Origin of the sequence: Polaromonas sp. UBA4122 (assembly GCA_002381615.1) — a bacterium.
GTDB lineage: Bacteria > Pseudomonadota > Gammaproteobacteria > Burkholderiales > Burkholderiaceae_C > Polaromonas.
In genome coordinates, this window is the sequence record DFWY01000157.1 from 1 (window position 1) to 55,910 (window position 55,910).

The following is a 55,910-nucleotide window of genomic DNA, read 5'->3' on the forward strand; positions in this document are numbered from 1 at the left end:
GTATAAGAGACAGAGCAAGTTCAGCCCCCTCGGGGGGGAGCGCATTACACGAAGTGAAAAGCGTGGGGGCAATATCGTTATTTCAGCCAGCCGCGCTTCCTGAAGTACCACATGGGCAGCACCGCGCTCGCAATCATCAGCGCCACCGCATAAGGGTAGCCCATGGCCCAGTCAAGCTCGGGCATGAGCTTGAAGTTCATGCCATACACGCTGGCAATCAGCGTGGGCGGCAGCAACGCGACGCTGGCCACCGAAAATATCTTGATGATCTTGTTCTGGTTGATGTTGATGAAACCGACCGTGGCGTCCATCAGGAAGTTGATCTTGTCAAACAGGAAGGCGGTGTGCGAGTCGAGTGAATCGATGTCGCGCAGAATTTGCCGCGCCTCCTCGAACTGCTCGGCATTGAGCATCTTGCTGCGCATCATGAAGCTGACCGCGCGTCGCGTGTCCATCGCGTTCCTGCGAATGCGGCCACTCATGTCTTCGTGGTGGGCGATGGATCCCAGCACCTCACCGGCCAGCGCGTCGGTGACGTCACCCGATAGCACTTTGGTGCTTACTTTTTCAAGATCGACGTAAATGCCTTCGAGCGTGTCGGCCGAATACTCGGCATCGGCATCAAACAGCTTGAGCAGCACTTCCTTGGCGTCTTCGATCAGCCCGGGCGCGCGGCGTGCGCGCATGCGCAGCAGCCTGAATACCGGCACATCTTCATCGTGAATCGAGAACAGCACGCCCTTGCTTTTCAGGTCGTCGTTCACAAGGTTCAGAATGAAGGCCACGCGCACCGTGCGCGGCTCGTTCTCATCGGCGACCAGAAAGTCGGAGCGGATGTGCAGCTCGCCGTTGTCTTCTTCGTAAAAGCGCGCGGACTCTTCAATGTCCTCGTCCATCGCGTCTTCGGGAATCGACAGACCGTAGTATTGCTTGATCCAGTGTTTTTCTTCCAGGGTAGGGGATTCCAGATCCACCCAGATGGGCTGGAATTTGGAGAGTTCTTCCAGGGACTCGATTTCTTCTTGGAAGAGTCGCCCGTTGGCGAGCGTGAAAATATTGAGCATGACTGACTGCCTATCAATTTCCAAGGGCCTGCACAAGGCATGAGTCAGGCCTGGTCGCAAGAAGGGGTTGTGGATGGTGGCATCGCTTTCAACCCACTTAACGTCATTCGGCGTCAGTCTGCGGTGTTGAAAGCTAGCGACTGGGGCTGCTTTCCAAGGATTTCTCCGTAACGAACAAGCCGCGATTATGGCATTGAGAGCGTGATTTATCCATCCTGGGCATGGTCCAGCGAGGTATGCGCCTGAGCGGCGGGAAGGGGTCGATCATTGATCACATGATGATCGATAGGGACGAACCGCGTCTGCCAACAGTTTCCCGGCGAGCGCCCAGTAGCTGCGCAAGGGCCCCGCCTTAAACTCTTGGCCTTGTTCAAGAAAAGTTAGCCGGCATCAATTTTTCTTTATGCCGATGCGCGTTGTCCCAGCGATCAGATTCAAATGGTAGGCTTGACACCTCGACGCCTTCCGCGTCAGATATGTGCCTGCGCGACCTGGGAAAACCTGCCATGAATTTCAACGAACTTGCCGATGACCCGGAAGACACCCAGCACAGCCCGGCGGAGCGTGCGGCGGCTGCATCCCGCAGCACCTGGGTCAGCGTGGGTGTCAACCTCATCCTGACCATTGCCCAGATCACCGCAGGCATCCTGGCCAAATCGCAAGGTCTCGTCGCCGATGGCATCCACTCGCTGTCGGACCTGGTGGCGGATTTCGTCGTGCTATTCGCCAGCCACCACAGCAAGAAGGACGCCGACGAAGACCATCCCTACGGCCACCAGCGTTTCGAGACCGCCGCCTCGCTGGTGCTGGGCGTGCTACTGCTGGCCGTCGGCGTAGGCATGCTGTGGTCAGCATTTGTAAAGCTCGAAAACCCCGAAACCGTGCAAAAGGTCCATGTCATCGCCCTCTGGGTGGCCGGTGGGGCCCTGATCGCCAAGGAACTCCTGTTCCGCTACATGCTGGCTGTGGCCAAGCGCGTCAAGTCGAGCATGCTGGTGGCCAATGCCTGGCATGCACGCTCGGACGCGGCGTCATCGCTGGTGGTGGGCATCGGCATCATCGGCAACCTGGCGGGCTACCCGATCCTGGACCCGATCGCCGCACTGATTGTGGGCTTCATGGTCGCCAGGATGGGCTGGGGATTCGGCTGGGATGCGCTGCACGACCTGATGGACCGCTCGGTGAACGAGCAGGAGGTCGAGGCCATCCGCCGCACGCTGTTAGAGACACCCGGCGTCAGCGGCGTGCACGACGTGCGTACCCGCAAGATGGGCGACATGATCGTCGTCGACGCGCACATCGAGGTCGATGCCGCGATCAGCGTCGAGGCCGGCCACGACATTGCTGTCGCTGCACGGCAGCGTGTGCTGCAGCGACACCGCGTGCTGAACCTGATGACCCATGTGGACCCATGGCGGCGTCCCGATCTGGACCACGCGACACCCGCCGCAGCACCGGCGCGCTGAGCGGCGCAGCATCATTGCGTGGAGCCTTCCCTCATGCATGACGGCCTGAGCGAAATCGACGCGCGCCAGCGCCTCGCCCGGGACGGCCCGAACGAACTGCCCAGCTCCAGACCACGGGGCGTGTTGCGCCTGTTACGCGATGTCGTGTCGGAACCGATGTTCCTGCTGCTGGTGGCCTGTGGGGCCATTTACATGGTGCTGGGCGATAGCAACGAGGCGCTCATGCTGCTCGGCTTCGTCTTCGTCGTCATGGGCATCACCTTCGTCCAGCAGCGTCGCACCGAGCGTTCGCTTGAGGCCTTGCGCGATCTCTCCAGCCCGCGTGCGCTGGTCGTGCGCGACGGGCAGGCACGCCGGGTCGCCGGGTGCGAGCTGGTGTGCGGCGACATCGTGCTGCTGGCCGAAGGCGACCGTGTCCCCGCCGACATGCATCTCGTCGAATCGTCGAATCTCGCGGTCGACGAATCCATGCTGACCGGCGAGTCCGCCCCCGTCGTCAAGCAGGCTGGGCCCATGCAGGACAACGCGGGCGCCGTGCCGGGTACCAACGACTCCACACAGGTGTTCTCCGGAACACTCGTCACGCAGGGCACGGCACGCGGCCGCGTCATGGCTACCGGCGAGCGCAGCGCCCTGGGCCGCATCGGCAAGTCGCTCGCAGGCCTGGGCGGCGAGAGCACGCCCATCCAACGGGAGACCCGTCGCATCGTGAAGCGCATTGCCACCGTCGGCCTGCTGCTGGCGAGCGGCCTCGCCGTCGCCTACTGGGTAACGCTTGGAGACTGGCTCCATGGCCTGCTGGCCGGCCTCACGCTGGCGATGGCGATCCTGCCCGAAGAACTGCCGGTCGTACTGACGCTCTTCCTGGGCTTGGGCGCCTGGCGGCTGGCGCGCGAGAACGTGCTGGCCAGAAGCATCCCGGCCATCGAACTGCTGGGCGCCACAACCGTGCTGTGCGTCGACAAGACCGGAACGCTGACCGCCAACCGCATGGCGGTCAGGCGACTGTGGTCCGAGTCGGCGGTGTACGACAGCGTGCAGGCCGGATCCACCCCACTGCAAGAGGCCTTGCATGGCGTGCTGGAGTTCGCCGTGCTGGCCAGTCACCGGCGCGCCTTCGACCCGATGGAGTCGGCCATCGCCGACGCCGGGCAGCAGCTGCTGGCCGATACCGAACACCTGCACGCGGACTGGACCTTGGTCGATGACTACCCCTTGTCACCCGAGATGCTGGCCATGTCGCGGGTCTGGCAGTCGCCCGACCGGCGTGAGCGGATGATTGCCGCCAAGGGCGCTCCGGAAGCCATCGTCGATCTGTGCCACTTCGACGCCGCGCGCCGCGCCATGATGGCCGAGCAGGTGGCCAGCATGGCGGGCATTGGGCTGCGTGTGCTCGGCGTCGCACGGGCCAGCTTCAATGCCGAGGTCCTGCCGGACAACCAGCATGACTTTGAGTTTGAGTTTCTCGGGCTGGTCGGGCTGGAAGACCCGGTGCGGCCCGATGTGCCGCAAGCCATTGCCGAGTGTCACGCGGCAGGCATTCGTGTGGTGATGATCACCGGCGATCATCCTGCCACGGCGGTCTCGGTGGCGCGGCAGGCGGGGCTGTCCGCCGACGGCAAGGTCATGACGGGCGTCGAGCTCGCTGCGCTGAGCGACGATGAACTGCGCATGCGACTCGCCGACACCGCTGTCTTCTGCCGTGTCCAGCCGGAACAAAAGCTGCGCCTGGTGCAGGCCTTCCGCGCCCGCGGCGAAGTCGTGGCAATGACCGGAGATGGCGTCAACGACGCCCCGGCACTCAAGGCAGCCCACATCGGCGTGGCCATGGGTGCGCGCGGCACCGACGTGGCGCGCGAGGCTGCTGCCCTGGTGCTGCTGAACGACGATTTTTCATCCCTCGTGACCGCGGTACGCTACGGGCGTCGGGTGTTTGCCAACCTGCGCAAGGCCATCGTCTTCGTGATTGCGGTCCACGTGCCCATCGTCGGGCTGTCGATCGTGCCGGTCTTGCTGGGCTGGCCGATGCTGCTGATGCCGGTTCACATCCTGTTTCTGCAGCTGATCATCGACCCGGCTTGCTCGGTCGTGTTCGAGGCCGAGCCGCTGGAGGCCGACGCGATGAAAGCCAGGCCACGTCACCCGGATGTTCGCCTGTTTGATGCGGCGGTCCTCACACGCGGCCTCTGGCAGGGGGTCGGGCTGCTGGCGATGCTGCTGGCGTTGTATGCGGGAGTCCGGTTCACGACGCACTCGGACGACGTGGCGCGCGCCATGACGTTCACCGTGCTCGTGCTGTCCAACCTCGGTCTGATCCACGCGAACCGGTCCTGGGGCCACATGTCGTGGCGCGGCCCCGGCGCCTCCAACCGCCACTTCGGCTGGATCAGCCTGGCCACGCTGGCCTTGCTGGGTGCTGTGCTCGGCGTTCCAGCCATCCGCCGGCTGTTCGCGTTCGCCGCGCTGACACCGACCATGCTACTGATAGGCGCGACTGTGGCCCTGATGAGTCTGCTGTGGTTCGAGGGCGTCAAATGGAGGCTCGGCCGGCGCCGGCAGCCCGCGCGCTGAACGGCGCCAGCCGTGTCTGTCAGCCGCCGGCTTATTAGCAGTCTTCAGGGCATGTGCGAGCGCGTCCAGCGCACGATGTCCGTGGCGCTCATGGCGCCGGGCTGGCGCGCCACTTCGCGGCCGTTGACGAACAGCGCCAGTGTCGGAATACTGCGAATATTGAAACGCGCACCCAGGCTCTGGGCCTCTTCGGTGTTGACTTTGGCCACCCGAACTTCGGGCTCCAGCTGCGCCGCAGCCTGCTCATAGGCGGGCGCCATCTGCAGGCAGGGGCCGCACCACGGCGCCCAAAAATCGACCAGCACCGGGATCTGGCTGCGCGAAATGTGGCGGTCAAACGCCGCTTCGTCCAGCCCTACCGGATGTTTCGTGAACAAGGCCTGATGGCAGCTGCCGCAAGCGGGCGCATTGGCCAAGTCGGCGCGTTTCACGCGGTTGGTGGTGTGGCAATGCGGGCAGACAATGTGCAAGGAATCAGTCATCGGGTACCCCGCGTCAAGTTTGAACGCCTGAACAGTACGCCGGTCACGGTCAGGTTCGTGGTGAAAGTAAGGATTTTGACGGTTGTCATGCGCTAAAACTGGGGTTTCCTTAGCCAAATACAAGCACCTTGCAAGCCGGGGTGGCCTTGCTGGAAGTAGCTATTTTTAAGCCAAATTCGTCTTTTGACCAATACAGACGGGCGCAGGCAGCTCCTGATTTTGTAGCAAATTCCACATCATGGCGAAGCTCAAGCCCTGCGCTTAAACTCGGTGCTTGGGCCGGCAGCGCATCGCCCCCGCGATGTGCGCTTCACTTCAAACACACTTTTATCGGTCACACGTTCCACCCCTGTTCATGCCATTTTCTTCACTGGGCCTGTCGCCCGCCCTTCTGCGCGCCCTGGTCGAAAAAGGCTACCTCGCGCCCACGGCCATTCAGACAGCGGCCATTCCGGCGATCTTGCAGGGTCGCGATGTGGTGGGTTCGGCCCAAACGGGCTCTGGCAAAACAGCCGCGTTTGCACTGCCCCTGCTGCAGCAACTGGCCGACGCACCCGCCACGGCGCAGCGGCGTGTCCGCGGCTTGATTTTGGTGCCCACGCGCGAGTTGGCGGCACAGGTGGGCGAAGCCATCGTCAGCCTGGCCAAATATCTGCCGCGCCGGGTGAAGGTTGCGGTGGTGTTTGGCGGCGTGTCCATCAATCCGCAAATGATGAACCTGCGCAGCGGCGCCGACATGGTGGTGGCCACGCCGGGGCGCCTGCTTGACCTGATAGACCACAACGCGCTGACTATTGCGACGGCGGGCACGCTGGTGCTGGACGAAGCCGACCGCCTGCTGGATCTGGGCTTTGGCGAGGAGTTGGGCCGCATTCTTGGGCTGCTGCCAGCGCAGCGGCAAAACCTGTTTTTCTCGGCCACGTTTCCGCCGGCCATTGAGGCGCTGGCCGCAAGCATGCTGCACAAGCCCTTGCGCATTGAAGTGCCGGCCGCCGTGCAGGCCGAACCCGACATCGTGCAGCGGGCCATTGAAGTGGATGCCAGCCGGCGAACCCAGCTGCTGCGCCATCTGGTGCAAAGCGAGGGCTGGAGCCGGGTGCTGGTGTTTGTGGCGACCAAGCACGCGGCCGAAATCGTGGCCGACAAGCTGCGCAAGGCCGACATTGAGGCAGAGCCCTTTCATGGCGAGCTGAGCCAGGGCAAACGCAACCAGGTTTTGCAGGATTTCAAGCTGAAAATCCTGCAGGTCGTGGTGGCCACCGATGTCGCCGCCCGCGGCATCGACATTGCCCAATTGCCGGTCGTGGTGAACTACGACCTGCCGCGCTCAGCCGTTGACTACACGCACCGCATTGGCCGCACCGGCCGCGCAGGCGAAAGCGGCGTAGCCATCAGTTTTGTGAGCGCAGACACCGAAGCGCACTTCCGGCTCATTGAAAAACGCCAGCGCCTGAGTGTGCCGCGTGAACAGGTTGCAGGCTTTGAACCGGTTCAAACCGGGGAGTCCCCCGAAGGCGCGCCAGCATCGAACGGCGGCATCAAAGGCAAACGCCCGAGCAAGAAGGACAAGCTGCGCGAAGCAGCGGCACGCGGGCAACAGCAAAAAGAGTAAGCCGCGAGCCGCCAGGCGACCGGGGCCTATTCCGTATCCGCTTCGCTGTCAGCGTCCGCATCGCGCGGCTTGGCGGTTCGCAGGCCGTGCCTGGTCACAACCTCGACATAAAACTGCTCGCCCCCTTCTTGGGCAAGCGTGTCAATCAGGCCCATGAGGGTGGCGAAGTGAACCACTTCAGCCGTGGCTTCGCTGGTGCCAAACTTGCAATCAAAGTCCCAGTAATCAACGCCTGCGGGCAAAACCCTGCTTCGTTCCCGTTTGACATACTTGCGGATATCGTGTTTGCTGGCTTCCAGCAGGCGATCACGGTTCTTGCCTTCGATATTTAATGGATACGTTTTTCTCACAGGATGTCCTTGGCTGTCGTCTGGTCGGTGCGGTCTGCTCGATCCGAAATCACCCCCTTGCGGACGTGATCTGGAAGTACCGGATTATCGAGCCACGGCTTGCCTGCCTTTAAGTCAGGAACGACTACTCCTTGGCACCCGCCGGGTTCTCCAGCGCTTCATCAAGCGCCTTGCAGGAAGGTGAGCACACGGCCTGGGACTTGCCCAGCACTTTTCGCGTGCCCATCATGGAGCGGGCGCGGTGCTTGCCGCACATGAAACACGACATGGTGGCAGCGCCAAAAGACGTGGTGGCCGCAAACGGTGAGCCCGACACCTTGGACTTGTAGCGCAGGCCGTCAGCGAGGACGGCGGTTTTGGCGTCAGCTCTTGCCATAATTTGGATCTTCCTTGGGTTGGGTGGTTGGCCGGCTCATGGCGCGGTGCAGGGCCTCTTTAGCCTGCCGCTCTGCAGCGAGCGAGGCGTCGAGCGCGGAGCGGCAAAGGCCCGCATACTGGTAATTGACGTTTTCGTACAGTTCGGCGGCTGCCGGATGGGTATCAAGCAAGGCGCGCAGCGCCGTTCCGGGCTCGACGTCGCCTAGTTCATTGACCAGGTGCAGCACCACAGAGCGGTACTGCTCGGCACCGACCGGTTCGGCACTGCGTTCCAGCCGCTCAAGCAGCTCGGCCAGCACATGCGTTACCGTCAGATCGGTTTTGGGGGAGTGTGGTTTGGTGGCATTCATGAACAAAATTTGGGGATTCCTTCCCCAAATACAAGCACTTTACGAACCCGGGCATGGCCTGCTGCGCTTGCCTGACCCGCTCAAGCGAAGCCGGAGTGAGTGCGAGCTGCTATATTTTTTATAGCTTATGGTGCTTGTCCGCCATGGGCTGGAGGCCTATTTTACCGCTAAAAATGGATGAAGCCGATGTCCCCGCATTTCCTGATGTCTTTCATGGCGCATCGGGGGTCCTCGCCGAGGTCTGCTTTGGCGTTGATTTTTTCCATGTTTTAAGACAGAAAAACAGCTGCAAGCCCCTGAACATGAGCGCAAGCAGCTCCTGGTTTTGTAGCGCAGGCGGTACCGCTGGTCCATCATCCTGGAAACGGCAGTTGACCGCTTGATTACTTTGGTAAACCCGCATGAAATCGAGCTTTTTTGCCTTCGATCACGTTCACCTTTTGGGTCAGAGCGCTACGCACCCGATGGCACTGCGCTTGCCGCACCATACGGCGTTACTCCGCCTTGCGGGCAGTAGCCCGCTGCGTTGTCGCGCCTTGTCTGGCACGCCAATCACAGCAACCTCTGGCGCGTCCAACTGCCGTTTCCAGGATCATTTGTCTCGTTAACAAAAAAAGTCCGCAAGCTGCGGACTTCGGCGACTCAGGGTTGGCCGCTTCAGGCCATGTAAACGGCGATGAAAGCCAGCAGGAACATCAGCACGGCACCGACCAGGGGCAGGACGATGGGGATCAAAGGCACGATGGCCTCAACCGCATCCGGCTCGTAGGGCATGGGGCTGCCGTGTGCGGCATGGGGAGTGTGGTTTGCTGAGCTGGACATGGTGATTCCTGAAATGGCTTGAACGTCTGACAAGAGTTTACCTTTTTGAAGCGCACTGCGGTAATCACGACTCAACGCTACTTTTTGCGCGACCTTTTCTGACGCTTGTTCGCAGTCTCCCCGATACGCACCTACTTACGCCCGTAGCTGCTGTCGTGGTCGGGCGCAACGGTTAGCAGCCGGATGAAGTCCCCGTCGCGATGCGCGGTGGCTCGCCGGGCCTGGGTGATGCGCAGGGAGTAAATCGCGTCAATACCCTGCGGCGGCTTGACGCTGCTGATCCTTTCCCATTTCAGCCCGCCGTCACGGTAGAGCTGGTTCCATGTCAGTTGACGGATTTTATTCAAGGTGTCGAGCGCCGCATGCCGTTCAGGCTTTTGCAGGCCGAGCAGGTTGTCCTGAAATACCGGGTTGTTCAGGTCAAGCCGGACGCGTGCATCCGGGTTACTGCTGGCCATCAGACAGGCGGGTCAGGGTGTTGTCCAGTTCAGCATCGCTGGGTGCGTTCTGGGCGGCCCAGGCCAGTGCTTTGCCCAGGTCAGCCGCTGTTGCAGGGGCGTGGAGCCAGTGCTCGTTGTCGGGCACCACGGTAGCGGTGCGTACCAGCCAGATGCCTGGCGCTTGCTCTTCCACCAGGACTTGCCGCCCGGCGAACTGCTTGCCCAGTGAAATTTGGCCATTGGCTCCAATGACTTTGACCGTCATGGTGTTAGACACAGCAGATCGCATGGTAATTCCTAAAATAGTGTTTTCGTAAATTACTAAGGCACTAATTATATCTGCATTCTGGATGCATGGATCAAATCCGCTGAAGGTACCGCTGTCGAAATAGGATACGAAAATCACCGACCTGCGAGCTTAAGGGAGATGGAAATTTCCGAAATACCTCTTCCCCGTCATTGCGAGCGAAGCGTGGCAATCCATGCCACCGTGGTGCGCGACCATGGATCGCCGCGCTTCGCTCGCGATGACGAAACGGGTATGTTTGTAATTTCTGACTCCCTAAGGTGGCGCCATGAGGTTCTGATCCCCATTACCCGTCTGTAGCCTGGAACAACAGTCGGCTCAGGGTGAATGACTTGACCGGATTTGTGTCAAACAGTCAAGCTTGCAAAGCCTTGACGTGAATCACTTCGATTTCGCCGCTACTCTTGAGGAGCCAACCGGGGTCTGACCTCCATTAACACTTCATCGAATGACAAAAATGTCAGCAAATTGGGACTTGTAAGTCAAAAAAGTCAGTTCACTGTCTGTTCTGACGCCGAAATCAGTGGTTTAGGGGGCTGAACGGGCTGGCACAAAATCTGCTGTAATTCTTTGCGAGTTTTTTTCTAACCAAGGAGTTTTTTATGAAACGTTCCATGCAAAAGGTTCAAAAGGGTTTCACCCTAATCGAATTGATGATCGTTGTCGCGATTATTGGTATTTTGGCTGCGGTGGCGTTGCCGGCTTATCAGGATTACACCAAGCGGGCCAAGATGTCTGAGGTGGTTTTGGCGGCCTCTGCCTGCCGTACGTCAATTACCGAGGTCTATCAAACCAACTCCGCTAACAGCTTGCCCGTAGCAGGTGCTTGGGGCTGTGAGAACTCGGTAGCACAATCCAAGTATGTCGCGTCGGTTGCTACCGATGCCAATGGCGGTGTGATCGTCACGACGCAAGGCTTTGGCGATGCAACTATTGACGGTTTCACGGTAAGCTTGGTGCCCACTGCGGCAGCGGGAGTTGCGATTGATGGAACGCATCCCCTTTCTCAATGGGTTTGCGGCAATCCTGCTGTTGTGAACGGCGGTACTGCGAAGACCACTGTTCCTCCCAAGTTCCTGCCCGGTTCTTGCCGCGGAACCTGATCTTGTCGAGTTGGTTTTTCGCCTGTAAAACGCCCCGCTCGGGGCGTTTTTCTATGCTGGGTGCCGGAAGTCCGATCGGCATCCTGGCGGCCCTGCTTCTCCTGTTGGCCTGGCTTCAACCGTTCCATTTTTTACCCTGGGTCAGCTGGCATAGCGAGGTGCTGGCTTTTTTGGCGATCCTGCTCCTCGCCTGGTATGGAATATTTGGCGCTGCAAAAAAAAATCTTTCAGCCGCCATTACTTTTCCTGTTACCGCGATCCCCCTGATCGCGTTGGTACTGCTGATCTGGATTCAGGCCGCTACCGGCTTGATCACTTTCTGGGGTGATGCTTTCGTACTAACCATTTACATGCTCATTTGCGTTGCAGGCATGGCACTGGGACACGCCAGCAGCAACGAGCAAAAAACTTACACCTTGCTGGCTGGCACGCTGCTGCTGGGCGCATTTTTGTCGGCAGTCGTGGCTTTTATTCAGGCCTTTGAGTTATGGGAGACCTTCCCCTGGATCAATCGCATGCTGCAACTGCGTCGGCCGGGCGGTAATCTGGGGCAGCCCAATCAATTGGCGACTTTGCTCTTGATGGGCCTGGCCAGTTTGTTGTTTTTGTTTGAGTCCAGGAAGCTGACCGCCCTGCCATCAGGTTTATTCGCGCTCACCTTGTTCATTGGATTGGCCGCTACCGAATCCAGAACCGGAGTTCTTAGTTTTTTCATTTTGATACTTTGGTGGTTTGCCAAGCGAAAGTCGCTTGGCTCTAGGCTTTCGCCTTGGGGCGTCTTGCTTGCCGGGCTCGGATTTTTATGCCTGTTCTGGACCTGGCCCTTGCTTATGGCGGCAATACAAATAACCGGCGTCGGCGCTCATGTCGATACCAGTGTCGGCCTCCGGTGGTTGGTGTGGCCCCAGCTGATTGATGCGCTGCTGCAACGACCCTGGTTTGGATGGGGCCTTGGTCAGGTTTCATCCGCGCAGAACGCCGTGACCCACTCCTATTCCAGCAGTGGGTCTTTCACTTTTGCACACAACATTTTGCTGGACTTGGCTTTGGGCGTTGGCCTGCCACTGGCTGGGGTTGGGGTTTTGCTCACTGCGGTTTGGCTGTGGCGGCGTATGCGGGCGGCCAGGCAATGGGCGCCCTGGTACTGTCTGGCGGTGGTGTTGCCGGTGGCCGTGCATTCGATGCTGGAGTTTCCGTTTGCCTATGCGTACTTTCTGGTGCCTGTCATGCTCGCGCTGGGCGCACTAGAGGGGATGACGGGAACTAAACCGGCATTTCGCTTGGGCGTGAAAACGGTGGCGGCGATGCTGTTCGTCACGACGGCGGTGATGGCTTGGTCGGTTGTTGAATACCTGGCGATCGAAGAAGATTTTCGTATTGTGCGATTCGAGGCGCTTCGGATTGGCAATACACCGGCAAGTTACCAGAGACCCCATGTGGTCCTGTTAACGCAATTGGATGCGTTGTTAAACGGGGGGCGCATCGTCCCCAAGCCGGGTATGACTGTTGATGAATTGGATCTGGCCAGAAAAGTCGCGTTACGCTTCCCCTGGCCAGCAACTCAAAATCGTTACGCTCTGTCGCTGGCATTGAACGGCGATCCAGATGAAGCCGTTCGCCAGTTGCGCGTCATGCGGGCGCTGCATGGCGAAAAGACCTATGTGCAGATCAAAGAGGGCTGGATCAATCTGGCAAATGAAAAATACCCTCAGCTGCGTAAGCTGAAATTGCCTTGACACGGTACTGCGTGAATGCAAATAGGGGGTCAGTCCAATACTGTTCAGATAGAAGCCATCTTCGCCGGATACGAGGCGCCCGCTGAGCGTTTGTGGGTGGCCGGGGGTGGCCGGTGGCCCGGCTGCGGGGCAGGCAAAGGGCATAATGGAGTCGCTGCATGGCGTGCGGAAAACAGGGGGTCACCGCAGTCCAGGGCATCGAATTTGCAGTAGTCCTACATTAGTCAACCCAATTGGAGTCTCCATGAAATTCACTTCCCGCCTGCTTTGTGGAATCGCCTTTTCCACCATCATGATATCCGCGGTAATGGCCGGCGAAGGCAAGGTTGTCAGTTCCATCACTACTGCGGGCTATACCTATGTCGAAGTCAACCAGAACGGCAAAAATGTGTGGATTGCCGCGAACCAGATCAAAGTCAAGCCAGGCAACCAGATTCGCTTTGGTGAAGGCTCCATGATGACAAACTTCCACAGCAACTCACTCAATCGCACCTTCCCCGCAGTGTTGTTTGTCAATGATGCCGCGGTGACCGCCGAGAAATAATTCGACCTGAAGCAGCTATTAATTTGATAGCTTATTGTGCCCGCCCTTGCTGGGCTTCAGGCACTTTTTTCTTGAATTTCTCGCCCTGGATGCAGACCAGCGCCTTGACGCTGCACGCTCAGGGGATTAATTGGGGCAGATTCTAATTAAATCACCGGTTGAGTTTGCTGCTTACCGGCAAGCGGTATAAAATACCCGATCATGATCCAGTCATTCAAGTGCGCAGACACCCAGGCCCTCTTTGAAACCGGCAAGTCCAGACGGTTTGCCAATATCAGGGAAGTGGCTGAGCGCAAGCTGACGCAGTTGGCGGCCGCGACGACGCTTGAGTTCCTCAAATCGCCGCCCGGCAACCATCTTGAGCTACTAACGCGCGACCGCGAGGGTCAGCACAGCATTCGCATTAACAAACAGTGGCGCGTGTGCTTCGTGTGGACTGCCGAGGGCCCGAACGATGTTGAGATTGTGGATTACCACTGACTTTTTTATGCCATGGAGGGCAACATGATCAAAAACGGAATGCGGCCGGTTCACCCCGGCGAAGTCTTGCGCGAGGACTTTTTGAAGCCGCTCCAGATGAGCGCCAACGCGCTGTCCAAGGCGCTGCATGTGCCGGCCGGGCGCATCAACGACATCGTGCTGGAGCGACGCGGCGTGACGCCCGACACCGCCTTGCGCCTTGCGCGCTTTTTTGGCGGCGACGCGCAGTCGTGGCTCAATCTGCAGCAGATGTATGACCTCAAGCTGACTGAGCGCGAAAAGGCCAAGCAAATAGAAGCCGAAATTGAGCCGCTGGCGCTCGCTGCCTAAGATGCGCAAAGAGCGCATTGGGAGGCAGATGCCAATTGATTTCTGCGATGACTTGGGATCGCGGTGTATCAACAATGTTGACGCCGGTGGCGGGTCGTGGCGGGTCGTGGTGGGGTCCAGGGTCAGGTCTCCCATTTCCCAAACGGAAGTGTTGATGTCGCTTGGACCTGCGCGCCAGCACCTGAGGAGAGTTGCTCAGGAATGAAGAGCTGGACGGTAGGCCCGATTCAATTCGCCAGCCACTAACTCAAGTCGTTTGTCCAGGGTCCAGTTTAGAGTTCTGTCGCTGCGCAGCGTTGAGGCGAGCAGGTTCCAATTAATGTTTCAAGTCCCGATAGAAGTTTTCATGGGGCCCCACGGCTTCCAGGTACACCAGGCGAACACCTTCAGCCAATGTGTAGCCCAGCAGATACAACTGTCCTGCGCTGCGAAACTTGAAGACACGCAGCGCTGCCAGATCGCCCTTCTTGCGCTCCCCGATTTCTGGATTTTGCGTTAGCTCATCGACTGCCGCGTCCACATCAGCGGCAGTATTGCCGTGCAACTTTTTATATTGCCGTGCAAATCGCCGGGTTTGCTGGACTGACCACGTCATACGCGACCACTCCGGGGCACAAACGGCTCGGATTGGGCACGCGGTTCAGCCATCGAAGCCAAGGACTCTGCTACAAAACTGACCGGCAGATCGGGGTTATCGAGTGCGGCTCGCCCCACCCGTGCCCAGAACTCGATTTGGCCTGCAATGGAGCGATGCTCCACCGTCGCATCTTGCTTGGCTTGCTCGTACAGTTCCTGATTAATCCGTATTGACGTGCTTGTTGACATTCTGATATCTCCGGTAAAATTACCACAATTGTAGTAGAAACTTGGTTCTTACGGGCGCATCAACGACATCGAGCGATATACAGGACACCTACTTACTGAGACAAGAGGCAATAGCTGAGTCATGTCTCCCATTGCCCGTAAAGAGCCTTTTTCAATTTTGCGCATCAATCCCCATTCGGCTGACCATTGAACTGGATTTTTTAGGTGGTTTTTGGTGTGATGTTGCTATTATTTCAGTAGCTGCTTGCATCCGTCATATATGCGGAAACAGGGTATTTTGTGCTCAATTTAAAGCGTCAAGATGCCAGGGCACTTTGCCAAATGTCAGCCTTTCGTAACATGCCGGATACGCAGTGCGTCCACTGCGTTGTGGGAGTGGCCGGTGACTCGGCTGCGGGGCAGGCAAGGCGCATAATTGCGCTGCGCATGGCGTGCGGAAAACAGGGGGTCACCGCAGTCCAGGGCACCGAATTTGCAGTAGTCCTACATTAGTCAACCCGATTGGAGTCTCCATGAAATTCACTTCCCGCCTGCTTTGTGGAATCGCCTTTTCCACCGTCATGATGTCCGCGGTAATGGCCGGCGAAGGCAAGGTCGTCAGTTCCATCACTACTGCGGGCTATACCTATGTCGAAGTCAACCAGAACGGCAAAAATGTGTGGATTGCCGCGAACCAGATCAAAGTCAAGCCAGGCAACCGGATTCGCTTTGGTGAAGGCTCCATGATGACAAACTTCCACAGCAGTTCGCTCAATCGCACCTTCCCCGCAGTGTTGTTTGTCAATGATGCCGCGGTGACCGCCGAGAAATAATTCGACCCGAATCAGCTATTAATCTAATAGCTGATTGTGCCCGCCCTTATTGGGATACAGGCACTTTTTCCTTAAATTTCTCGTTCTGGATTCGGGTCGGCGCCTTGACGCTGCACGCTCAGGGCTGCTCAGCCGCTGCAAAGCCGGCCGCGTTCAGCGTTGCCAGCACCTGCGCAATGTGATCGCGCCCGCGCGTCTGGATCACCAGTTCAATCTCCACATTCTGGGCCGACAACATGGTGAAGGCGCGCTGGTGGTGTACCTCGTCAATGTTGGCGCCGGCGTCGGCTACCGTGGCGGTGATCCGGGCCAGCGAGCCGGGGATATCGCGCGCACTGACCTTGATGCGGGCCAGCCGCCCGGCGCGCACCATGCCGCGTTCGATGATGGCGGCCAGCAGCAGCGGGTCAATATTGCCGCCGCACAGCACCAGCCCGACTTTTCTGCCGGCAAAGCGTGCCGGGTATTTGAGCAGCGCCGCCAGCCCGGCCGCGCCCGCGCCTTCGACCAGGGTTTTTTCAATTTCGAGCAGCATCACGATGGCCTGCTCAATGTCACCTTCGTCGACCAGCACCAGGTCGTCAACCAGTCTTGCAATGATGGCTTGCGTAATAAGGCCCGGCGTGCCGACCGCAATGCCATCGGCAATGGTGCTGCTGCCTTGCGGGTAGTGGGTGCCCTTGATGGCGTTGACCATGCCGGGAAAGCGCGAGGTTTGCACGCCGACGACTTCAATGCCGGGCCTGAGGGCTTTGGCCGCCGTGGCGATTCCCGCAATCAGGCCGCCGCCGCCCACGGCGATGACCAGGGTGTCCAGGTCCGGCACGGCCTGCAGCATTTCGAGCCCGACGGTGCCCTGGCCGGCCACGATGGCTTCGTCGTCATAGGGGTGGACAAAGACCAGGCCCTCGCGTTCGGCCAGCGCCAGCGCATGGGCGTGCGATTCATCGAGCGTATCGCCGTGCAGCACTACCTCGGCGCCAAAGCTGCGGGTGCGCTCAATCTTCACGCCCGGGGTGAAGCGCGGCATCACGATGACGGCGCGCACGCCCAGGCGCTGCGCGTGATAGGCCACACCCTGGGCATGGTTGCCCGCGCTCATGGCAATCACGCCGCGGCGCCGTTCGTCGGCTGAAAGTTGTGCGAGTTTGTTACAGGCGCCACGCTCCTTGAAAGAGGCCGTGTACTGCAGGTTTTCAAACTTCAGGTAAATCTGCGCCCCGGTCAGCTGCGACAGCGTCTTGGACGCTACGCAGGGCGTGTTCAACAAATGGCCCTGCAGGCGCTGGGCGGCTTGTTCGATATCGGTCAGGCTGAGCATGAAATTCCTTATGGGCACGGGGCGCGGGCCATGGTCCCGATTTTTGCATAGCGGGAACGCGAACCCCCTGGACCATCACCGGGAATGACCGCGGCAGCAGAGGGGGCAATGGCTGGGTTTTGACGGCTCCAGCACTGCGCCGTGCCGGGGCAAGAAGTTTTTCAAAAGGTTTCAATATTTGGTGCAGCGCAAGGTTGCAATTGCAGGGCTTAGGGCGCATAGTAATTTCAAGAGAGTGTCCCCGTCTGCCGCCTCGCCGTCACTGGCTTGGTGGTGTTTTCAACCCAGCTCCAACTTTTGAAAAGGAGTCTCTTTATGAACTTGACGATCAGCGGTCACCACCTTGAAGTTACCCCCGCGCTGCGCGGCTATGTAACCAGCAAGCTGGATCGGATTACCCGGCATTTTGACCAGGTAGTCGATGTGAAAGTCCTGTTGACAGTGGACAACATGAAAGAAAAGGAAAGACGCCAGCGGGCCGGGTGCAATTTGCATGTCAAGGGCCGCGACCTGTTTGTCGAATGTTCTCACGCTGATCTTTACGCCGCAGTCGATCAATTGACTGACAAACTGGACCGCCAGGTAGGGCGTTACAAAACCAGAACCCAGGATCACCATCACGCTTCCGCCAAGCGGGAAGTTGAATAGCTGATATAGATAGCCCCCACGCTGGTCGCTTCGCATACTGCGCTGCCCCCCGAGGGGGCTGAACTTGCTTGGGGCGGCCCGGCGCTGCGTTCGCTAGCCCCTACGCTGGTCGCTTCGCGTACTGCGCTGCCCCCCAGGGGGCTGAACTTACTTGGGGCGGCCCGGCGCTGCGTTCGGTGGTTTCTGCGTCCATCGCTTTGCATGCAGCGAAACCCTGGTAAAAGCTGCTTGCCTCTTCAAGCGGCTTTTTTTATGCCAGTTTTTCTGCCCCGGCCGCGGTAAAGTGCATAATTCGGCGACTTGAAGATTGTTATGAACCGTCTTGCGCAAATTTTGCCCCCCTCCCAAGTGCTGGTCAGTGTTGAAGCGACCAGCAAAAAGCGTGCTTTTGAAGAAGCCGGCCTGTTGTTTGAAAACCAGCGTGGCCTGAACCGCGCCCTGATCACCGACAGTCTGTTCGCCCGTGAGCGCCTGGGATCGACCGGCCTGGGCCATGGGGTGGCCATTCCGCATGGCCGCATCAAGGGCCTGAAAGCGCCGATGGCTGCGGTATTCCTGCTGCAAACGCCCATCGGTTTCGATGCGCCGGACGAGCAGCCCGTGGCCTTGCTTATTTTTCTGCTGGTGCCTGAGGCCGCCACCCAGAAACACCTGGAAATCCTCTCCGAAATTGCCGAGTTGCTGAGCGACAGCACGCTGCGCGAGCAGCTCATAGCCAGCACCGATGCAGCGGCGCTGTACCACCTGATTGCTTCCTGGCACTCGGTCCAGGAAGTCAGCTCTTAGTGTGCCATCCAGCGTGCAACACCACTCCAGCCCTCTGGATATTGAATAGCAGGCCGGCATGAAGCCCACCGTTGTCAGCGCTGAAGTTTTGTTTGAAGACCACCGCGCCACCCTGAAATGGGAATGGGTGGCCGGTCTGGGCGCCTCTGAAAGGCGTTTTGACGAAGTCGCCGTGCGCGCCGCGCGGTCCGGAGCCGATCTGGTCGGTTACCTCAACTACATACACCCTTACCGCGTGCAGATTCTGGGCGAGCGGGAAGTCGCCTACCTCACCAATGCCCGCCCAGAGGACTGCGCCCGGCGCGTCTCGCGCATCATCACGCTGGAGCCGCCGGTGCTGATCATGGCCGACGGCCAGGCGGCCCCCGACACGCTGCTGCAGTTGTGCGAGGAGGCGCAGCTGCCCATGTTTGCCACGCCGGAGTCGGCCGCCTTCGTGATTGACGTGCTGCGGGCCTATTTGTCCAGGCATTTTGCCGACCGCACTTCCATGCACGGAGTGTTCATGGACATTCTGGGCATGGGGGTCATGATCACCGGCGAGTCGGGGCTGGGTAAAAGTGAACTGGGGCTGGAGCTGATTTCGCGCGGGCACGGCCTGGTGGCTGACGATGCGGTGGATTTATACCGCATCAACCAGACCACGATTGAAGGGCGTTGCCCCGATTTACTGCAAAACCTGCTGGAAGTGCGCGGCATCGGCCTGCTGGATATGAAAGCCATTTTTGGCGAGACGGCGGTTCGCCGCAGGATGCGGCTCAGGACGATCGTGCATCTGGTGCGCCGCGAAACGCTGGAACGCGAGTACGAACGCATTCCCTACGAGCCGCTCACGCAGGACGTGCTGGGCATTCCCGTGCGCAAGGTCATCATCCAGGTGGAAGCCGGCCGCAACATTGCCGTGCTGGTCGAAGCCGCGGTGCGCAACGCCATTTTGCAGCTGCGCGGCATCAATACCTACCAGGAGTTCGTGGAGCGCCACCGCAAGGCCATGGAACAGGACGACTGAGCGCCGCCTTACAGCTTTCAGCTATCAAATAAATAGCTGTATACGCCCGTCCTGCTTGGGCTGGAAGGTGTTTTTACTCTTAAAAACTCAGGGATGATGACGCACAGGCGCCGCTCCCCGGTTGGGGCAGTTGTCTTTGGTGCAATTGGCGTAGATCGACAGGGCATGGTCGGCGATGGCAAACCCCTTGGCCTTGGCCACCGCATGCTGGCGTTTTTCAATCTCGGCGTCGTAAAACTCCTCGACCTTGCCGCAGTCCAGGCAGACCAGATGGTCGTGGTGCTGGCCTTCATTGATCTCGTAAACCGCCTTGCCTGACTCGAAATTGTTGCGGTTGAGCAGGCCGGCCTGCTCAAACTGGGTCAATACCCGGTAAACCGTGGCCAGACCGATATCCGAGCGGTCTTCCAGCAGCACCCTGAAAACGTCTTCCGCCGTCATGTGGCGCTGTTTGCCGACCTGAAAAATCTCCAGAATCTTCAGGCGCGGCAAGGTTGCCTTGAGGCCGGTGCTTTTCAACTCGTCAATGTTGCTCATGGAAATCTCTCTGGGGGAAAACGGGGCGCAGCCCATACGGCTTGGGCCGGGCCAAGCCGCACCCAGCCGCTACAATGATCAATCATATCGCTACACCCCTTTACCATGTCAGCCATGTCTGCAAATCATCATCACGGCGTTCACACAGCTTTCATCGTCATGGCCTGTACGCTACTGGCGTCCTGCAGCAGCGGGACTTCTGGCATGAGTCGCAGCCCGATCAACCCGGTCAACTGGATCACCCCCTACAAGGTAGACGTCATCCAGGGCAACTTCATCTCCAGCGAACAGGTCGGGCAACTCCGGCCCGGCTTGAGCCGCGATCAGGTCAAGGCGGTGCTTGGCACGCCCCTGATGGCCAGCCTGTTTCACGCTGACCGGTGGGACTACGTTTTTACCTTGACGCGGCAGGGCGTAGCGCCCCAGTCTTTCAAGTACACGGTGTTTTTCAAGGGTGACCAGCTGGAGCGCTTTGAGGGCGACGCCATGCCGAGTGAAGCGGAGTTCATCTCCAAGCTGGATTCCAAACGCAAGTTCGGCAAGGTGCCCGTTCTGGAAGCCACCGAAGAGCAGCTCAAGGCCGCTGAAAAGTCGTCCGCCGCCAAGCCGGCCTCCAACGGCGCAGCTGCCGCGGCCAGCGTGCCAGGAGGCCCGCAGACCACGGTCTACCCACCGCTCGAGAGTCCGAAACAGTGAGCGGGGGCGGCATGGCGGAGGCAATGACGAAGTCTGGCCATCATCGGATCGCGGTTGCCGGTGCCAGTGGCCGCATGGGCCAGATGCTGATTGAAGCGGTGAGCGCCAGCACGGACTGCCTGCTGACGGGCGCGCTCGATGTGGCTGGCAGCCCTGCGATGGGCCTTGACGCCGCCGCTTTTTCCGGCCGCTCCAGCGGCGTCCTTATCAGCGCGGACCTTCGCCAGGGGCTTAAAAATTCCCGCGTGCTGATTGACTTTACCCGGCCTGAGGGCACCCTGGCCCATTTGGCGGTCTGCCGCGAACTGGGCGTCAAGCTGGTGATAGGTACCACCGGCTTTTCAGAGGCCCAAAAAACCGAGATAGCGGCTGCCGCCCAGGACATCGCCATCGTCATGGCTCCCAACATGAGCGTGGGCGTCAATGTCACGCTCAAGCTGCTTGAGATGGCGGCCAAGGCGCTGTCCACCGGCTACGACATTGAAATCATTGAAGCGCACCATCGTCACAAGGTGGATGCGCCCTCGGGCACTGCGCTGAAGATGGGCGAAGTGATCGCCGGTGCGCTGGGCCGTGACCTGAAGGATTGCGCCGTGTACGCGCGTGTAGGCGTGACCGGCGAGCGCGACCCTTCCAGCATTGGTTTTGCCACCATCCGTGGCGGCGACATCGTGGGCGACCACACCGTGCTGTTCGCCGGCATCGGCGAGCGCATCGAGATCAGCCACAAGTCGTCAAGCCGTGCCACCTACGCCCAGGGCAGCCTGCGCGCCGCCCGCTTTCTGGACAGTCAGGCCGTCGGCCTTTTTGACATGTTTGATGTGCTGGGCTTGAAATGAGCGCAGCACACGCCGTAACACGCGTGGGGTAACACGGCGGTGAACTTTCTTGACCTCATGACCCAAGGCGGCCTCGTTAGTCAGCTGGTCGCTGCGCTGTTGCTGGCCATGTCGGTTGCCAGCTGGGTTGTGATCCTGTGGAAGGTCTGGCTGCTGCGCCGTGCCGTGGGCGATGTAGCGCGCAGCACGGCAGCCTTCTGGCAGTCGGCGTCGGTTGAGGAAGCCAGCGAGAAAGTCGCGGCGTTTGACCGGGAGGCGCTGGTGTTGCCGCTTATCGCGGCGACAAAAATCAAGGCCAATGGAACCTTGGCTTCGGCCGGCGACAAGGCACAGCAGTTGACCCGTGTGCTGCGCGATGCCCTGCACGCCGCACTGCACAAGCTGCAGTTTGGCCAGGTATTGCTGGCCACCGTCGGCTCCACCGCGCCCTTCGTCGGCCTGCTGGGGACGGTCTGGGGCATTTACCATGCGCTGATCGGCATGGCGTCCGCGGGTCAAGTCACGATTGACAAGGTTTCAGGGCCGGTCGGCGAGGCGCTCATCATGACGGCCGCCGGCTTGGCGGTAGCGATTCCTGCCGTCCTGGCCTACAACATCTTTGGCCGCACCATTGGCCGCATCGAGGCCGACCTCGAAGGCTTTGCGCTCGATTTGCGCGAGTTATTGGCCCCCACGCTTGTCGCTTCGCGTACTGCGCTGCCCCCCGAGGGGGCTGATTTCCCTAGGGGCGGCCCGGCGGAAAATCTGACCCCCACGCTTGTCGCTTCGGGTACTGCGTTGCCCCCCGAGGGGGCTGATTTCCCTAGGGGCGGCCCGGCGGAAAATCTGACGGCTCCTGCATCCACGCCGGACGAATCGCGATGAGTTTTGGCAGGCTCGAACGCACCCTGGGCGCGCAGCCCATGAGCGACATCAATGTGACGCCGCTGGTGGATGTGATGCTGGTGCTGGTGGTTATTTTCATCATCACGGCGCCCTTGCTGGCCAGCGCCATCCGGCTCGATCTGCCAAAAACCGATGCAGCCAAGTCCGTCGAGGTCCCCCAATTTGTCACGCTGGTGGTTGATAAATCCGGCCAGGCTTTTCTGAATGACAAGCCGGTGAAGCTGGACGAACTGGCACGCAAGCTGACGGAAACTGCCGTTCAAAACCCCGATACCGAAGTCCAGTTGCGGGCCGACGAAGCTGTGCCTTACGGCAAAGTCGTTGAGGTGATGGGGGTGGCGCAAAAAGCCGGCTTGAATCGCATCGGCTTCGTGGCGGACCCCAAGCCTGCGGCTCGACCGTAAAATTGGCTTGAACCCACCATTTTGAATATCTGGAAAAAGCGAGTGGACGCAGGTGGCTTTTTCCGCTGTCATTAACCGCCCGAAAGTACCGTGTGCCCGAGCGAGTGAAACCCTGGGGCGACCTATCCATGCAAGACAAATACCAGCACCTTGACGTTGAGCGCAGCGCTCAAACCCACTGGAGCATCGCCGATGCTTACCGCGTGAGCGAGGACGCGAACCGCAAGAAGTACTACGCCTGCTCCATGCTGCCCTACCCCAGCGGCAAGCTGCACATGGGCCATGTGCGCAACTACACCATCAACGACATGCTCGCGCGCTACCTGCGCATGAAGGGCTACAACGTGCTCATGCCCATGGGCTGGGACGCGTTCGGCCTGCCCGCTGAAAATGCCGCGCTGAAAAACGGCGTGCCGCCCGCGCAGTGGACTTACGACAACATCGCCTACATGAAAAAGCAGATGCAGGCGATGGGGCTGGCGATCGACTGGAGCCGCGAAATCACGACCTGCGACCCGAGCTACTACAAGTGGAACCAGTGGCTGTTCCTGAAGATGCTGGAAAAAGGCATTGCCTACCGCAAGACCCAGGTGGTGAACTGGGACCCGGTGGACCAGACCGTGCTGGCCAACGAGCAGGTGATCGACGGCAAGGGCTGGCGCACTGGCGCCACGGTCGAGAAGCGCGAGATCCCGGGCTACTACCTGAAAATAACGGCCTACGCCGAAGAACTGCTCGATAACGTGCAGAACAAGTTGCCCGGCTGGCCAGAGCGCGTCAAGCTGATGCAGGAAAACTGGATCGGCAAGAGCGAAGGGGTGCGCTTTGCCTTTTTGCATGACATCAAGGATGCGTCTGGCGCCTTGATCGGTGACGGAAGAATGTACGTCTTCACCACGCGTGCTGACACCATCATGGGCGTCACCTTCTGCGCCGTGGCACCCGAGCACCCGCTGGCGCTGCACGCTGCCACCTCGAATCCCGGGCTCGCCGCTTTCATTGAGGAATGCAAGGCGGGCGGCACGACCGAAGCAGAGTTGGCGACGCAGGAGAAGAAGGGTTTGGCCACGGGCCTGTTCGTGATGCACCCGCTCACAGGCGAGCAGGTCGAGGTCTGGGTCGGCAACTACGTGCTCATGAGCTACGGCGACGGCGCGGTCATGGGCGTGCCTGCGCATGACGAGCGCGATTTTGAGTTTGCCAAAAAATATGGCTTACCGATCAAACAGGTGACCGACGTGAAAGGCCAGGCTTTCAGCCTGGAGACCTGGGCCGACTGGTATGGCGACAAGCAGCAGGGTGTGGCCATTAACTCCGGCAAATACGACGGCTTGGGCTTCAAGGCCTGCGTCGATGCAGTAGCCGCCGACCTGGCTGCCAAAGGCCTGGGTGAAAAGAAGACCACCTGGCGCCTGCGTGACTGGGGCGTGAGTCGCCAGCGCTATTGGGGTACGCCGATTCCCATCATTCATTGCCCTGAGCACGGCGCGGTGCCCGTGCCCGAAAAAGACCTGCCCGTGGTGTTGCCGCTGGACTGCGTGCCCGACGGTTCAGGCAACCCCTTGAACAAGCACGATGGCTTTCATGCCGGTGTGACCTGCCCGGTCTGCGGCCAACCGGCGCGCCGTGAGACCGACACCATGGACACCTTTGTCGATTCGTCGTGGTACTTCATGCGCTACTGCGACCCGAAGAACGACCAAGCCATGGTGGCCGAGGGCGCCGAGTACTGGATGCCGATGGACCAGTACATCGGCGGCATCGAGCATGCCATCCTGCATCTGCTGTATGCGCGTTTCTGGACCAAGGTGATGCGTGACCTCGGACTCGTGAAGATCGACGAGCCCTTTACCAAACTGCTCACGCAGGGCATGGTGCTCAACCACATTTACTCGCGCAAGGGCGCCAAGGGCGGCGTGGAGTACTTCTGGCCGGCCGACGTGGAAGACGTGCAGGACGCGAGCGGCAAGGTGAGCAGCGCCCGGCTCAAAGAGGCCAAGGGCGATCTGCCGGCAGGAACGCTCATCACCTACGAGGGCGTGGGCACCATGAGCAAGAGCAAGAACAATGGCGTGGACCCACAAGACCTGATTGAGAAATACGGTGCCGACACCGCGCGCCTGTACACCATGTTTACCGCGCCGCCCGAAGCCACGCTCGAATGGAATGACGCGGGCGTGGAAGGCTCCTACCGCTTCTTGCGCCGCGTCTGGAATTTCGGGGTCAAGCTGAATGCTATGAATTCAGGAGCTGGTTATTCCCGTGTAACGGGCGCTACAGCCACTTTTTATAAAGAAACCAAAGCGCTCAGGCGCGAAGTTCATACTGTGCTCAAGCAGGTGGACTACGACTACCAGCGCATGCAATACAACACGGTAGTCTCCGGTGGCATGAAACTTCTCAATGCGCTCGAAGACTACAAGGGCGAAACGTCAACGGCTTCCGTGGCGGCGCTGCGCGAAGGCTTTGGCATTTTGCTGCGCTGCCTGTACCCCGCGACGCCGCACCTTGCGCATGCGCTGTGGTCCGAGCTGGGCTATACCGCACAGTACGGCGACTTGTTGGATGCACCCTGGCCAGAAGTGGACAGCAGCGCCCTGCAGCAGGACGAGATCGAGCTGATGCTGCAGGTCAACGGCAAGCTGCGCGGTTCGGTCACGGTCCCGGCGGGTGCGGACAAGGCCGCGATTGAGGCCGCCGCACTGGCTTCAGAGGCTTTTCTCAGGCAGGCCGCAGGGGCGCCCGCCAAAAAAGTCATCGTGGTGCCGGGCCGCCTCGTCAACATCGTGGTCTGAGATCACTCCTGCAGAACACCAAGACAAGGCAAACCATGCAGCGTCGCGCTTTACTGTCCCTGATGGCTTCCAGTGCCGCCCTGAGCCTGAGTGCCTGCGGTTTTGCGCTGCGCAAGGCGCCCAACTTCGCGTTCACCACGCTGTACAGCGGCCTCGGCGAATCTTCGCCGCTGGGCGTGGAGCTCAGAAGGTCGCTGGTGTCCACCGGCAAGGTCAAGGTGATCACCGACGGCCGGCAGATCAACGAAGCGCAGGTCATTCTCGATGTGCTGTCGGACCAGCGCGAAAAGGTGGTGCTCAGTCTCAATGCCTCAGGTCAGGTGCGCGAGTTTCAGCTGCGCATGCGCTTTCGTTTCAGGTTGCGGACACCGGCGGGCAAGGAGCTGATTCCCGAGGCTGAAATCCTGCAGCAGCGCGACATCAGCTTCAACGAATCGGCTGTGCTGGCCAAGGAAGCTGAAGAAGCTCTGCTCTACCGCGACATGCAAAGCGACATTGTCCAGCAGATCATGCGCCGCCTCGCTGCTGTGACGCAACTCTAGGACCGGTTGCGCGGCATGGGTCATTCCCTGCGGAATCGCTGAAAGCATCACGCTGCACCGCCAGCCACCTGAGCGATGGCACGAACGGAGAGGCCTCCCAGTTCCGCTGAACGCTCGACCTGCAGCTCCAGCCAGTGCACGGCCGCGATGCGCTGCACGATAGACCAGCCCAGTCCGCTGCCGCTCTCAGGGCTGCCAGCCACCCTGAAGAATCGCTCTCCGAGTCTGCGGAGGTCGGCCTCGGCCAGACCTGGCCCGCTGTCTTCCACGCTCAACACAAGGCGCCCGCTCTGCCGCTGCACGGCCACCTTCACCCGCGCCGACGGCGGGCTGTATCGCACCGCGTTGTCGACCAGATTGCGCACCAGAACCGCCAGCAGCGTCTCGTTGCCTGGAATGCTGCAGGGCTCAGTGCCCTCAAATTCCAGCGTCTGCTTTTTGCCGATGGCCTTCGGTGCCAGTTCAGCCACGATCCGCTGGGTCAGCGCGCGCAGATCGACGGCCGCCATGGCGGGCACGGCTGCGGCTTCCAGCCTGGACAGGGTCAGCAATTGTTCCACCAGTCGCGTGGCGCGGTCGCAGCCGTCCAGCGTGCTTTGGAGCGCGTGTCGGCGCCGCGCATCGTTGGCTTCGCCCAGCGCCACCTGCGCCTGGACGCGGATCGCCGCGATCGGCGTGCGCAGTTCGTGCGCGGCATCTGCCGTGAAGCGGCGTTCGGATTCCAGCAGTGTGCCGATACGCTCGAACAGACCATTCAGCGCGTTGACCATAGGCGCCATCTCTGAAGGCGCGCCGTCGAGCGCGACCGGGTGCAGCGCCAGTGCTTGGCGCTCAGCAAGTGCGCTGCCGAGCCGGCGCAACGGCGCCACACCGCGGTACACCGCCCACCATACCGCCAGCGCCAGCAGCGGTAACGCCACGGCCATTGGCCACAGCGTGCTGCGCAACACAGCCCATAGGATCGAGGCCCGCAAACTCGCTTGTTCACCCACGTACACCTGCACGTCGCGCTCGGCTCCGTAGGCTGCGAAGACGCGCCAGGTGGTGCCTTCGATCTGCACGGTCTTGAAGCCGGTCTTGAAGCGCTTACCGGCATCGACCATCGGTGCGGTCGGCGCGTTGGCCGAACGCAGCGCCAGGCGCCCCTCATGGAAGACCTGGAACGCCACCTTGGGCGCATAGCGGTGCAGGATGGGCGCGTCGATGCCATGCTCGTCGTCGCCGATTTCTTGCACCTGCTGCACCACTAGCAGTGCGCCTGCCTGCGCGAGGTGACTGTCGAGCAGCTCGTCGAGCTCCTTGCGCGCGTCGAACCAGGTCAACACCGCCGTGGCCAGCCAGACGCCCACCACCACGCCGAGCACCAGCACGAGCAGCTGGCCTTGCAGCGAACGAGGCGACTTGATCATGATTTCGGTGAGTCGCGCAGCAGCATGTAGCCGACGCCACGCACCGTCTGGATCAGCGCTGTGCCGAGCTTGCGCCGCAGATTGTGGATATGCACCTCAACGGCGTTACTTTCCACCTCCTGGCCCCAGCTGTAGAGCTGCTGTTCGAGCTGTTCACGCGAAAGCACGCGGCCGGCGTTGAGCATAAACGCTTGCAGCAGGTCGAACTCCCGGGTCGACAGCATGACGGGCTCGTCCGCCTGCCGCACCGAACGGGCCGCTGGATCAAGGACGACGTCCTGTGCGGTCAGGCACTCCTGCGACTGACCGTGCGCGCGGCGAACCAGCGCGCGCAGCCGTGCGGCCAGCTCATACAGGTCCACCGGCTTGACCACATAGTCATCGGCACCAACGTTGAGCCCTCGGATACGGTCCGGCACCGCGTCGCGCGCGGTCAGCACCAGCACTGGCGTCGAGATGCGCGCCAGGCGGATGGCGGCCAGCACGTCCAGCCCGTCCTTGCGCGGTAGCCCGAGGTCGAGCACGGCGACCACATAGGGCTGCGCGCGCAACTCGCGCTCTGCGGCCTCGCCGTCGCGCACCCAGTCCACCTGGAAGCCGAGCTGTCGCAGGCCGGCTCGCAGGCCGTCACCTAGCAGCGGGTCGTCTTCAGCGAGCAGGATGCGCATGACCTGGATTGTCCCATGGGGGCTGCTCAGTCCTTATCCCGATCATGGTCACCGGCTTTTGCCGATGCCGCGGGTCCATCGGCAAGAGTGCCGCCCGAGGGCGCGCTTTGCCACTGCAGCCACCAAAAGCCCAGCACCGCCGCCAGCATCAGCACCGCGACGGTTCGCCACGCGTTGCGAATGCCCTCTTCAGGCGTACCAAGTTTTCGTCCGGTGACCATGGCGCGCACCAAATTCTCCTTATGCAGCCAACTGGCGACCACCACACCGGCGATATGAACACCAACAACGGCCATCATCACGTTGGCCGCCACCTTGTGCACCTGCGCCAGCCACTCGCCTGAGATTTCGTTGTAGGTAGCCCAGCCCGATGCGGCGATGGCCAGCGTCAGACCGAGCAGAGCCACGATGGCCAGGGCACCCGCCGGGTTGTGCCCGATATGGTGTTCGGGCTGGCCGCGCAGCATCGCGCGAACATAGCTGGCCACTGCCTTGGGGCCGCGAACAAAGGTCGAGAAGCGCGCATAGCGGGTACCCATCAGGCCCCAGAGAATGCGAAAACCCACCAAACCCGCCATCGTGTAGCCCAGCGTTACATGCAGTAGCTGCCAGCGCTCGCCCTCGGAGGTGATGTAGGCACCTGCAAAACAGAGCGCCGTGAGCCAGTGGAACACGCGAACGGGGGCATCCCAGACAAGAATTTTGCGGGTTACCCGCTCGTTTGCGGGTGCGTCCAGGGGTGCCTTAGCGGGGGATGCGAACGTTGTGTTCACTGAAATCTCCCTGGTTGGCACCGGTATGGCAGGCGATACAGTTGGAAGCGCTCTTGACCGCTGGCCGCTTCCATGTGGCCGCAGACACTTCATCGTGCTGGCGGATGAACCAGGCCGAACGGGTGATACGGTCTTGCGGGGGCACTTCGCGCACGCGCTTGTAGGTGCCGGCATTCGCGTTAAGCCAGGTCCCGATCTCCTTCAACGTCGCCGGGTCCAGCGAGGCATCGGTGCCATAGTGGTGCGGCAGGTTGTTCATCACCCGCTGCCAGGAGGCGGCTGGCAACAGGCCGGGCGGGTAGGCAACGTGGCAAGCGGCGCATTCCTGCTGGTACTTCGGCAGGAGTGGCTCGGCGCGCTTATGGCCCTCGGCCATGGCCGCGTGGCTGACACCGATGGCGGCGATCAAGCCGAACAAGACCCGATGGACGCGGGAGTGAAGTCGAAGTGACATGCTTGGTTATCCTTACAGCGTGAATGAAATGCGGTTTCTCAAGGCTTGAGCGTCAGCAGCCAACTGATTACATCGGCCTTCTCGGCGGCGGTGCATTCGCGGCCCACAATGTCGTTACAGTTGCGGCGGAACCATTTCTCGGTCTTGGCCGCATCGGTGAAGCGCTTGGGGTTGAAGGCTGGCGCCATCGCGCCGATGGACTTGCCTGTCGACGCATGCTTGCCGGTCTGGGTGGGCACGGCGCCGTGGCAGGAGGAGCAACTCCATTCACGACCGTGTCGGGTCGTAAACAGTTGCTGGCCGCGGGCAGGCACGGCAGGCGAACCCGCCTGGGCTGTGTAGCCAGACAGCAATTCCGCCGGAGTGGCCGCTTGGGCGACAGGGGCGAGGGCGGCACCAGCCAGCCCCAAGGCGGCGATGACGGATCGAAACGAGGATCGATGTAGAGGCGACAAGTTCATGGTAACTCCTTGATCTCCATGATGCTGCCGAGTTCTTAGGGCTTTCTTAAGCTGCGCTATGTTCCCTCAGACGCCCTTAAGCCGCGGCGATCAGGATGCAGTCATCGATTCACTGTAAAAAAGAACCCCGCCATGCATCCCGCCCTCCGCCTCTTCATCCGCCAATACCTCGGCGTCGTGTGCGCCACGTTGCTGCCAGTCGTCTTGACGACATTTCTGTCGATACCGCTGAACCTGGGCGGTCATCCAGGAGAAACCCGCGGCGCCGACGCCATGGCGGATCTGCACATGACCTGAACTGCAGAGCGGTCCCCCACAATCTACGGCGCATGACCGACAAAATGATCTCCTGCCAGCCATCGGAGCTGGACGAGCCTACGGACTACCGCATGGCTGGCATCGAGGTGGAGACTTCTCATCGATCGACACTTAGGGCTGCTGCGAACCATTCACCGCAGCGTGCGGTAGCCGGTTGCCTCAATTCACGCCTGCGGGATTTCTGACTCTCCCGCTGAAAATTCTTGCGTTTTCGCGGCCCTTTTGGTCTCTGTTGCTTGTTGTCAGGGCCTTTGCCCTGTTTTCAGGCGCACTCATCCCTTTGCACCCATCAACGGATGAAATGCCATCCGCGCAGTTGCCAGTAGCTCATGCCTCGTGTCTGGGTCCTGCCGCTGGGCAAACTCTCGGTACAGCGGTACGTCGAAGAAGGTCTCTTCCATGCCAGGGTCAGACAGGGTGAACCCTTGCTGCATGAAACCGCCAAATCAAATCAAGACATCAGGCGGCAAAGCCGCTAAGCTTCTCGCCCATGCAATCGGCCAGTCTGTCACCTTTACCCCCGTCCGGATCCGGCCTGACGGGGGACGCTGCGTCCACGGTCGCCGCCAACGCCATGCCGCTGGCGCTGCTGGATGACCCGCAGGAATGGGCAGCCTTCAGCCGGCCGCTGGCGGAGCGGCCCACGTGCTGGGAATCGAGCGTGGTGTTCGAAGGCATGCACTGCGCCGCCTGTGCGCTCACCATCGAGGATGCCTTGCGCCAGGTGCCCGGCGTGATGTCGGTGGAAGTGAGCGCGGCCAGTCATCGCGGCCGCATCGTCTGGTCAGACCAGGCCGTCAAGCCTTCCGGCTGGATGCAGGCCGCCCAGCGGGCCGGTTACCGTGCCGTGCCAGCCAATGATGCCTTTGCCAACGACCGTCGACGCGCCGAGACGCGCCAGGCGCTGTGGCGCTTGGGCGTGGCCGGCCTGTGCATGATGCAGGTGATGATGTACTCATGGCCCGCCTACATAGCCGAGCCGGGTGACCTGGCGCCAGACATGGCGCAATTGCTGCGCTGGGCTTCGTGGGTGCTGTCGTTGCCGGTGCTGCTGTTTTCCTGCGCGCCGTTTTTCAGCAATGCATTGCGCGACCTGCGCCAGCGCCACGTCAGCATGGACCTGCCGGTCGCCCTGGGCATGGGAATTACCTTTGCCGTGAGTTCCCTCGGCACGTTCGAGCCTCTGGGTATTTTCGGTGCCGAAGTGTATTTCGACTCCTTCACCATGTTTGTGTTCTTCCTGCTGGCCGGACGCTGGCTGGAGCTGCGCCTGCGCGACCGCACGGCCGGGGCACTGGAGGCGCTGATGAACCGCCTGCCCGACAGCGTGGAGCGACGCCGCATCGACGGCGAGTTCGAGCGCGTGGCCGCGCGCCGCCTGGCCGCAGGTGACGTGATCCGCATACTGCCAGGCGAGGCCTTTCCGGCTGATGGAATTATTCTGGAGGGGCGCACGCTGGCTGACGAAGCCCTGCTGACTGGTGAATCCCGCCCGCTGTCACGCGACAAGGGCAGTGCCGTGATGGCCGGCAGCCATAACCTGTTTGCTGCCGTATTGGTACGCGTGGAGCGGACCGGCAGTGACACGCGCTTTGCACAAATCGTGGCCCTGATGGAAAGCGCGTCCACTTCGAAACCGCAGCTTGCGCAGCTGGCCGACCGCATCGCCAGGCCCTTCCTGATCTTTGTGCTGGTGGCTGCGGGTGGGGCGGGCGCGTACTGGTGGTCGCATGACCCGGCCCATGCGCTGATGGTTGCGGTGGCGGTGCTGGTCGTGACGTGTCCCTGCGCGCTGTCGCTGGCCACACCGGCTGCCATGCTGGCCAGCGCCGGGGCCTTGGCGCGCCGGGGGGTGTTGGTGCGTCGCCTGCAGGCGCTGGAAACCCTGGCCGCCATGGATACGGTGGTGTTCGACAAGACCGGCACCCTGACGCGCGATGCCTTTGCGCTGGGCGAGGTGCGCACACGCGAGGGGGTCTGTCGAGAAGAAGCCTTGGCCATGGCTGCAGCGCTGGCGCAGCATTCGCTGCACCCGGTGTCGCGTGCGCTGGTGGCTGCGGGGCAGGATGCCAGGCAGGGCGATGAGTTGCCGCCTGGCTTCTGGGTTGCCGAAGCGGTGCAGGAGTCCGCCGGGCAGGGCATATCGGGTCGCCTGGTCAACACGGGCAAGCAGGCGGTTGCCGTGTCGGCGCGTCTGGGCTCGGCCCGCTTTTGTGGCGTGGATCTGCCAGAAACGGACTTGCTGCACGCCTGCCTGAGCGACGATCAGGGCTGGATCGCCACATTCGAGCTGCGTGAGGACCTGCGCCCGGATGCCCAAGCTGCCGTGGCCGCGCTGGTCGCCGAGGGTGTGCAGGTTCACCTTCTGTCGGGTGACCTCCCTGATGCCGTAACCCGCGTGGCGCGGCAAACCGGCATCAGCGAGGCCCGTGGCGGCTGCACGCCGCAGGACAAGCTCGCCTTCCTGCGCGGGCTGCAAGCCCAGGGCCGCAAAGTGGCCATGGTGGGGGACGGTCTGAACGATGGCCCCGTGTTGGCCGGAGCGCATGTGTCGTTTGCCTTCGGGCAGGCGGTGCCGCTGGCCCAGGCGCAATCTGATTTTGTCGTGCTTGGCGACCGCCTTGACGCCGTGGTGCAGACGCTGCTGCGGGCACGCCGTACGCTTGCCATCGTGCGGCAGAATCTGTGGTGGGCCGCGATTTACAATGCCGTTTGTGTACCATTGGCCGTGCTCGGCTGGTTGCCTGCATGGCTGGCCGGGCTAGGCATGGCCTTCAGTTCTCTGCTGGTGGTGCTCAATGCGTTGCGCCTGTCGGCCGCCATCCAACCTCTGGAGACTGTTTGATGGATATACTTTTCCTGCTGATTCCGCTGTCCGTCATGTTGGTGTTTTTCATCCTTGGCGGGCTGTGGTGGGCCATTTACCGTGGTCAATTCGAGGACATTGATGCAGAGGGAGCGCGCATCCTCCATCAGGATTGATGCCGGTCAATTTACATCCGGTTGCGCTGCGATAGCCTTAAAAAGTGATTAAGAAGAGAAGAGGTGGAAATGAAATTTGCCAATGCACAAGCCACGACCTACAACGACACCGTGGTGCGGCAGTTCGCCATCATGACGGTGGTCTGGGGCGTGGTCGGTATGCTGGTCGGTGTGATCATCGCGGCCCAGTTGGCCTGGCCAGACCTCATTACTGGAATCCCCTGGCTCAGCTACGGCCGATTGCGGCCCCTGCACACCAACGCGGTGATTTTTGCATTCGGCTGTTGCGGCTTGATGGGCACCTCCTTGTATGTGGTGCAGCGCACCTGCCAGGTGCGCCTGTTCTCTGACAAGCTGGCGGCCTTCGTTTTCTGGGGCTGGCAGGCGGTGATTGTCGCTGCGGCCATTTCCCTTCCGCTCGGTTACACCCAGTCCAAGGAATACGCCGAACTTGAATGGCCTATCGACATCCTGATCACGCTGGTCTGGGTGGCCTATGCCTTTGTGTTTTTCGGCACCGTGGGAACCCGTAAGGTCAAGCACATTTACGTGGCCAACTGGTTCTATGGTGCGTTCATCATTGCCATTGCAATGCTGCACCTGGTGAACAATGCGGCTATTCCGGTGGGCTTCATGAAGTCTTACTCCGCCTACGCCGGCGTACAGGACGCCATGGTGGAGTGGTGGTACGGTCACAACGCCGTGGGTTTCTTGCTGACGGCGGGCTTCCTGGGCATGATGTATTACTTCATTCCCAAGCAGGCCGAGCGCCCGATCTACTCGTACCGCCTGTCCATTGTGCATTTCTGGGCGTTGATTTTCACTTACATGTGGGCGGGCCCGCACCACCTGCACTACACCGCGCTGCCGGACTGGACGCAGTCGGTGGGCATGGTCTTCTCCCTGATCCTGCTGGCGCCGAGCTGGGGCGGCATGATCAACGGCATCATGACCCTGTCGGGTGCCTGGCACAAGCTGCGTGACGACCCGATCCTGCGCTTCCTGATCGTGTCGCTTTCCTTCTATGGCATGAGCACGTTTGAAGGTCCGATGATGGCGATCAAGACCGTCAATGCGCTGTCGCACTACACCGATTGGACCATTGGGCACGTGCATTCGGGTGCCTTGGGCTGGGTGGGTCTGATCACCATAGGCAGCATGTATTATCTGATTCCGCGCCTGTTCGGCCAGAAGCAGATGTACAGCATGAAGGCCGTGGAAATCCACTTCTGGACAGCGACTATCGGTATCGTGATCTACATCGCGGCCATGTGGATTGCCGGCGTGATGCAGGGTCTGATGTGGCGCGCGGTCAACCCCGACGGTACCCTGACCTATACCTTTGTGGAAGGGGTCAAGGCCACCTTCCCCTTCTATGTGCTGCGCCTGATGGGTGGTCTTCTGTATTTCGGCGGCATGCTGATCATGCTCTGGAACACGCTGAAAACGGTCACTGCGGGCCGCGCGGCCACCGTTACCATTCCGGCCGCCATGGCCCACGGCTGAGGAGAAAAACAATATGGCCAACCATCAAGCCAGCGGCGGTTTCTCGCACGAGAAGATCGAAACCAACAACTTTTTAATGATCGTGATGATCCTGCTGGTGCTGTCGATCGGCGGCTTGGTCGAGATCGTGCCGCTGTTCTTCCAGAAGTCCACCACCGAGCCCATCAAGGGCCTGCAGCCCTACACCGCGCTGCAGCTGATCGGCCGGGACATTTATCAGCGTGAGGGCTGCTACAACTGCCATTCGCAGATGATCCGTCCGTTCCGTTCTGAGACGCTGCGCTATGGTCCCTATTCCGTGGCGGGTGAGTTTGTGTACGACCACCCGTTCCAGTGGGGCAGCAAGCGCACCGGCCCGGATCTGCATCGCGTAGGTGGCAAGTACAGCGATGAATGGCATCGCATTCACCTGAACAACCCGCGTGATGTGGTGCCCGAATCGAACATGCCGGCCTATTCGTGGCTGGAGAAGACCCTAGTGGATGAGTCCACCATTCAAGCCCACATGAAGGGGCTGCGTAGAGTGGGAACTCCCTACACCGACGAGCAGATCGCCAAGGCGCCCGAGGAAGTGAAGGGCAAAACAGAGATTGAAGCTGTGATTGCCTATTTACAGGTGCTTGGTATTCATCGCAAATAAATCACGGAGCATCAAGCATGGATATCAACATACTCAGATCCATCGTGACGGTGGTCACTTTCATCGTGTTTATTGGCATTGTGGTGTGGGCCTGGTCCAGCCGCAACGCCGTCAGCTTTGACGAGGCGGCCCAGCTGCCCTTCAAGCAGGACTGATGCACCGCGCCAACGAACCGGATAAGGAATAAAAAAAATGAGCGACTTCACCAGTAATTTCTGGTCGGTCTATGTGGCTGGCATTTCGCTGGTTGGCATCATGGCCTGCCTGCTGCTGCTGTGGTTCAGTGGCAAGGCCAAGGTCATGACCGCCAACGACAATACCACTGGCCACGTGTGGGACGGCGACCTGCGCGAGATGAACAACCCCCTGCCGCGCTGGTGGGTCTGGCTGTTTGTCATTACGGTGGTTTTCGCCCTGATCTATTTGGCCCTGTACCCTGGTCTCGGCAATTACGCCGGCAAGCTGGGCTGGAGCCAGATTGGTCAGTATGAAGCTGAAGTGGCCAAGGGCAACAAGGAAGTGGAGCCTCTGTATGCCAAGTTCAATGGCATGAAGCCCGAAGACGTCGCGGGCGATGCACAGGCCATGGCGATTGGCGAGCGCTTGTTCATGAACAACTGTTCGCAGTGCCACGGATCAGATGCCCGTGGCAGCAAGGGTTTTCCGAACTTGACCGATGCAGACTGGCTGCACGGTGGATCCCCCGACAAGATCAAGGAATCCATAACCAAGGGCCGCATAGGCAACATGCCGCCCATGGCCGCGGCCGTCGGCACGCCGGATGACGTGCGCAACGTGGCGCAGTATGTGCTGAGCCTGTCGGGCAGTCCGCATGATTCAGTCAGGGCGGCGCTGGGCAAAGCCAAGTTCGTCGCCTGCGCTGCGTGTCACGGTGCCGACGGAAAAGGAAATCAGACCATTGGTTCGGCGAACCTGACGGACGATATCTGGCTGCACGGATGGGGTGAAAATGCCATCGTGGCCATGATCAACAACGGCAAAGTCAACCAGATGCCCGCCCAGGAAAGCAAGCTCACCGAGTCCCAGATTCATGTTTTGGCATCGTATGTGTGGAGCCTGTCCAACAAGGCTGGCGCAACAGCCCTGAAGTGACCCTTACCCATCTGGAATCCCTGTTGGGACTCCAGCATTGAGCAGTACCTGTGGACAATACCGAATCGCCTGCCAGAAAAATCATCCCCATCGTCGGTGCGGCAGGTGCGCATACTCAAGCCTTGCCGGCCGATGCCGACGAGGTGATGGTTTCCCTGTACCAGGCGCAAAAAAAGATCTATCCGCGCAGCGTGTCGGGGTTTTTTTCCAAGTGGCGCTGGGGACTGGTGTTTCTCACTCAGATCATTTTTTATGGTTTGCCGTGGCTGGAGTGGGGGCAGCGCCAAGCTGTGCTTTTCGACCTTGGGGCCCGGCGCTTTTATATTTTCGGGCTGATTCTTTATCCGCAGGACTTCATCTACCTGACAGGTGTCTTGGTGATTTCGGCTTTGTCGCTGTTTTTGTTTACGGCCGTGGCAGGCAGGCAGTGGTGTGGCTATGCATGCCCGCAAACGGTGTACACCGAGATATTTCTCTGGCTGGAGAAGCTGACCGAAGGCGACCGCTCAGCGCGCTTGCGGCTCGACGGCGGCCCCATGTCCCTGAACAAATTTACGCGCAAGGCCAGCAAGCAATTTTTGTGGATCGCACTCGCCGTGTGGACAGGGTTCACCTTTGTGGGGTACTTCACGCCCATTAAGGATCTCGGCGCGAGCTTCGTGACCGCAGGCATGGGGCCATGGGAAACCTTCTGGGTATTCTTCTATGGGTTTGCCACCTACGGCAACGCGGGCTTCATGCGTGAGCAGGTTTGCAAGTACATGTGCCCTTACGCGCGGTTCCAGAGTGCCATGTTCGATAAGGACACGCTGATCGTGACCTATGACGAGGCGCGTGGCGAGCCCCGTGGCGCGCGCTCCAGGAAGGCTGACCCAGAAGCCCTGAATCTGGGTTCCTGTGTGGATTGCACGCTGTGCGTTCAGGTGTGTCCCACGGGCATCGACATTCGCAAGGGCCTGCAGTACGAATGCATCAGCTGCGCCGCATGCATTGACGTATGCGACAACGTGATGGACAAGATGGGTTATCCGCGGGGGCTGATTCGCTACTCCACCGAAAATGCCGTGGCGCAGGGGTGGACTCGCGCGCAACTGCTGCGCCGGGTGTTCCGTCCGCGGGTGCTGGTCTACACCGCCATCCTGAGCGCAGTGACTGTTGCGATGTTTGCCAACCTGGCATTGCGCACGCCCTTCAAGGTGGACGTGGTTCGCGACCGTACGACGCTGGCCAGAATTGTGAGTGGTGGCAAGATCGAGAACGTTTACCGGCTGCAGGTGATGAACGCCACTGAAAGCACACAGGGCTATCGCATTGCTGTGCAAGGCCTGCCGGGTCTGGTGCTTGCTTCCGAGAGCGTGATCTCCGTGGATGCCACCCAGTCCCGCTGGGTACCTGTGCGCCTGCAGTTGCCCTATGAGGGGGCGAGCGCAGGTTCGCATGCGATCAATTTTGAGATTGAAGCCATCAATTCCTCGGGACACGTGTCCGAGAAGTCGGTCTTCCTGGTGCCCCGATAAGGAACGGAACTGTCATGTACAACAAACAAGCACAACCCTGGTGGAAGTTCGGTCATGTGTGGCTCGTGATTGCCGGGCCGGCGATTGTGGTTGTGGCCTCATTCGTCACCCTGTATCTGGCCATCACCATCCCGGATCCTGTGAGCAACACCCCGGGACATCGTCAGGTTGATCATGGCGCCAAGCCGGACATGGGCTACGTTTCCAACCTGGCGCCTGCGATGCAGGCCCGAAATCACGCCGCAACCGGTGTTCCTGTGCCATCACAACCTTGAAGCTCTGAGTTAACCCGTGACCACCAACAGAAGACAAAAAATATGCTTGCCCAACGACTGATGTGGATTGCCTGGCCCGCCTTCCTGGTGGCTGGTGTGATTGAAGTGCTGGTGTTTGCTGTGGTGGACCCGCAGGACTTGCAGTGGTTTGGCCATCCGCTGGCGATGTCTCGCGAAGGCGTTTACACGCTGGCTTTTTTCGCTTTCTGGATTCTGACCATGGCCTCCAGCGCATTGACTACGTTGCTCGCCATGTCGCCCTTCGAGGTCAATCGCTGTCCCTTGCCGGTTGATGCACGTCCGGATGTTTGCCCCAAGGAAGGCGGCTGCGGCTGAATGCTGGCCTTGTTGTGCATGATGCTGGGTTCGCGCCCATGTCAGCATGCTGCCATGGGCCTTATTGGCCGGGTTGCTGGTTGTTGTTCACGATCAGCTTGAGGGCATCGGTGTTGAGGATGCGCACGTGCCGCTGTTTGACTTCCACAATGCCATCTTCCACGAACTTCGAGAAGGTGCGACTCACGGTTTCGAGCTTGAGCCCCAGATAGCTGCCGATTTCCTCACGCGTCATGCGCAGGAGGAGTTCCGACTGCGAGAATCCGCGGGCATGCAGACGCTGCACCAGGTTGAGCAGGAATGCAGCCAGACGTTCCTCGGCCCGCATGCTGCCGAGCAGCAGCATCACACCGTGCTCGCGCACAATCTCGCGGCTCATGATTTTATGCATATGGCGTTGCAGGGCGGTGACCTCACGTGACAGTTCCTCGATACGGTCGAACGGCATGACGCACACCTCGGCGTCTTCCAGTGCCACGGCATCACAGGTGTGATGGTCGCTCACGATACCATCCAGACCGATGACTTCGCCAGCCATCTGGAAGCCAGTCACCTGATCGCGCCCATCTTCGGTCGTAACGCAGGTCTTGAAGAAGCCGGTGCGGATGGCGTATAGCGAGGTGAATTTCTCGCCGTTACTGAACAGGGTAGCTCCGCGCTTGACTTGGTGGCGTGTAGCGACGATTTCATCGATCCTGTTCAGTTCGCCGGCATTCAGACCCACGGGCATGCACAACTCACGCAGATTGCAGTTCGAGCAGGCGACCTTGATGGCGTGCGGATTCATGAGGGGTATTTTGGCATCGCTGGTGGCTTCTGCTCGCCAACCCATCCCCATGGGTGATGGTGTCACATCAAACATGGCATTCTCCTGAGAGTGGTTCGTTGCCTGGAGGGGGACTTTGTTTGCCATTGACCTATATCAACAAGGTGAGTCGGTTTTCACGGCACATTAGGCGCATTAGGGCGGGTTGTCATTAAGTTTACGAGTACGCGTGCCCAAGAACCGTCGTCAACGCTACTGCGATTGATTGTAATGCCTACCCTATTTCCCGAATTGATTCGCCGTTTTGACGTTTCCGGCCCACGCTACACCTCGTACCCGACGGCAGACCGTTTTGTGGAGGCCTTCACGCCGGACCACTTTGCCCAAGCGTTGGCGCAGCGCCGGAACGGCGCGGCAGCCATGAGGCTACCTCTGTCCCTGTATGTGCACATTCCATTTTGCGAATCGCTGTGTTATTACTGCGCTTGCAACAAGATCATCACCAAGCACCATGACCGTGGCGAAACTTACCTGCGCTATCTGAGCCGCGAGGTAGAGTTACACACCACCCATGTAGGCGTTGGTCAGACCGTCAGTCAGTTGCATCTGGGTGGCGGCACGCCCACGTTCCTGAGCGACAGTGAACTGCGCGAATTAATGACCATGTTGCGGCGCAGTTTTATGTTCACTCCGGGTGGGGAATACTCCATTGAAGTGGATCCACGTACCGTGGACGCCACGCGGTTGGCCACGCTGGCCGAGTTGGGTTTCAACCGGCTGAGCTTCGGCGTGCAGGATTTCGATCCTGCCGTGCAAAAGGCCGTCCATCGCGTCCAGCCGACCGAGCGGGTGTTCGCGCTGGTGGAGTCGGCGCGCGCACTGGGTTTCGAGTCGGTCAATGTTGATCTGATTTACGGTCTGCCACAGCAGACCCCTGAATCATTTGATCGCACGCTGGCGCAGGTGGCCAAACTGCGACCGGACCGCATTGCGCTATATGCCTACGCGCATCTGCCCGAGCGGTTCAAGCCGCAACGCCGTATCATCGCAGCCGAGCTGCCCACTGCGGGCGCCAAGGTGTCCCTGCTGTCGCGTTCGCTTTCGGCATTTCAGAGTGCGGGCTATGTCTACGTGGGCATGGATCATTTTGCCTTGCCCAACGATGCACTGGCCGTGGCCAAGCGTCAGGGACGCCTTCACCGCAACTTTCAGGGGTACAGCAGCCAGCCCGACTGTGACCTGATTGGTCTGGGCGTGTCGGCCATTGGCAGGATCGGAGCGACCTACAGCCAGAACGCCAGGACTCTGGAAGAGTATTGCGACTATCTGGACCAGGGACGTCTGCCGGTAGTGAGGGGTCTGGCACTCACGCGTGACGATCTGCTGCGGCGCGCCGTCATCATGGCACTGATGTGTCAGGGGCAGTTGCAGTTCGAGTCGATCGAACTGGCTCACCTGATTGATTTCAAAAGCTACTTCGCCGCCGAACTGGAGAACCTGCGCAGCATGGAAGAGAAGGGCCTGGTCGAGGTCAACGACACCGGCATCCAGGTCACGGCCATGGGCTGGTTCTTTGTGCGTGGCGTCGCCATGGTGTTTGACCGTTATCTACAGGCTGACCGTACGCGAGCAAGGTTTTCCAGGATCATCTAAAACAGTTCCATGCAGACATCGCTGGCCGTGACGGCATTGCTCATGGGGCTCGCAGGCGGGCCCCATTGCATTGCCATGTGCGGCGCGGCTTGCGCCGGCATCGGTCAGGCCGCGGGTGAGCGCAGCACCTCGGCCCTCTGGACGTTCCAGGTCGGCCGCTTGGCAAGTTATTCGGCTCTGGGCGCGGTGGCGGCAGCTTCCATGCAGGGTTTGGGCTGGTTGACAACACAAACGGCCGTCATGCGCCCGGTCTGGACGATGTTCCATGTGGCAGTGATGCTGCTGGGGCTGATGCTCATGCTGCTGGCCCGTCAGCCGGTCTGGCTCGACGCAACGGCCCGGCGCGTTTGGAGCAAGGTTAGGGGGCTCAATGCCGCCTGGGGGCGTGGCGCGCCGCTGGCCATTGGCGCGCTCTGGGCTTTCATGCCGTGCGGGCTGTTGTATTCGGCCCTGCTGGTCGCTGCGCTCAGCGGTGGTCCGCTGGATGGAGCGCTGACCATGGCGCTGTTTGCCCTGGGCAGCAGTGTGTCCCTCATGATCGGGCCGTGGCTGCTGCATCGCCTGCGTGGCGGCGGCACAGGCGAGTGGGGCATCCGCCTGGCGGGGCTGGCCCTGGCTGCCACGTCCGGCTGGGCATTGTGGATGGGGCTGGCACACGGTACCGCACCTTGGTGCGTGACGCCTTGAGGGCTTGAGGATTCCGGGGGGTTACATCTGCCCCAAGTCGTCATGTCCTTGCAGGGGATGACGGCGCATTCCTTCGGCACCGAAATGGCAATAGTTGTTCGAGCTTGATGGGGGGTCGAATCAACTGCGCCGCATCAGCGTGCTCTTGCCGAAGAGGCTCTCGATCAGGTCAACCGCCAGCTCGGCCGTGCCGTTACGCACATCCAGCGCGGGGTTCAACTCCATCACGTCCAGTGACGCCATCCGCCCGGTATCGGCAATCATTTCCATGCACAGCTGAGCCTCCCGGTAAGTCGGGCCACCCTTGACGGTCGTGGCCACGCCCGGTGCGATGGCGGCGTCGAGAAAGTCGACGTCAAAACTCACATGCAGGTGGGTGTTCTCGTCAATGCCGGCGAGCGCGGATTCCATGGTGTGGCGCATGCCCATTTCATCGATGTAGCGCATGTCAAACACTTCGAGCCCGGATTGCATGACAAATCGTTTCTCGCCTTCGTCCACGCTGCGGATGCCGATCTGCCGTATGACCGAAGGCGCAATGGCAGGGAAAACACCGCCTATGCCCGTCAGCTCGTCAGGCCCGTGGCCGCACAGCACCGCCACCGGCATGCCATGGGTGTTGCCTGTGGGGGTCAGGGCATAGGTGTTGAAATCGGCATGCGCATCCAGCCACAGTACGCGCAGTTTTTGGCCTGCCTGCCGACAGTGGCGAGCCACGGCGCTGATCGAGCCAATGGCCAGGCAGTGGTCGCCGCCCAGTAAAATCGGCATCTTGTTCTCAGCCAGTGTCGAATGCACGGCCTCGTGCACTGAGCGGTTCCAGGCGGCCACCTCGGCGAGGTGTCGGTAGCCATTGACGGGTGCCAGCCAGGGATTGGCTGGGCCACTGAGGTTGCCGTGGTCTGTCACGGTCAGGCCGTGCCCTTCCAGCGTGGGCTGCAGCCCGGCAACGCGCAGCGCCTCAGGGCCCATCGACGCGCCGCGGGTACCCGCTCCAATGTCGGTAGGGGCTCCAATGAGCCTGATGTGTCGTGTCATATTGAAGTCAAATCGACAGCGAGACTTCTGAGAGGCCGACCGGAAGACGGGGTTGCGGGCAAGCGTGTTGTGTTTGCTCCCAGCAGTCCGAACAGGTTTTTCGGGTTGTCCAGATGGGGGATCAAATCGATTTTCCGGGGTTGGTTCTGCTGCCGCTGCAGTTTATACAAATAGCGCAGCGCAGAGTAGTCTTCCAGTGCAAAACCCACGGAGTCAAAAATCGTCACTTCAGCAGGGGACGCACGGCCGGTCGCGACGCCGCTAAGCACCTGGGTGAACTCGGTCACGGAAAAGTCGGCGGGCAGTTGCTGGATTTCACCTTCAATGCGCGACTGGGGTTCGTACTCCACAATCACGCGGGCATCGACTCGCCGCAGGATGTCGGCATGCAGCTCGGTCTTGCCGGGGCAGTCGCCGCCCACGGCATTCAGGTGCATGCCGGGCGCGATCATTTCGGGCGTCAGGATGATGGCATTGCATTTGTCCGCCGTCACCGTGGTCACAATGTCCGCGCCTTCAACGGCTTCGGCTGCAGAGCGGCACGGCTTTACCTGCAGATCGCGCTCGCCGAGCGCGTGAAGGTTGCGTGCCAGTTTTTCTGTTGCGTGGCCATCTACGTCATACAGCCTGAACTCGCGAATACCCAGCATGTGGTGAAACGCAATCGCCTGGAATTCGCTTTGCGCGCCATTGCCAATCAGGGCCATGACCCGGCTGTCCGGCCGGGCCATCCAGCGTGCGGCCAGTGCCGACATGGCGGCCGTCCGCAAAGCTGTGGTGACCGTCAGCTCGGATAGCAGCAGGGGGTAGCCGGTTTCCACATCTGCCAGCACGCCGAAAGCCGTGACGGTCAGCAGGCCAAGCGCGGTGTTTTTGGGGTGACCATTGACATACTTGAACGAATACATCTCGCCGTCGCTGGTGGGCATCAGTTCGATCACGCCCCCCGGCGAATGAATGGCGTGGCGTGCCGATTTATCGAATTCACCCCAGCGCCGGTAATCGGTTTCTATTTCCGCCGCCAAACCTTCGATGAAGGGTGCTGGCCCCAGACGCCCCACGATGCGCTGTATGCCTTCAATACCAATGTACTCAACCATGCCGTGTCTCCCCCCTATTTGTGACTGCTAAATCTGCAGACGCTGGCAGCTCAATGCAGCCTGATCTACCCAGTAAAAATTCATTATGCTGAGCCTCAGTGTTAAAGAAAAGACAGCAAACTGGTCAATTTATAAATTAAATTACACAAATCAGCATATTTAATTAGCGTTTAGTCAATAAAATCCGGGCATGGACGACACAGACCACCAACTCATCTCCCTGCTGCGGGACAATGCCCGGGCCTCGGTCGCATCATTGGCCAAGGTCCTGCGTGTGTCGCGGGGCACGGTGCAGAACCGCCTGGGCAAGCTCGAAGCCGACGGCACCATTGTGGGCTACACCGCCCGGCTCAGGCCGCAGGTCGAGGCCCACCAAATTCGTGCGCTGATGACCGTGGCAGTGCAAGGCAACCGCATCGACCACGTGCTCAGTGCGCTACGCGGCGACCCGGCCGTGAGTGCGCTGCACACCACCAATGGCCGGTGGGACATCGTGGCCGAGTTGCGCGCCGACAGCCTGGAGGCCTTTGACCGCGTGCTTGGCCGCATCCGCTTGCTCGAAGGCATTGCCAACACCGAAACCAGCCTGCTGCTGTCAACCAGCAAGCTATAGCGCTTGCTGCAAAACACTGCGGCCATCCCCAGAAGCTAAACTTCAGGGCATGAACCTGGCCCCAGCCCAACTGTCCGAGCATCTCAAGCGGGGACTCAAAAGTCTCTACACCCTGCATGGCGACGAGCCCTTGCTGGTGCAGGAGTTTGCCGATACCTTGCGCACGGCGGCGCGCCTTCAGGGCTACACCGAACGAACGGTGCATACGGTGGCCGGGGCGCATTTTGACTGGAGCGAGGTGCTGGCCAGCGGCGGCTCGCTGAGCCTGTTTGCCGACAAGCAGATTGTTGAAATCCGCATTCCCAGCGGCAAGCCCGGCAAGGACGGTTCAGCGGCGCTGCAGCAGCTGGCAGAACGAGCCCAGGGCGATGACTCCACGCTGACGCTGGTCATGCTGCCCAAGCTGGACAGCATGATGACCAAGGGGGCGTGGTTTGGCGCACTCGACAGCTTTGGCGTCACCGTCAAGTTCGACCCGATTGACCGCCGCGCCTTGCCGCAGTGGATTGCACAGCGCCTGCAACTGCAGGGCCAGCGCGTGGCCGCGGGTGAAGAGGGCCAGCGCACGCTGCAGTTTTTTGCCGACCGGGTCGAGGGCAACCTGCTGGCCGCGCATCAGGAAATCCAGAAGCTGGGGCTGTTGTATCCCTCCGGCGCAGACGACGCGTCCGCAGTGCTCAGTTTCGACCAGGTTGAAAACGCCGTGCTCAATGTGGCGCGCTATGACGTGTTCAAATTGTCGGAGGCCGTGCTCGGCGGCCAGGCGCTGCGCGTGGCGCGCATGCTGGACGGCCTGAAATCCGAAGGCGTGTCCGAAGTGCTGGTGCACTGGGCACTGGCCGAAGACATCCGCAGCATGAAGCGCGTGAAGGACGCTCTTCAAGCGGGCCGGCCGATGCCGATGGCGCTGCGCGAAAACCGCGTCTGGGGCATTAAGGAAAAACTGTTTGAGAGGGTGCTGCCCGGTATTCCCGACACCACTCTGGCCAACCTGCTGCATGCGGCGCACAAAGTGGACGGCATCGTCAAGGGTCTGAAGCAGCCCGACTGGCCGCTGGACGGCTGGCAGGCGCTGCACCGCCTTGCCGGGATGGTATGCGAGCAGTGCGCTGCGCCGTCGCGATTGCCGCGGGTAACGGCGGGCGGCGCAAGAGGCTAGCGGCATGGCGCAGACTGCTTCCCTGTCCAGCAAACTCATCCGCATCGGCGTCGGCCTGTTGATCGTCGCGTTGGCCTCCATAGGGCTGACCTTGTGGGTGACCTGGCAGCTTGAAGGAGGCGCTGCGGCCGTCAACGAAGCCGGGCGCATGCGCATGCAGACGTGGCGGCTGGCCAGCTCGGTGCAGGCGGGCGTGGCGCATGCCGAACTTCAAGGCCTCGTGGCCCGCTTCGATGAGAGCCTGGCCGTGTTGCGGGCCGGTGACCCGTCGCGGCCGCTGTTCGTGCCCTGGGACAAAAAGGTTGACGAGCGCTTTGCCGTTGTTGAGTCGCTGTGGAGTGAGCAGCGCCCGCACTGGCTGGCCGAGCCGCCGCCGCCGACGCAGTCCTCGCTGCAGGCGGCTGGCGAGTTTGTTGACGCCATAGACCGCCTCGTCCTCGTGATCGAGCAGCATCTGTCCCGGCTAACCGCGATCCTGAACCTGTTCCAGTTCGTGATGATGGCGCTCGCCATCGGCGGTGCAGTGGTCATGCTCTACACCGGCTACCAGTATGTGATCAACCCCCTCGCGCAGCTGCGGCAGGGGCTGCGCAAGGTGGAGTCCGGGGATTTTGCGACCCGCATCGAGGTAGACACGCAGGATGAGTTTGGCCAGGTGGCGGCCAGTTTCAATCACATGGCTGCGACTTTGCAGTCGCTCTACGAAGGCCTGGAATCCAAGGTCGAGGCCAAGACGCGGCGCATCGAGGCGCAGCGCGCGAGGCTTGAGGCGCTTTACGAAGTGAGCGCCTTTCTGGCCCAGGCCAACAGCATCAACGAACTGGCGCGCGGTTTTGCCCAGCGCGTGCGAACCCTCATGAAGGCTGATGCGGCGGCGGTGCGTTGGTCCGATGAAGCCAGCCAGCGCTATTTGATGCTGGCTTCGGACTGTTTCCCACAAGACCTGGTTGAGGAGGAGCGAAGCCTGCTGACTGGGGCCTGCGCCTGCGGCAACCTGCGGCCGGATGCCCGTACGCGCGTGATCCCAATCCTGAGTCATGACGAAGCGCCGGTGCGCCATTGCGCCCGGGCGGGGTACGAAAGCGTGGTCAGCGTGCCGATCCGGCTACAGCAGCGACTGCTGGGCGAGTTCAACCTGTTCTTCCGCTCTACCGTCATGCTGAGCGCGGACGAAACTGAACTGCTGGATGCGCTGGCCAGTCATCTGGCCAGCGCCCTGGAGGGCTTGCGCGCCGCTGCCCTGGAACGTGAAGCCGCCGTCGCCGAGGAGCGTGCCCTGCTGGCGCGCGAACTGCACGACTCGATTGCGCAGTCGCTGGCCTTTCTCAAGATCCAGGTGCAATTGCTGCGGGCCGCCGTCCAGCGGGGCCAGGCGCCACACGTACAGACGGCACTCGACGAACTGGACACCGGGCTGCGCGAGAGCATCAGCGACGTTCGCGAGCTGCTGGTGCATTTCCGCACACGCACCAACACCGACGACATCGAGCAGGCGCTGCAGGAAACGCTGCAGAAGTTCCGGCATCAGACAGGCTTGCCGACGCGGCTGCAGGTCCAGGGCCATGGCCTGCCGCTTCCATCCGACGTGCAGGTGCAGGTGCTGCATGTGGTGCAGGAGGCGCTCTCCAACGTGCGCAAGCACGCCGGGGCCACACAGGTCGATCTTGAGGTGGTCAAGGGGGCGCGCTGGCGCTTTGCGGTGCGCGACAATGGCGTCGGCTTCGACACGAGTCACGGCCATGGCGAATCTCATGTGGGCATGAAAATTATGCGGGAGCGTGCCGGGCGCGTCGGCGCCGAGGTGGGGGTCGTATCCAGGCCGGGTCAGGGAACGACGGTCACGCTGACCTTGCCGCCGCACCCGGTGACGGGCGGTGGCGTGGCAACGACCGGTCTGGAGCTCGCGCCCCTCGCCGAACCAGCGCACGGCGCCTGAGGAAAAAAAGATGAAACCGATTCGACTGCTGGTGGTTGACGACCACACCCTGTTTCGTCGGGGACTGATCGCACTGCTTTCGCTGGACGAGCGTTTCGACGTGGCCGACCAGGCAGGCGACATCGGCGAAGCGCTGCGCTGCGTGGAGCGCGACAGGCCGGACCTGATCCTGCTGGACAACCATCTGCCGGGGGTTCTGGGGGTGGATGGGATCGCCACGCTGAAGGAAGCGGCCCCGGGCACTCGCATCCTGATGCTGACCGTTAGCGAGAACGAGGACGATCTGGCTGCGGCGCTGCAGGCCGGTGCCGACGGTTATTTGCTGAAAACCGTGGAATTGGACCATCTGTCCGAGTTCATCGTCAAGGTCCTCGCCGGGGAGTCGGTGGTCAGCCCGGAAATGATGACCAAGCTGGTGACCGCCTTCCGCTCCAAGGCCCAGCCCGCGCTTCCGGTCGAGACCGCCGCGATTGAGGCAGTAAGCGCGGGCGTTGAGCCGATGCCCCGCGACATTGCCGGCATCGATCTGCTGTCCGCCCGCGAGCGCGAAGTCCTGGCGCTGATCGCGCAGGGCGACAGCAACAAGCTGATTGCGCGAAAGCTCGACATCGCCGAAACGACGGTCAAGATCCACGTCCAGCACATCCTGCGCAAGCTGCAACTGACCTCGCGCGTGCAGGCTGCTGTTTACGCGGCTGGCCGGGAACCGGGTTGACCCGAATCAACAGGGCGTGCGGGCCTCCTTTCGGGTGTCGGGTGATGTTGCGCTAGCCCAACCTACATCATTCCTTTTTTGATAGCTGCTCACGCCTGTTGATAAAGGGCTACAGCCTTATTTTACCTAAAAACTTGCCCGTGATGCCGGTGTGGCATGGCCGCCTCCATCCCTCCCAAGAGCTAGGGGGTAAAACCGGGTGCAAGATCACCAAGGGAGCGATTTTTCAGTACTTTTACGCCGTGCTTCATGATCCGTGTACCGTAAGAAGTACGCGCTCAAGCTCAAGCGGGAAGTCCCGCGCATTCCGTTCTACGCTGACTTCCGGGAATGAGCCGACTGGGGCGCGGCGCGCATCGAGCCGACTGGAGGCACCGTCGCGCTCGAGAAGATTGACGCCTAACGCTCCTCCGACTACAAGGAAACTATGAAGGTCGTTGGTGCCATGAAGGTGGTCAGCCGCTAACCTGACCGCTGACAGGCTTTGCCGCGAACGCCAATGTCGGGTTACGCTGCGCTAACCCGACTTACGGAGCTCTGTTTTTTATAGCAACTTATGCGTGTCGTTCATGCGTTACAGGCCTGAAAAGCTTAAATTTCAGATCCAGAACCCGCCTCCCAAGCACGATCAGGGGCATGGCATCCCCGAATCGTGAAATTAGTGTCATTTTGACTCGGGCATAGTTCTTTGGAACTATGACGGCCGGATCACCATAGTTCCTTTTGACGTTCTTTCACGTTCCAAAGGGGGATAGTCAAAGCCCCGAGAAAACCCGACAGTCATGCCATGTCTCCTGGAGAAAAAAACATGACCTCTGAACTGAGCAATTCAAGAAAGGCCTGGTCGGTGCTGATTGTCAGCACGCTGGCGTTCACGGTCTGCTTCATGGTCTGGATGATGTTCGGCGTCATCGGCATCCCGATCAAGAAGATGCTCAACCTCAACGCCACGCAGTTCGGCGTGCTGACGGCCATGCCGGTGCTGACGGGTTCCCTGATCCGCGTCCCGCTGGGCATCTGGACCGACAAGTACGGCGGGCGCATCGTCATGGCCGTCTTGATGGCCATCACGGTGCCGGCGATCTGGCTCATGAGCTACGCCACCGCGTATTGGCATTTCATCGTGATCGGCCTGTTTGTCGGTCTGGCCGGCGGTTCGTTTTCGGTGGGAACGCCCTACGTGGCCCGCTGGTTTCCCAAGAAGCGCCAAGGCATGGCCATGGGTGTGTTCGGTGCCGGAAATTCGGGCGCGGCGGTGAATAAATTCGTGGCGCCGGTACTGCTGGTGGCCTTCGGATGGGCCATGGTGCCGCGGGTGTATGCGGCCATCATGCTCGGCGCGCTGGTGCTGTTCTGGTTGTTTAGCCACAGCGATCCGACGCACCTGGTGCCCAGCAACGTCAAGTTCAGTGACCAGCTCAAGGCCTTGAAAGACCCCAAGGTACTCAAGTACTGCCAGTACTACAGCATTGTGTTCGGCGGTTATGTGGCTCTGTCGCTGTGGATGGTTCAGTACTACGTGGGTGAGTACGGTCTGGACATTCGTCTTGCGGCGTTGCTTGCAGCCTGCTTCTCGCTGCCAGGCGGCGTGTTGCGCGCCGTCGGCGGCGTGCTTTCCGACAAGTACGGTGCACACAGCATGACCTGGTGGGTGTTGTGGGTGAGCTGGATCTGCCTGTTCCTGTTGTCGTACCCGCAGATGGACTTTTCCATCGTGACCGCCAACGGCCCGACCACTTTTCACGTCGGCCTGAACGTCTACATGTTCACTGCATTGATGGCCGTCCTGGGTGTGGCCTTTGCTTTTGGCAAAGCCAGCGTCTTCAAGTACATCAGCGACGACTATTCCCACAACATCGGCACTGTTAGCGGCATCGTCGGGCTGGCAGGCGGCATGGGCGGCTTCATGATGCCGATCATGTTCGGCGTGCTGATGGACCTCACGGGTATCCGTTCCAGCGCCTTCATGCTCATGTATGGCGTGGTCTGGGTGTCCCTGATCTGGATGTACTGGACCGAAGTGCGCCGCACTGAAGTCATGGGCAGGAACGCGGCTGACGCGCAGTCCTGAGACTGAACTCTTTTCGAAAGAACTCTCATGAACACAAAAAACCCTTCCAGCGTCGACATCACCGACTGGCGTCCCGAGGACGAGCAGTTCTGGGAAAGCACCGGCAAGCGCCTTGCCTACCGCAACCTCTGGATTTCCGTGCCCAGCCTGCTGTGCGGCTTTGCCATCTGGGGCATGTGGGGCATCATCACCGTCCAGATGCTCAACCTGGGCTTTCCGTTCAGCCAGGCCGAGCTGTTCACGCTTACCGCCATTTCGGGCCTGGCCGGCGCCACCATGCGCATTCCGGCCTCGTTCCTCATTCGCCTGGCGGGCGGCCGCAACACCATTTTCCTGACGACCGCCATGCTGCTGGCACCGGCCATAGGCACGGGCATTGTGCTTCAGCACAAGGACTGGCCGCTGTGGACGTTCCAGTTGATGGCGTTGTGGTCGGGCGTGGGCGGCGGCAACTTCGCCAGTTCCATGTCCAATATCACCACCTTCTTCCCCAAGCGCCTGCAGGGTACGGCGCTGGGCATCAACGCGGGTCTGGGCAACCTCGGCGTGACGACTATGCAGATTGTCATTCCGCTCGTGATGACGATGAGCCTCTTCGGCAACTTCGGCGGCGAGCCGATGACGCTGGTGAAGGACAGCGGCTGGATTTTCGGCAAGATCGCCGCTGGCACGCCCACCTGGATCCAGAACGCCGGCCTTGCCTGGCTGCTGTCGCTGGTGCCGCTGTCCATCATCTGCTTTTTCGGCATGAACAACCTGATCACGGTGTCTCCCGCCATTGGCGGCACGATCCCCGCTTTCCTCAAGATAACCTGGCTGTACACGCTGTCTTTCGTGCCAACCTTTGCCGGGCTGTACCTCTATCTGCCCAAGCCCACCGGCCTCGGCTTGTTGAACATGTGGGTTGCCATGCCGTTGATTGTGATCAGCATGCTGCTGCTGATGAAGCTGACGGCTTTCGGCACGATGAAGGAAGGTATTGCCAAGCAGTTCGCCATTTTTCGCAACAAGCACACCTGGGCGCTCACGCTGCTGTACATGGTCACGTTCGGCTCATTCATCGGCTTTTCGATGGCGTTGCCGCTGGCGATCACGGTGATCTTCGGTGTCAGCCATGTGCCTGATGCCGCGGGTGTCATGCAGCACACGCTGAAGAACCCGAATGCACCGTCGGCCCTGACCTATGCCTGGATAGGCCCGTTCGTCGGCGCGCTGATCCGGCCCGTGGGCGGCTGGATATCGGACAAGGTCGGCGGCTCCATCGTGACGCAGATAATTTCCGCCGTCATGGTTGTGGCCTCCGCAGCCGTGGGCTACGTCATGCTGCTGGCCTACAAGTCGGCCACACCCGAGCAGTACTTTCTGATGTTCATGCTGCTGTTTGTGCTGCTGTTCGCCGCCAGCGGCATTGGCAACGGATCGACTTTCCGCACCATCGGCGTCATTTTCGACCGCCAGCAGGCCGGCCCGGTGCTGGGCTGGACCTCGGCCATTGCCGCCTACGGCGCCTTCATCGCACCGGTGGTGATTGGTGCGCAGATCAAGGCTGGAACGCCTGAGATCGCGATGTATGGCTTTGCCATTTTCTATGCCTTGTGCCTGGTGCTGAACTGGTGGTTCTACCTGCGCCGTGGTGCCGAGATCAAAAATCCTTGACGCGCTGTTCAACTCGCTTTTACCGTATTACCGGAGAATCAAATGAGTCATTTTCTCGATCGACTAAGCCACTTTTCCAGCCCGAGGGAATCGTTTTCTGGCGATCACGGCGTCACCACGGCTGAAGACCGCACCTGGGAAGATGCCTACCGCAACCGCTGGGCCCACGACAAGATCGTGCGCAGTACGCACGGTGTGAACTGCACCGGTTCATGCTCGTGGAAGATTTATGTCAAGGGCGGAATCGTGACCTGGGAGACTCAGCAGACCGATTACCCGCGGACGCGCTGGGACATGCCCAACCACGAGCCACGCGGCTGCGCGCGTGGCGCGAGCTACAGCTGGTATCTGTACAGCGCTAACCGCGTCAAGTACCCGATGATCCGTGCGCGCCTGCTCAAGCACTGGCGTGAAGCGCGCCTGACGCTGGCACCGGTCGAAGCTTGGGCCGCCGTGGTTCAGGACGACGCCAAGCGGCGCGACTACCAGAGCGTGCGCGGCCTGGGCGGCTTCGTGCGCTCGACCTGGGACGAGGTCAACGAGATCATCGCTGCGTCCAATGTGTACACCATCAAACAGCACGGTGCCGACCGCATCATCGGCTTCTCGCCGATTCCGGCGATGTCGATGGTCAGTTACGCCTCTGGTTCACGCTACCTGTCGCTGATTGGCGGCGTGTGCATGAGCTTTTACGACTGGTATTGCGACCTGCCTCCGGCTAGCCCGCAGGTCTGGGGCGAGCAGACCGATGTGCCCGAGTCGGCCGACTGGTACAACTCGAGTTTCATCATCGCCTGGGGCTCGAACGTGCCGCAGACGCGCACGCCTGACGCGCATTTCTTCACCGAGGTGCGTTACAAGGGCACCAAGACCGTGGCCATCACGCCCGACTATTCCGAGGTGGCCAAGCTTTCCGACCTGTGGCTGCATCCGAAGCAGGGCACCGATGCCGCGGTGGCCATGGCGATGGGCCATGTGATCTTGAAGGACTTTTATTTCGGCGGCAACGGCCGGCCGCGCTCAGCCTATTTTGACGACTACGCGCGTCGCTACACCGACCTGCCGATGCTGGTGATGCTGAAAGAGCACCAGCTGGAAAACGGCGAAACCATCATGGTGCCGGACCGCTACGTGCGGGCGTCCGACTTCAACGGCAAACTCGGCCAGGCCAACAATCCGGAGTGGAAAACCGTCGCATTCGATGCGCTCGGCAAGGTCGTGCTGCCGCACGGCGCGATCGGTTTTCGCTGGGGTCCGGACGGCCGCGCCGACGCCGGGCAGTGGAACCTGGAGGCAAAAGAAGCACGCCACGGTGACGAGGTGACGCTCAAGCTGTCGGTGCTCGAAGGCGACGATCCGAGCCAGGACAGCGCCAAGGTGGGTTTTCCGTATTTCGGCGGCATCCATCACGAGCATTTTCCGAACAACGAGCAAGGCGATGTGCTGGTGCGCACGGTGCCGGTGCAGCGCATTTCGCTGGGCAAGGCCGGCGAGGAACGCACGGCCCTGGTGGCCACGGTGTTCGACCTGCAGGCCGCGCAATACGGCATTCCACGCGGCTTGGCCGGTGAACTGGCGGCGGCCGATTTCGACGACAACACACCCTACACGCCGGCTTGGCAGGAGCAGATCACCGGCGTGCCGCGCGACCAGGTGATCACCGTCGCGCGCCAATTCGCCGAAAACGCCGAGAAAACCGAGGGCCGTTCGATGGTCATCATCGGCGCCGGCATGAACCACTGGTACCACAGTGACATGAACTACCGCAGCGTCATCAACATGCTGATGATGTGCGGATGCATCGGCAAGAGTGGCGGTGGCTGGGCGCACTATGTGGGCCAGGAAAAGCTGCGGCCGCAGACCGGCTGGACGCCGCTGGCCTTCGCGCTCGACTGGATCCGCCCACCGCGCCAGATGAACTCGACCAGCTTCTTTTACGCGCACACGAATCAGTGGCGCTACGAGAAGCTCGGTGTTGACGAAGTGCTCTCGCCACTTGCGGACAAAAAGCTCTACGGCGGCAGCATGATCGACTACAACGTGCGCGCCGAGCGTATGGGCTGGCTGCCGAGCGCACCGCAGCTGCAGACCAATCCGATGCAGGTGGTGAAGGACGCGCAGGCCCAGGGCCTGGATGCGAAAGACTATGTGGTCAAGTCGCTCAAGGACGGCTCGCTCAAGCTGAGCTGCGAAGACCCTGACCACCCCGATAACTGGCCGCGCAACATGTTCGTGTGGCGCTCCAATATCATCGGCTCGTCGGGCAAGGGCCATGAATACTTCCTGAAGCACCTGTTGGGGACAAGCAACGGCGTGCAGGGCAAGGACCTGGGCGCCGAAGAAGGCAAGCCCGAGGAAGTGGTCTGGCACGACAAGGCCCCCGAAGGCAAGCTGGACCTGCTGGTCACGCTCGACTTCCGCATGAGCACGACCTGCCTGTATTCCGATATCGTGTTGCCCACCGCGACCTGGTACGAAAAGAACGACCTCAACACCAGCGACATGCATCCCTTCATCCACCCGCTGTCCACCGCCGTGGACCCGGTGTGGCAGTCAAAAAGCGATTGGGAGATCTACAAGGGCTTCGCGAAAAAATTCAGCGAGCTCTGCGACGGCCACCTCGGTGTCGAGCGCGAAATGGTGCTGACGCCGCTGATGCACGACTCACCCGGCGAGTTGGCCCAGCCCTTCGAGGTGAAGGACTGGAAGCGCGGCGAGTGCGAGTTGATTCCCGGCAAGACGGCGCCGCAAATGCAGGTGGTCGAACGCGACTATCCCAACGTCTACAAGCGTTTCACGGCGGTCGGTCCGCTGCTGAATAAAATCGGCAATGGCGGCAAGGGCATTTCGTGGAACACCGAGACTGAAGTGCGGCAGCTCGGCGAGTTGAACGGCCTTGTCACCGAGCCGGGCGTGACCCTGGGCATGCCCCGGATCGACAGCGACATTGATGCCTGCGAGATGGTGCTGCAGCTCGCGCCCGAAACCAACGGCCATGTAGCGGTAAAAGCCTGGAACGCGCTCTCAAAGCAGACGGGGCGCGAGCACGCGCATCTGGCGGTCCACCGCGAAGACGAGAAGATCCGTTTCCGCGACATCCAGGCGCAGCCGCGCAAGATCATCAGCTCGCCAACCTGGAGCGGCATAGAGTCCGAGACCGTCTCGTACAACGCCGGCTACACCAACGTGCATGAATACATTCCTTGGCGCACCCTGACCGGGCGTCAGCAGTTCTACCAGGATCACCCGTGGATGCTGGCCTTCGGCGAGGGCCTGGCCAGCTACCGGCCGCCGGTGAACCTGAAGGCGACGGCAGGCGTGCACGGCATCCGTTCCAACGGCAACTCCGAGATCCTGCTGAACTTCATCACACCGCACCAGAAGTGGGGCATTCACTCGACCTATACCGACAACCTGCTGATGCTCACCCTGAGCCGCGGCGGTCCGATCGTCTGGCTCAGCGAAGACGATGCCAAGCTGATCGGCGTGGAAGACAACGACTGGATCGAGCTGTACAACGTCAACGGCGCGATTGCCGCGCGTGCGGTCGTCAGCCAGCGCGTCAAGCCCGGCATGGTGATGATGTACCACGCGCAGGAAAAGATCGTCAACACGCCGGGCTCGGAGATCACCGGCCAGCGCGGTGGCATTCACAACTCGGTAACCCGCATCGTGCTCAAGCCCACCCACATGATTGGCGGCTACGCGCAGCTGTCCTACGGTTTCAACTATTACGGAACCATAGGCACCAACCGCGACGAATTCGTCGTGGTGCGCAAGATGGACAAGGTTGACTGGCTGGACACGCCAAGCGATGACGAGTACGCCCACGCGGTGCAACAACTGGGAGAAGCAGCATGAAGGTACGCGCGCAAATCGGCATGGTGCTGAACCTGGACAAGTGCATCGGTTGCCACACCTGTTCAGTCA

General features: G+C 60.7%; 57 protein-coding genes and 1 pseudogene (1 of these 58 running past the window's edge). 38 read left to right on the forward strand and 20 right to left on the reverse strand.

Annotation, left to right across the window (positions count from 1 at the left end):
- Positions 1-77: 77 nt before the first annotated feature.
- Complete coding sequence (gene corA, locus B3F77_RS18500) at positions 78-1,064, reverse strand: magnesium/cobalt transporter CorA (protein WP_293606372.1); 987 nt, start codon at positions 1,062-1,064, stop codon at positions 78-80.
- A gap of 506 nt (positions 1,065-1,570) precedes the next feature.
- Between corA and B3F77_RS18505 the strand changes: the two genes are divergently transcribed.
- Together B3F77_RS18505 and B3F77_RS18510 are read left to right on the forward strand one after the other, a co-directional pair.
- A complete protein-coding gene (locus B3F77_RS18505; protein WP_293606373.1) occupies positions 1,571-2,530 on the forward strand; it encodes a cation diffusion facilitator family transporter in 960 nt (319 codons plus the stop codon).
- Between the two features lie 33 nt (positions 2,531-2,563).
- A complete protein-coding gene (locus B3F77_RS18510; protein ID WP_293606374.1) occupies positions 2,564-5,101 on the forward strand; it encodes a cation-translocating P-type ATPase in 2,538 nt (845 codons plus the stop codon).
- Between the two features lie 44 nt (positions 5,102-5,145).
- Here the strand turns inward: B3F77_RS18510 and trxC are convergent, their stop codons facing one another.
- Positions 5,146-5,583, reverse strand: a complete 438-nt coding sequence (gene trxC / locus B3F77_RS18515) for a thioredoxin TrxC (protein ID WP_293606375.1) — start codon at positions 5,581-5,583, stop codon at positions 5,146-5,148.
- A 355-nt stretch (positions 5,584-5,938) separates the two neighbouring features.
- On the opposite strand from trxC, the gene B3F77_RS18520 reads away from it, so the two are divergent.
- Positions 5,939-7,195 carry a DEAD/DEAH box helicase gene (locus tag B3F77_RS18520; protein WP_293606376.1) on the forward strand — a complete coding sequence of 419 codons (1,257 nt, stop codon included), beginning with the start codon at positions 5,939-5,941 and terminating at the stop codon, positions 7,193-7,195.
- Between the two features lie 26 nt (positions 7,196-7,221).
- Here B3F77_RS18520 and B3F77_RS18525 read toward each other — a convergent pair whose 3' ends face one another.
- The 6 genes from B3F77_RS18525 to B3F77_RS18550 all read right to left on the reverse strand — a co-directional run bounded on the left by B3F77_RS18525 (position 7,222) and on the right by B3F77_RS18550 (position 9,800).
- Positions 7,222-7,545: a DUF6172 family protein gene (locus B3F77_RS18525; RefSeq protein WP_293606377.1), complete on the reverse strand. Its 324-nt coding sequence runs from the start codon at positions 7,543-7,545 to the stop codon at positions 7,222-7,224.
- A gap of 124 nt (positions 7,546-7,669) precedes the next feature.
- On the reverse strand, positions 7,670-7,921 hold the full coding sequence (locus tag B3F77_RS18530; protein WP_293606378.1) for a hypothetical protein: 252 nt from the start codon (positions 7,919-7,921) through the stop codon (positions 7,670-7,672).
- Positions 7,908-8,273: a hypothetical protein gene (locus tag B3F77_RS18535; RefSeq protein ID WP_293606379.1), complete on the reverse strand. Its 366-nt coding sequence runs from the start codon at positions 8,271-8,273 to the stop codon at positions 7,908-7,910. The genes B3F77_RS18530 and B3F77_RS18535 overlap by 14 nt, the downstream gene beginning before the upstream one ends.
- 657 nt (positions 8,274-8,930) lie before the next feature.
- The gene (locus B3F77_RS18540) at positions 8,931-9,095 is read right to left on the reverse strand and encodes a hypothetical protein (protein WP_293606427.1); all 165 of its coding nucleotides are present in this window, start codon (positions 9,093-9,095) and stop codon (positions 8,931-8,933) included.
- 131 nt (positions 9,096-9,226) lie between these two features.
- Positions 9,227-9,553, reverse strand: a complete 327-nt coding sequence (locus tag B3F77_RS18545) for a hypothetical protein (RefSeq protein ID WP_293606380.1) — start codon at positions 9,551-9,553, stop codon at positions 9,227-9,229.
- Positions 9,540-9,800 (reverse strand): hypothetical protein, encoded by a 261-nt coding sequence (locus B3F77_RS18550; protein WP_293606381.1) that lies wholly within the window; start codon positions 9,798-9,800, stop codon positions 9,540-9,542. Before B3F77_RS18550 ends, B3F77_RS18545 begins: the two co-directional genes overlap by 14 nt.
- A gap of 644 nt (positions 9,801-10,444) precedes the next feature.
- Here B3F77_RS18550 and B3F77_RS18555 point away from each other — a divergent pair.
- From B3F77_RS18555 to B3F77_RS18575, 5 genes are all read left to right on the forward strand, one after another.
- Positions 10,445-10,945, forward strand: coding sequence for a pilin (locus B3F77_RS18555; protein WP_293606382.1), 501 nt, complete (start codon positions 10,445-10,447; stop codon positions 10,943-10,945).
- On the forward strand, positions 10,852-12,681 hold the full coding sequence (locus B3F77_RS18560) for a PglL family O-oligosaccharyltransferase (protein WP_293606383.1): 1,830 nt from the start codon (positions 10,852-10,854) through the stop codon (positions 12,679-12,681). Before B3F77_RS18555 ends, B3F77_RS18560 begins: the two co-directional genes overlap by 94 nt.
- A gap of 244 nt (positions 12,682-12,925) precedes the next feature.
- Positions 12,926-13,225, forward strand: coding sequence for a hypothetical protein (locus B3F77_RS18565; protein WP_293606384.1), 300 nt, complete (start codon positions 12,926-12,928; stop codon positions 13,223-13,225).
- 198 nt (positions 13,226-13,423) lie between these two features.
- Positions 13,424-13,705 carry a type II toxin-antitoxin system RelE/ParE family toxin gene (locus B3F77_RS18570; RefSeq protein ID WP_414703048.1) on the forward strand — a complete coding sequence of 94 codons (282 nt, stop codon included), beginning with the start codon at positions 13,424-13,426 and terminating at the stop codon, positions 13,703-13,705.
- A 24-nt stretch (positions 13,706-13,729) separates the two neighbouring features.
- Positions 13,730-14,035, forward strand: a complete 306-nt coding sequence (locus B3F77_RS18575; protein ID WP_293606386.1) for a HigA family addiction module antitoxin — start codon at positions 13,730-13,732, stop codon at positions 14,033-14,035.
- Positions 14,036-14,351: 316 nt separating this feature from the next.
- Here B3F77_RS18575 and B3F77_RS18580 read toward each other — a convergent pair whose 3' ends face one another.
- On the reverse strand, positions 14,352-14,630 hold the full coding sequence (locus tag B3F77_RS18580; protein WP_293606387.1) for a type II toxin-antitoxin system RelE/ParE family toxin: 279 nt from the start codon (positions 14,628-14,630) through the stop codon (positions 14,352-14,354).
- On the reverse strand, positions 14,627-14,860 hold the full coding sequence (locus B3F77_RS18585; RefSeq protein WP_293606388.1) for a ParD-like family protein: 234 nt from the start codon (positions 14,858-14,860) through the stop codon (positions 14,627-14,629). The genes B3F77_RS18580 and B3F77_RS18585 overlap by 4 nt, the downstream gene beginning before the upstream one ends.
- A gap of 512 nt (positions 14,861-15,372) precedes the next feature.
- On the opposite strand from B3F77_RS18585, the gene B3F77_RS18590 reads away from it, so the two are divergent.
- The gene (locus B3F77_RS18590) at positions 15,373-15,672 is read left to right on the forward strand and encodes a hypothetical protein (RefSeq protein ID WP_293606389.1); all 300 of its coding nucleotides are present in this window, start codon (positions 15,373-15,375) and stop codon (positions 15,670-15,672) included.
- A gap of 118 nt (positions 15,673-15,790) precedes the next feature.
- Here the strand turns inward: B3F77_RS18590 and B3F77_RS18595 are convergent, their stop codons facing one another.
- Positions 15,791-16,993, reverse strand: a complete 1,203-nt coding sequence (locus B3F77_RS18595) for a threonine ammonia-lyase (RefSeq protein ID WP_293606390.1) — start codon at positions 16,991-16,993, stop codon at positions 15,791-15,793.
- Between the two features lie 315 nt (positions 16,994-17,308).
- On the opposite strand from B3F77_RS18595, the gene hpf reads away from it, so the two are divergent.
- The 3 genes from hpf to hprK all read left to right on the forward strand — a co-directional run bounded on the left by hpf (position 17,309) and on the right by hprK (position 19,436).
- Positions 17,309-17,641 (forward strand): ribosome hibernation-promoting factor, HPF/YfiA family, encoded by a 333-nt coding sequence (gene hpf / locus B3F77_RS18600; RefSeq protein ID WP_293606391.1) that lies wholly within the window; start codon positions 17,309-17,311, stop codon positions 17,639-17,641.
- Between the two features lie 312 nt (positions 17,642-17,953).
- Positions 17,954-18,427 carry a PTS sugar transporter subunit IIA gene (locus tag B3F77_RS18605; protein ID WP_293606392.1) on the forward strand — a complete coding sequence of 158 codons (474 nt, stop codon included), beginning with the start codon at positions 17,954-17,956 and terminating at the stop codon, positions 18,425-18,427.
- Positions 18,428-18,485: 58 nt separating this feature from the next.
- Positions 18,486-19,436 (forward strand): HPr(Ser) kinase/phosphatase, encoded by a 951-nt coding sequence (gene hprK / locus B3F77_RS18610; RefSeq protein ID WP_293606393.1) that lies wholly within the window; start codon positions 18,486-18,488, stop codon positions 19,434-19,436.
- An 87-nt stretch (positions 19,437-19,523) separates the two neighbouring features.
- Here hprK and fur read toward each other — a convergent pair whose 3' ends face one another.
- Positions 19,524-19,973, reverse strand: coding sequence for a ferric iron uptake transcriptional regulator (gene fur, locus B3F77_RS18615; RefSeq protein WP_293606394.1), 450 nt, complete (start codon positions 19,971-19,973; stop codon positions 19,524-19,526).
- A gap of 114 nt (positions 19,974-20,087) precedes the next feature.
- Between fur and B3F77_RS18620 the strand changes: the two genes are divergently transcribed.
- From B3F77_RS18620 to lptE, 6 genes and pseudogenes are all read left to right on the forward strand, one after another.
- The gene (locus tag B3F77_RS18620) at positions 20,088-20,669 is read left to right on the forward strand and encodes an outer membrane protein assembly factor BamE (RefSeq protein ID WP_414703044.1); all 582 of its coding nucleotides are present in this window, start codon (positions 20,088-20,090) and stop codon (positions 20,667-20,669) included.
- A gap of 23 nt (positions 20,670-20,692) precedes the next feature.
- Positions 20,693-21,508, forward strand: a complete 816-nt coding sequence (dapB, locus tag B3F77_RS18625) for a 4-hydroxy-tetrahydrodipicolinate reductase (RefSeq protein WP_293606396.1) — start codon at positions 20,693-20,695, stop codon at positions 21,506-21,508.
- A 39-nt stretch (positions 21,509-21,547) separates the two neighbouring features.
- Positions 21,548-22,183: pseudogene (locus B3F77_RS18630) on the forward strand (MotA/TolQ/ExbB proton channel family protein); the annotation flags it as partial.
- A gap of 185 nt (positions 22,184-22,368) precedes the next feature.
- Positions 22,369-22,797: an ExbD/TolR family protein gene (locus tag B3F77_RS18635; RefSeq protein WP_293606397.1), complete on the forward strand. Its 429-nt coding sequence runs from the start codon at positions 22,369-22,371 to the stop codon at positions 22,795-22,797.
- Positions 22,798-22,925: 128 nt separating this feature from the next.
- Positions 22,926-25,592: a leucine--tRNA ligase gene (gene leuS, locus B3F77_RS18640; protein WP_293606398.1), complete on the forward strand. Its 2,667-nt coding sequence runs from the start codon at positions 22,926-22,928 to the stop codon at positions 25,590-25,592.
- A gap of 35 nt (positions 25,593-25,627) precedes the next feature.
- Positions 25,628-26,134: an LPS assembly lipoprotein LptE gene (gene lptE, locus B3F77_RS18645; protein ID WP_293606399.1), complete on the forward strand. Its 507-nt coding sequence runs from the start codon at positions 25,628-25,630 to the stop codon at positions 26,132-26,134.
- A gap of 47 nt (positions 26,135-26,181) precedes the next feature.
- Here the strand turns inward: lptE and B3F77_RS18650 are convergent, their stop codons facing one another.
- From B3F77_RS18650 to B3F77_RS18670, 5 genes are read right to left on the reverse strand one after another with little or no spacing between them, the layout of a single operon-like run.
- On the reverse strand, positions 26,182-27,543 hold the full coding sequence (locus B3F77_RS18650; RefSeq protein WP_293606400.1) for an ATP-binding protein: 1,362 nt from the start codon (positions 27,541-27,543) through the stop codon (positions 26,182-26,184).
- The gene (locus B3F77_RS18655) at positions 27,540-28,211 is read right to left on the reverse strand and encodes a winged helix-turn-helix domain-containing protein (RefSeq protein WP_293606401.1); all 672 of its coding nucleotides are present in this window, start codon (positions 28,209-28,211) and stop codon (positions 27,540-27,542) included. The genes B3F77_RS18650 and B3F77_RS18655 overlap by 4 nt, the downstream gene beginning before the upstream one ends.
- A gap of 26 nt (positions 28,212-28,237) precedes the next feature.
- Positions 28,238-28,984, reverse strand: a complete 747-nt coding sequence (locus tag B3F77_RS18660) for a cytochrome b/b6 domain-containing protein (RefSeq protein WP_414703045.1) — start codon at positions 28,982-28,984, stop codon at positions 28,238-28,240.
- Positions 28,956-29,438 (reverse strand): diheme cytochrome c, encoded by a 483-nt coding sequence (locus tag B3F77_RS18665; RefSeq protein ID WP_293606402.1) that lies wholly within the window; start codon positions 29,436-29,438, stop codon positions 28,956-28,958. The genes B3F77_RS18660 and B3F77_RS18665 overlap by 29 nt, the downstream gene beginning before the upstream one ends.
- Positions 29,439-29,476: 38 nt before the next feature.
- Complete coding sequence (locus B3F77_RS18670) at positions 29,477-29,899, reverse strand: DUF1924 domain-containing protein (RefSeq protein ID WP_293606403.1); 423 nt, start codon at positions 29,897-29,899, stop codon at positions 29,477-29,479.
- A 132-nt stretch (positions 29,900-30,031) separates the two neighbouring features.
- Between B3F77_RS18670 and B3F77_RS18675 the strand changes: the two genes are divergently transcribed.
- From B3F77_RS18675 to B3F77_RS18720, 10 genes are all read left to right on the forward strand, one after another.
- A complete protein-coding gene (locus B3F77_RS18675; protein WP_293606404.1) occupies positions 30,032-30,196 on the forward strand; it encodes a hypothetical protein in 165 nt (54 codons plus the stop codon).
- A gap of 511 nt (positions 30,197-30,707) precedes the next feature.
- Entirely contained in the window at positions 30,708-33,062 is a 2,355-nt protein-coding gene (locus tag B3F77_RS18680; RefSeq protein WP_414703046.1) for a heavy metal translocating P-type ATPase, read from the forward strand.
- On the forward strand, positions 33,062-33,199 hold the full coding sequence (ccoS, locus tag B3F77_RS18685) for a cbb3-type cytochrome oxidase assembly protein CcoS (RefSeq protein WP_293606405.1): 138 nt from the start codon (positions 33,062-33,064) through the stop codon (positions 33,197-33,199). The genes B3F77_RS18680 and ccoS overlap by 1 nt, the downstream gene beginning before the upstream one ends.
- A gap of 69 nt (positions 33,200-33,268) precedes the next feature.
- A complete protein-coding gene (gene ccoN, locus B3F77_RS18690; protein WP_293606406.1) occupies positions 33,269-34,705 on the forward strand; it encodes a cytochrome-c oxidase, cbb3-type subunit I in 1,437 nt (478 codons plus the stop codon).
- Between the two features lie 13 nt (positions 34,706-34,718).
- Complete coding sequence (gene ccoO, locus B3F77_RS18695) at positions 34,719-35,345, forward strand: cytochrome-c oxidase, cbb3-type subunit II (protein WP_293606407.1); 627 nt, start codon at positions 34,719-34,721, stop codon at positions 35,343-35,345.
- A 17-nt stretch (positions 35,346-35,362) separates the two neighbouring features.
- On the forward strand, positions 35,363-35,500 hold the full coding sequence (locus B3F77_RS18700; protein ID WP_293606408.1) for a cbb3-type cytochrome oxidase subunit 3: 138 nt from the start codon (positions 35,363-35,365) through the stop codon (positions 35,498-35,500).
- A 37-nt stretch (positions 35,501-35,537) separates the two neighbouring features.
- Entirely contained in the window at positions 35,538-36,458 is a 921-nt protein-coding gene (gene ccoP, locus B3F77_RS18705) for a cytochrome-c oxidase, cbb3-type subunit III (RefSeq protein ID WP_293606409.1), read from the forward strand.
- Positions 36,459-36,508: 50 nt separating this feature from the next.
- Entirely contained in the window at positions 36,509-37,975 is a 1,467-nt protein-coding gene (gene ccoG, locus B3F77_RS18710) for a cytochrome c oxidase accessory protein CcoG (RefSeq protein WP_414703047.1), read from the forward strand.
- A gap of 14 nt (positions 37,976-37,989) precedes the next feature.
- Positions 37,990-38,250 (forward strand): nitrogen fixation protein FixH, encoded by a 261-nt coding sequence (locus B3F77_RS18715; RefSeq protein ID WP_293606410.1) that lies wholly within the window; start codon positions 37,990-37,992, stop codon positions 38,248-38,250.
- Between the two features lie 42 nt (positions 38,251-38,292).
- On the forward strand, positions 38,293-38,586 hold the full coding sequence (locus tag B3F77_RS18720) for a hypothetical protein (protein ID WP_293606411.1): 294 nt from the start codon (positions 38,293-38,295) through the stop codon (positions 38,584-38,586).
- 61 nt (positions 38,587-38,647) lie between these two features.
- Here B3F77_RS18720 and fnr read toward each other — a convergent pair whose 3' ends face one another.
- A complete protein-coding gene (gene fnr, locus B3F77_RS18725; RefSeq protein WP_293606425.1) occupies positions 38,648-39,373 on the reverse strand; it encodes a fumarate/nitrate reduction transcriptional regulator Fnr in 726 nt (241 codons plus the stop codon).
- A 249-nt stretch (positions 39,374-39,622) separates the two neighbouring features.
- On the opposite strand from fnr, the gene hemN reads away from it, so the two are divergent.
- A complete protein-coding gene (hemN, locus tag B3F77_RS18730) occupies positions 39,623-41,005 on the forward strand; it encodes an oxygen-independent coproporphyrinogen III oxidase (RefSeq protein ID WP_293606412.1) in 1,383 nt (460 codons plus the stop codon).
- A gap of 9 nt (positions 41,006-41,014) precedes the next feature.
- Positions 41,015-41,692, forward strand: coding sequence for a sulfite exporter TauE/SafE family protein (locus B3F77_RS18735; protein WP_293606413.1), 678 nt, complete (start codon positions 41,015-41,017; stop codon positions 41,690-41,692).
- A gap of 120 nt (positions 41,693-41,812) precedes the next feature.
- On the opposite strand, the gene rocF is transcribed toward B3F77_RS18735, so the two are convergent.
- Both rocF and B3F77_RS18745 read right to left on the reverse strand, forming a co-directional pair.
- Positions 41,813-42,730 carry an arginase gene (gene rocF / locus B3F77_RS18740; protein ID WP_293606414.1) on the reverse strand — a complete coding sequence of 306 codons (918 nt, stop codon included), beginning with the start codon at positions 42,728-42,730 and terminating at the stop codon, positions 41,813-41,815.
- Entirely contained in the window at positions 42,727-43,830 is a 1,104-nt protein-coding gene (locus B3F77_RS18745) for an ornithine cyclodeaminase (RefSeq protein ID WP_293606415.1), read from the reverse strand. The genes rocF and B3F77_RS18745 overlap by 4 nt, the downstream gene beginning before the upstream one ends.
- A gap of 190 nt (positions 43,831-44,020) precedes the next feature.
- Between B3F77_RS18745 and B3F77_RS18750 the strand changes: the two genes are divergently transcribed.
- From B3F77_RS18750 to narH, 8 genes are all read left to right on the forward strand, one after another.
- Positions 44,021-44,443 (forward strand): Lrp/AsnC family transcriptional regulator, encoded by a 423-nt coding sequence (locus B3F77_RS18750; RefSeq protein ID WP_293606416.1) that lies wholly within the window; start codon positions 44,021-44,023, stop codon positions 44,441-44,443.
- 49 nt (positions 44,444-44,492) lie between these two features.
- The gene (holA, locus tag B3F77_RS18755; protein ID WP_293606417.1) at positions 44,493-45,602 is read left to right on the forward strand and encodes a DNA polymerase III subunit delta; all 1,110 of its coding nucleotides are present in this window, start codon (positions 44,493-44,495) and stop codon (positions 45,600-45,602) included.
- Positions 45,603-45,606: 4 nt separating this feature from the next.
- Entirely contained in the window at positions 45,607-47,538 is a 1,932-nt protein-coding gene (locus tag B3F77_RS18760; protein WP_293606418.1) for a type IV pili methyl-accepting chemotaxis transducer N-terminal domain-containing protein, read from the forward strand.
- Positions 47,539-47,548: 10 nt separating this feature from the next.
- Complete coding sequence (locus tag B3F77_RS18765; protein WP_293606419.1) at positions 47,549-48,253, forward strand: response regulator; 705 nt, start codon at positions 47,549-47,551, stop codon at positions 48,251-48,253.
- A gap of 808 nt (positions 48,254-49,061) precedes the next feature.
- Positions 49,062-50,324, forward strand: a complete 1,263-nt coding sequence (locus tag B3F77_RS20825) for a nitrate/nitrite transporter (protein ID WP_349678425.1) — start codon at positions 49,062-49,064, stop codon at positions 50,322-50,324.
- Positions 50,325-50,351: 27 nt separating this feature from the next.
- Complete coding sequence (locus B3F77_RS20830) at positions 50,352-51,980, forward strand: MFS transporter (RefSeq protein WP_349678426.1); 1,629 nt, start codon at positions 50,352-50,354, stop codon at positions 51,978-51,980.
- Between the two features lie 42 nt (positions 51,981-52,022).
- Positions 52,023-55,841 carry a nitrate reductase subunit alpha gene (locus tag B3F77_RS18780; protein ID WP_293606420.1) on the forward strand — a complete coding sequence of 1,273 codons (3,819 nt, stop codon included), beginning with the start codon at positions 52,023-52,025 and terminating at the stop codon, positions 55,839-55,841.
- On the forward strand, positions 55,838-55,910 hold part of the coding region annotated (gene narH, locus B3F77_RS18785) for a nitrate reductase subunit beta (RefSeq protein WP_293606421.1) (this coding region is incomplete at its 3' end). Its footprint extends 979 nt past the window's final position; 73 of 1,052 annotated nt are visible. The genes B3F77_RS18780 and narH, both read left to right, overlap by 4 nt.

Bases quoted from the DNA above. Each gene is read 5' to 3' on its own strand.
- corA (WP_293606372.1), bottom strand. From the start codon at position 1,064: ATGCTCAATATTTTCACGCTCGCCAACGGGCGACTCTTCCAAGAAGAA.
- B3F77_RS18505 (WP_293606373.1), top strand. From the start codon at position 1,571: ATGAATTTCAACGAACTTGCCGATGACCCGGAAGACACCCAGCACAGC.
- B3F77_RS18510 (WP_293606374.1), top strand. From the start codon at position 2,564: ATGCATGACGGCCTGAGCGAAATCGACGCGCGCCAGCGCCTCGCCCGG.
- trxC (WP_293606375.1), bottom strand. From the start codon at position 5,583: ATGACTGATTCCTTGCACATTGTCTGCCCGCATTGCCACACCACCAAC.
- B3F77_RS18520 (WP_293606376.1), top strand. From the start codon at position 5,939: ATGCCATTTTCTTCACTGGGCCTGTCGCCCGCCCTTCTGCGCGCCCTG.
- B3F77_RS18530 (WP_293606378.1), bottom strand. From the start codon at position 7,921: ATGGCAAGAGCTGACGCCAAAACCGCCGTCCTCGCTGACGGCCTGCGC.
- B3F77_RS18535 (WP_293606379.1), bottom strand. From the start codon at position 8,273: ATGAATGCCACCAAACCACACTCCCCCAAAACCGATCTGACGGTAACG.
- B3F77_RS18540 (WP_293606427.1), bottom strand. From the start codon at position 9,095: ATGTCCAGCTCAGCAAACCACACTCCCCATGCCGCACACGGCAGCCCC.
- B3F77_RS18545 (WP_293606380.1), bottom strand. From the start codon at position 9,553: ATGGCCAGCAGTAACCCGGATGCACGCGTCCGGCTTGACCTGAACAAC.
- B3F77_RS18550 (WP_293606381.1), bottom strand. From the start codon at position 9,800: ATGACGGTCAAAGTCATTGGAGCCAATGGCCAAATTTCACTGGGCAAG.
- B3F77_RS18555 (WP_293606382.1), top strand. From the start codon at position 10,445: ATGAAACGTTCCATGCAAAAGGTTCAAAAGGGTTTCACCCTAATCGAA.
- B3F77_RS18560 (WP_293606383.1), top strand. From the start codon at position 10,852: ATGGGTTTGCGGCAATCCTGCTGTTGTGAACGGCGGTACTGCGAAGAC.
- B3F77_RS18565 (WP_293606384.1), top strand. From the start codon at position 12,926: ATGAAATTCACTTCCCGCCTGCTTTGTGGAATCGCCTTTTCCACCATC.
- B3F77_RS18575 (WP_293606386.1), top strand. From the start codon at position 13,730: ATGATCAAAAACGGAATGCGGCCGGTTCACCCCGGCGAAGTCTTGCGC.
- B3F77_RS18580 (WP_293606387.1), bottom strand. From the start codon at position 14,630: ATGACGTGGTCAGTCCAGCAAACCCGGCGATTTGCACGGCAATATAAA.
- B3F77_RS18585 (WP_293606388.1), bottom strand. From the start codon at position 14,860: ATGTCAACAAGCACGTCAATACGGATTAATCAGGAACTGTACGAGCAA.
- B3F77_RS18590 (WP_293606389.1), top strand. From the start codon at position 15,373: ATGAAATTCACTTCCCGCCTGCTTTGTGGAATCGCCTTTTCCACCGTC.
- B3F77_RS18595 (WP_293606390.1), bottom strand. From the start codon at position 16,993: ATGCTCAGCCTGACCGATATCGAACAAGCCGCCCAGCGCCTGCAGGGC.
- hpf (WP_293606391.1), top strand. From the start codon at position 17,309: ATGAACTTGACGATCAGCGGTCACCACCTTGAAGTTACCCCCGCGCTG.
- B3F77_RS18605 (WP_293606392.1), top strand. From the start codon at position 17,954: ATGAACCGTCTTGCGCAAATTTTGCCCCCCTCCCAAGTGCTGGTCAGT.
- hprK (WP_293606393.1), top strand. From the start codon at position 18,486: ATGAAGCCCACCGTTGTCAGCGCTGAAGTTTTGTTTGAAGACCACCGC.
- fur (WP_293606394.1), bottom strand. From the start codon at position 19,973: ATGAGCAACATTGACGAGTTGAAAAGCACCGGCCTCAAGGCAACCTTG.
- B3F77_RS18620 (WP_414703044.1), top strand. From the start codon at position 20,088: ATGTCTGCAAATCATCATCACGGCGTTCACACAGCTTTCATCGTCATG.
- dapB (WP_293606396.1), top strand. From the start codon at position 20,693: ATGACGAAGTCTGGCCATCATCGGATCGCGGTTGCCGGTGCCAGTGGC.
- B3F77_RS18635 (WP_293606397.1), top strand. From the start codon at position 22,369: ATGAGTTTTGGCAGGCTCGAACGCACCCTGGGCGCGCAGCCCATGAGC.
- leuS (WP_293606398.1), top strand. From the start codon at position 22,926: ATGCAAGACAAATACCAGCACCTTGACGTTGAGCGCAGCGCTCAAACC.
- lptE (WP_293606399.1), top strand. From the start codon at position 25,628: ATGCAGCGTCGCGCTTTACTGTCCCTGATGGCTTCCAGTGCCGCCCTG.
- B3F77_RS18650 (WP_293606400.1), bottom strand. From the start codon at position 27,543: ATGATCAAGTCGCCTCGTTCGCTGCAAGGCCAGCTGCTCGTGCTGGTG.
- B3F77_RS18655 (WP_293606401.1), bottom strand. From the start codon at position 28,211: ATGCGCATCCTGCTCGCTGAAGACGACCCGCTGCTAGGTGACGGCCTG.
- B3F77_RS18665 (WP_293606402.1), bottom strand. From the start codon at position 29,438: ATGTCACTTCGACTTCACTCCCGCGTCCATCGGGTCTTGTTCGGCTTG.
- B3F77_RS18670 (WP_293606403.1), bottom strand. From the start codon at position 29,899: ATGAACTTGTCGCCTCTACATCGATCCTCGTTTCGATCCGTCATCGCC.
- B3F77_RS18675 (WP_293606404.1), top strand. From the start codon at position 30,032: ATGCATCCCGCCCTCCGCCTCTTCATCCGCCAATACCTCGGCGTCGTG.
- B3F77_RS18680 (WP_414703046.1), top strand. From the start codon at position 30,708: ATGCAATCGGCCAGTCTGTCACCTTTACCCCCGTCCGGATCCGGCCTG.
- ccoS (WP_293606405.1), top strand. From the start codon at position 33,062: ATGGATATACTTTTCCTGCTGATTCCGCTGTCCGTCATGTTGGTGTTT.
- ccoN (WP_293606406.1), top strand. From the start codon at position 33,269: ATGAAATTTGCCAATGCACAAGCCACGACCTACAACGACACCGTGGTG.
- ccoO (WP_293606407.1), top strand. From the start codon at position 34,719: ATGGCCAACCATCAAGCCAGCGGCGGTTTCTCGCACGAGAAGATCGAA.
- B3F77_RS18700 (WP_293606408.1), top strand. From the start codon at position 35,363: ATGGATATCAACATACTCAGATCCATCGTGACGGTGGTCACTTTCATC.
- ccoP (WP_293606409.1), top strand. From the start codon at position 35,538: ATGAGCGACTTCACCAGTAATTTCTGGTCGGTCTATGTGGCTGGCATT.
- B3F77_RS18715 (WP_293606410.1), top strand. From the start codon at position 37,990: ATGTACAACAAACAAGCACAACCCTGGTGGAAGTTCGGTCATGTGTGG.
- B3F77_RS18720 (WP_293606411.1), top strand. From the start codon at position 38,293: ATGCTTGCCCAACGACTGATGTGGATTGCCTGGCCCGCCTTCCTGGTG.
- fnr (WP_293606425.1), bottom strand. From the start codon at position 39,373: ATGAATCCGCACGCCATCAAGGTCGCCTGCTCGAACTGCAATCTGCGT.
- hemN (WP_293606412.1), top strand. From the start codon at position 39,623: ATGCCTACCCTATTTCCCGAATTGATTCGCCGTTTTGACGTTTCCGGC.
- B3F77_RS18735 (WP_293606413.1), top strand. From the start codon at position 41,015: ATGCAGACATCGCTGGCCGTGACGGCATTGCTCATGGGGCTCGCAGGC.
- rocF (WP_293606414.1), bottom strand. From the start codon at position 42,730: ATGACACGACACATCAGGCTCATTGGAGCCCCTACCGACATTGGAGCG.
- B3F77_RS18745 (WP_293606415.1), bottom strand. From the start codon at position 43,830: ATGGTTGAGTACATTGGTATTGAAGGCATACAGCGCATCGTGGGGCGT.
- B3F77_RS18750 (WP_293606416.1), top strand. From the start codon at position 44,021: ATGGACGACACAGACCACCAACTCATCTCCCTGCTGCGGGACAATGCC.
- holA (WP_293606417.1), top strand. From the start codon at position 44,493: ATGAACCTGGCCCCAGCCCAACTGTCCGAGCATCTCAAGCGGGGACTC.
- B3F77_RS18760 (WP_293606418.1), top strand. From the start codon at position 45,607: ATGGCGCAGACTGCTTCCCTGTCCAGCAAACTCATCCGCATCGGCGTC.
- B3F77_RS18765 (WP_293606419.1), top strand. From the start codon at position 47,549: ATGAAACCGATTCGACTGCTGGTGGTTGACGACCACACCCTGTTTCGT.
- B3F77_RS20825 (WP_349678425.1), top strand. From the start codon at position 49,062: ATGACCTCTGAACTGAGCAATTCAAGAAAGGCCTGGTCGGTGCTGATT.
- B3F77_RS20830 (WP_349678426.1), top strand. From the start codon at position 50,352: ATGAACACAAAAAACCCTTCCAGCGTCGACATCACCGACTGGCGTCCC.
- B3F77_RS18780 (WP_293606420.1), top strand. From the start codon at position 52,023: ATGAGTCATTTTCTCGATCGACTAAGCCACTTTTCCAGCCCGAGGGAA.